Here is a 57,671-nt window from a genome sequence, read left to right as displayed (position 1 = left end):
ACGAAATCCGCGGCTTGAACACGGCCCGTAAACTCGCCGATTTCGTCCGTGCCGAGCTTGCTTGATCCCGAAGCCGTCGATCCTGGCGTGGTCTTGCCCTATGGCCCGGAATTCCTGTTCGTGCGTGGTGTGACCGAGGTCGAGCCCGGGGCGCGTATCGTGACCTGGATGCGCTATGCGGCGGACGATCCGCTGATCTCAGCCCATTTCCCCGGAAATCCTTTGGTGCCAGGGGCGCTGCTCATCGAACAGATGTGTCAAAGCGCGATGCTTCTCGGGTTGTTGTCGCAGGGCGGCGGCAATGGAGCGGACTGGCGCATGGCGTCTGTTGATGCGCGGTTCCACGCGCCCGGACGGCCGAACACCGATCTCATCACGGAAGTCCACTACACGTCTCACGGTCCACGCATGACGGGCTTCAAGGCCAGTGTCATGGCAGGCGACCAGAAGCTTGCGCGCATGCGTGGGGCGGCGGTCAGGCTGGATCGGTGACGCGCCAACCCGTCATAACCGCGATCGCCGTCGAGACGGCGGCGGGCACGGGCATGGATGCCTTGTGGGATGTCCTGCAAGACGATGCGCGGCCGATCACGCGGGCTGACGCGGTCGGGCTGACGCAGTCGGAGGATGTGCACGTGGCGGCGGTGCCCGGTCTGGCGAGAGACCTTTCGCTCGTGCCGAAAGACGCCGGTGTCGTGGGGCCGGCGGGTCGGTTGCTGCGACGGGTGCTGGTCTCCCTCGATGCGGCTACGCGCCACGAGATCCCTGTCCACCTCGCGACGAACCACAGCGAAACGGATGTGATCGAGGCGGTCTACCGCGCGGCCGCGGATCCCGCCCATCCCTCCATCGGCAGGGAAGCGCCCGCGTTGCTTGCGGAGCCGATCATGGATGTTGTGCAGCATCTGCCCGGGTTGTGGCCCGCGGAGACGTCCTATGCCGCTTGCGCCTCGGGCCTTTACGCGGCCTTCCTGGCCTTGCTTGAAACGGCGCCCGGGCCACGTATCGTAGCGGCTGCCGATGCGTTGGCGCAAATGGGCATTGCCGGGTTTCGCCGGGCGGGCGCCATCGGCGCCGATGGCTGCAGACCCTTTTCGGATGACCGCGACGGTCTCTTGATCGGGGAGGGTGCGGTCGCGATCCGGCTCGACACAGAAGGCGAAAACGGTCTCCCACGCATCTTGGGATTGGGCGTCGCCTGCGATGCCGGTCACCCGACCGCGCCGGATGCCGAGGGCAGGGGGCTCGAGGCGGCCATTCGCGATGCGCTCGCGCGGGCGGACGTGACCGCAGAGGATGTCGGAGGCCTTGTCTTGCACGGCACCGGGACCGTGGCGAACGACGCGACCGAAGCCAAGGTCTGCGCGCGTATCTGGCCGAAGGGCGCGCCGCCCGCGACCTCCATCAAGGGGCATGTCGGGCATTGCATGGGCGCTGCGGGGCTTTTGAACCTCGCCGTCGCGGCAGAGGCCTGGCGACGGCGATCGCTGCCGCCGACCTGGCCCGCGAATGTTCCCGGCGATGTCGCGGGCCTCGACGTCGTGCGTGGGCAAGCGCGCACCTTGCCGCGGCATCATCCGGTACTGGCGACCGCGCTCGGCTTCGGCGGTGCGAACGCCGCGGTGCTGGTCGGGGGCCGTCGATGACCGGCCATGTTGCGCGCCTGTCCGTACTGACACCGCGGCCGGATTGCGCCGAGCCGCGCGCGCAGGACATCAAGGCATCAGGTCTGCGCCATGCGTCACGACAATCCTACGCGGCTGTCCTGGGTTTGGCGGCCGCGCAAGCGGCGCTCGGCGGGCAAGTGACCGACCCTGAACGGCTGGCACTCGTGGTGGCGGTGGAACAGCCGCAATCCGGCCCGGAATGGACCTTTATCGAACGGCAAATCCAGGGTGGATGGAAAAGCCTCGACCCTTTGCGGTTTCCCGCGACGCTGCCCTCTGCCGTCTCCGCGGCCATTGCGGCAGCCGTTCAGTCCAAATCCTGCGCGTTCTCGATCGCCGCCGGGGCCGGGGCATGGATGCGAGCGATCTCGCTTGCGGTGCGGCTGATCGAAGACGACCGGGCCGATGTCGGCCTTGCGATTGCCGCGGCCGATGCACCGCCGCCCCTCGCTGCCGCACAGCGCACCATCTATCCGGGCATTTCGCCCATGGCGGGCGCTGTTGCGATATGCCTTGGCGCGGAACCGCGTCCGGACGAAGCGTTGCTCGATGTGTCGATAGCGGACGATGTGAACGGCTCGGGCGCCGTTCCCGTCGAAGCCGCGATGCCGCCGCTGACCGGATCGCTCTTGCTTGGCCAGGCCTATGCCGCAGCTGATGCGATGTCGCGCGTCAGGTCCGCGACCGTGCTCGACCCCGGCTGCCGCGGCGTGCCTTTCCTGCGCGTCGCACCACTGTCCGGCTGAGATCGGACGCATGCCCTCAAATCCGCAAGATCAGGCTGGCGTTCTTTTCGTAGGTATTGGCGTCATCCGCGCCGGAGGTCGTGGCCCAGCGGGCGCGGGCGATCCCGGCATCGATCCGGTACTGCCCGGCGTCGAGGGCCACGGCGTTGGCACCTGAGACAGGGATTACGATCGCGCAGGTCGCTTCGGCATTCTGCAGGACGACAACGTCGACGCCGGTTTCCACCACTTCGAGGCGCCAGTGTTCCAGCACGCGATCCAAGTCCGCGGTCAGGTCGATCCGGTCGCCGACGCGCAGCTCGGTCCCGCGCAGTTCCTGCGGGACCGCGATGCGCCGGGTCTCCGAGGTGGCCTTGTCATCGCCGAGGGCGATCAGCAACTGACCATTGGCCGTTTCGGTCGCGAGAATGCGCGCCGTGACCGTCGCCCCGGCGGCGATTTCAGCAGTCGTCGTCAACCGCGTGCCTAGGCTCGTCTCAAACCGCTCGAGAGGCGGGAACGGTCGCGGCGGTGTGCGCATCGGCGGCGCCTCAACACGCGAAAACCGGTCGATGATCCTATCGATCACCGGCGGATCGATCAGCGAAAGCCCGGGTGTGATCGCGCGGCGGCGGAACTCGATCCGCGTGAGTTGCAGGGTGACCTCTTCCGTGAAATCGAGACGTTCGGGGCTTTCCAGTAGAAGGGCCCGGGTCGTTCCCGACTCGTCGAAGGCCGAGATTTCAAGCCGCTCGGGGTCGGTCCGCAAGGGCAGACCCAACTCCGTGGTCCATTGCTCGAACATGGCCGCACGATCGAGGGCCGGTGCGGCCGGGTCCATTGCCGTGGATATCGCCGCGCGCGTCGCGGCACAGAGGGCGGAGACCGTGGTCGTCGTCGTGCCGGTACCCATGAGGTTCGGCGTCAGCCGATCGACGGCGCCTCCCCAGCTTGCGACATGTTCGGCGAAGCCCATGTAGCGGCTGGGCTGGAAGTCGAAATCGTAGAGCGCGAGCCCGCGCACCGACAGCGACAGGAAGCCCCCGGAGCCTTCCGCGGACAGGCAGAACCGGCCTTCGCGCAGCTCGCCGCGATCCGCGTCCACCACCACATCGCCGACCTGAGCGCGGACCTTGTCGTCGAACGACGTGATCACGAGGACATCGTCGCCCGCTGCCTCTTGCAACGTGGCGCCGTTCAACTCCGAATATCCGCCCGCAGCATTGCGGCGGGCAATGACCAGACGGTCCGGGGAGTGGCTCGCGTCGACAAAGACGAAGATCCCGTCGCCGATCCCGGTGGCGGGGCAGGCCAGGCCCACGCCGACCCGGCCCGTGCCCCGGCGAAGCGTCGCGGTGACCGAAGCGTGAAGCCAGTCGGGCTCACCGAAGAGCGCATGTTGCAAGGCGGGCGTGCCGACGGGCGCCAGAAGACCGTCGGAGACAGTCCAGGATGTGCCGGCGGTATTGCCGTCCGTGCGGTATGCGAAGGCGGTGGCATCGGCGGGCTGAAATGCCGCGCGGTGCACGAAAGGTGCTCCGTCGGGACGGACCACGGCGCGGAAGGGTGTATTGGTGGGCCAGAGCTTGCGCGCGGGGTCTTCGGGATCGGCGGCGCCTTCCGGATAGGCAAGAAGCGCCGATCCGATGACATCCCGCGGATCGGCAAGGCCGCAATCGACCTCGGGCCGCTGGGTCAGCCCGGCAAGTCGTTCCCGCAGCGGATTGGTGGAGATCATGTTCACGGCGGCGGTTTCCGCGCGTCCGACACCGTAGGCATAGGGCAATTGTGCGACCACCGCGACGAATGTGCGATGGGCGACGATCCAATCGCCGGAAGTGGCGGTGCCTGGCGTGTCCGAGATAAGCGCCGCCTGCGGCTCTGCCACCAGACGCATGGCGAACAGCTGGGTTTCTTCTGCCGTCGAACCTGCCGGGCGATGGGCCAGCGGTACGGCAATCGCGAGTTCTTCGGTCATCGCGATGGCGACGGGTTCTTCGCGGTACAACGTCCCGCGCCCGCCGTTATAGCTGCTGGCGACGTAGGGCCGGACCTCGTCGCCGACCTCTTCGCTCGCGTTCAGGCCCGGCCACCCCTTTGTGGCAAACATCAGGTGTTCCGTGATATCGGTCAGCTCTTCGTCGACCTGCGGATGATCGACAGAAACCTGCGTTTTCACCGCGACTTCGTAGTCGTGGTTCGGCAACCAGAAGAACTTGCCCTTGCCTTCATACTGGCGGCGGAATGCGTCGGAGCCTTCGTTGCAGGCGTCTTCGGTTGCGTCGTCGATCCAGTCGCGCACCGCGATGTAGACCTGCCGTTCGATTTCCAGGGCGGCGGCAAAGAAATCGCTGGGCAGATCGAAGTTGCCGAAGGTGAGGTTGGGCGCGTTCTGTCTCTGTCCCAGAATCACGCGGCCGACTACGCGCCGCATGGGACCGGTGGCCGCGAGCGTGATCGATTGCAGCGCGCCCGTCTGCCTGAGTTTCATGCGTTCGGTGCCGACCGTGTCGCCTTGGGCGTCTTCCGCGATCAGTTCCAGTTCCGCATCCGCGCCGATCCAGGCAAAGCGCATGACGAAGACGATGGCGGGCGCGTCGAATTCGGCGGTGAAGACTCGTGCCGAATGCCGCAGGGTGACCGCAGCCACCTGCATCGAGGCCGGCGCGCCCGAAATCCCGAGGGGCGGACGGGCGGTCGTCGGCAGCGGCAGGCGCAGCGGGCTCATGCTGTCGGAAAACAGGCGAGCACCGGCGGGCGGGGTCCGCAACTCGTCTCCGGTCACTTCGTCGGTGAAGGTGATGATATGCCGCCGACGCTGCCGGCGCTTCGTCTGGCCTCCGCAGCACGGCCAGTTCGGATTGCCCTCGACGACCTCGTCATCCGCTTCGGGGTTTTGCGTGTTGTACTCGAACGGTGCTTCGCTGTTCAGAAGCAGGCGTTTTGCGGCGGTTTCGCTCGAGATGCGAACGTCGGTGTCCCACATCATGGTGATGGCCTGCGGCCCAATCTCGCCCGATAGCGTAGCGCCTGACGGATCGGAGAAATCGGCTTCGAGTGCGACCCGCTCGGCGATCGTCTTCCAGCTGCGATCGGCGCCAAAGCGCGCGCGCCGCCGGACCTCGACGCCCACCAGCCGGTACCGAAGGTCGAGGTCGCCGGCCTTCTGCTTGCCCTGATCGGCCCCGGCGCCGCCGATGCCCAGCCCGTCATCGATCGCCACGGTGAAATCGACGGACACGGTCGCGTCCGTCGGCAGCAGGTCGATGTCGGCATTGGCGAAGGCCGTCAGCCGCTGTGCCTCCTGTGGTACGAACCCCCGCAGGCTTTCGATCGAATGGACAGGCGCGGCGCCCGTTCCGTCCCAATTCGCATCGAGCCGTGTGACAAACAGGGTAAGGGGGACATTCGTCACCGCCTGGCGTGCGCCTCCGGACCGCAACGCGCCGGTCGCGACCGACAGGCGCTCCGGCTCCAGTTCTCCGAACTCCTTTTCGAAAGTCCAGGTGATATCGGGCAGAAACCAGGGCGTTTCGAGCTTGATCGTGAATGTCAGCTCCCCGCGTGACGGGTCCGGCCCGACGACGCGAAATTCGATCTTGGCGGAAATTCCGAACCGGATGAAACCGAACAGCACGAAGCGCAGGCCACCCTCGATCCAGACCGCGACCGCGAATGCGGACGACCCGGTGTTGAAGCTGGCAACGACAAGGCCGAAGCCGAGATTGTATTCCAGCCGGATGATGCCCGCGTTCATGCCGCCAGCCGCACGAACGATCAGGCCGAAACCCGTGGCTCCGTCCGGGCCTTCGCTCCATTCGAAACAGAAGCCGATCTCGAAGAAGGTCTTTCCGAGCAGGAAGTCGATGTTCCACACCAGCCGGAACCAGCTGCGCTGATCGGCGATCCGTCCGATCGCAACCGTGCCCGGATCATTCGAGATGAACAGCGAGCCCGTGATCGTGATCAGGCTGCCCAACCAATCCGGCGCGCCGTCGACGAAATGAGCGATGGACAGATCGATGCCCAGCAGCATCGAGAAGCGGCCCTCCTTGCCGTCCCACTCGATGGCAAGGAAGGCGACGGGCTTCGGGTTCGAGGCCAGAAAGGCCTCGCCGACGATGAGCAATCCGCCTTCCTCTGGCCCATCGAGCCCCATGACGAACACGCCCAGTTCGAGGATCTTGCCCAAGCTCGCGATGGAGGCGTTGAGACCGACGCCGAATGCCCAGGCATCGTTCTGCGCCTGCCATTTCGCAAGCCGCCTCTCAGCCGGAACGGAGAGGGTATCGAGAGACGATTTGTACCAGGTGTAATATCGAAGCTGCCCCGGCTTCTGCTCGTCCAGCTTCGGCTGCATGTTGTTTGCAAACAGCAAACGCGCCCCGCGAAATTCAAAGGCCGCGGCCGGAATGGAGGCGCGCGCGAAAAGAAAGAACAGCTGGTAATTGAAGTCGTCGACCGGGCCACGCACCTTGCCGAGGATCATGTCGAGCCCGATGGAGAAATTGTCGGCGCCGAGATCGACGGCGACCTTGCCCGACATCGCGAATTCCTCGATCTCGTTCTGATCGACGGTCTTCTTGGTGTAGTAACCGCCAAACTCGATCTTGACCTGTGGCGCCTCGAAACGTGCGAAGGCACCGTCCAGCAATGGTGTGGGCGCGTCGGGATTTCCCGCGATATTGAAGCGAAGGCGTTTGACCGATGCCGAGCCTTTGAAACCGGAAGGCAATTCGAAGCCCAGCCCGCCCGTGATCGTGAAATAGGTGGCGCCGTTCTCCACGGCGAGGCCCAGTTCCTCCAGGATCACGTAGGCCACTCTGGCAATCACGATCATGACCCCGTCCGGAAAGGCGAGTGTCTTCAGGCTCAAGCTGCCTTGTTTCCATCCCAGATCGGTGACGGCGAAGGTGGTCTCGTTGCCCGAAAGGCCCCGGATCTGTACGACGCCCGCATCGGTATTGGCGATGGTCACCCACAAATCGATGGTGAGTTCGAAACAATCGGCAAAACCCGCGCCATCGGAGACGGCCTTGCCGATGGCATAGCCTGCCCGAAGCGCCATCACGTCCAGTTCGGTATTGGCGATTTCCCAGTGCAGCAAGTCGTTGATCGTGCGCGCGCCGCCCGTGCCCGCCTCGGGCAGACCGCCTGCGGAAAACTCGCGCTTGTAGCCTGCGCGCACGGTGTAATTTTCGCCCAGCTCCAACAGGATCGTGTTGTGGTCGATGGTTTCGCCGCTTTCGCCCGGCGCCGCGCTCGAGCCGATGACCAACCCGGCCTTGAAGGTCAGGCCGAGGTCACGATCCAGCTCTTCGATGGGCATGGATCGGAAAAAGAAGGATTCGAGTATGAGCTGAAGGTTGGGATCGCTCGAAATCTGTCCCTTGACCGGTGCCTTGTTGAAATCGAAGACTTCCTCGATGTCGAAGGGGTCCACGTTCCGTCGCCGCACGCCGATGGTGATATGCCGGGGGATCGGCAGGACCCAAAGGGAATAGAACGGCACGACGAGGTCTTCGATCACCAACACCGCCGTGGGATCGGTGTCGTTCGTATCGGTCAGCGCCCTGGCCGCATCCCGGATCGGTTCGGCCATCGGGTCGATCTCGAGCGCGCGAACCGCGAACTGCCCCTGTATCGGGTTGGCATCCGCGTCCCAAGGCTCCAGGCCATGGTGTATCCAGCCCAGCTCGTCGGTGGCGCGGGTGGGTGACGGGATCAGCGTGAACCCGTGAACCGCAAGGCAGGGGATACCCGAAAGCTTGCATTTGGAGAAATTGACCGGCACGGCGAAGCGCATCGTGAAATCGCCCGCCGCATCCATGTGCAGCCGGATATGGGTGCGGATGGTCGTGCGCCCGGACCGCCGAATGATGATTTCCTGGTCGTCGGGTTTCGCCGAGCCGGATATAAACTTTCCGGATTTCTTCTCGATTTCGGCAACGTCGCTGGTGCCCTCTTCCGGGTCCGGGGGGATCACCAATCCCTCGGGCAGACCGATCTCGACGGGCAGACCCTCCAGCAAGACTTCCGGCCCGGCATCCGTCAGCCGGGCAATCAGCCTGACCGGCTGTGAGCTGGAGATGTTGAGGATGCGGAACTGCACATCCGACAGGGTGAAGATCGCAAAGGGAAAACCGTCGGAAAACGCGCCTTGCTCCATGTTGGCGGTCAGCGTCGCCTCGACCCCGACGCCATTCGCATCGGCGCCGAAACGGACATCCTCGACCGATACCGCCATGTCGAGGAAGGCAAGCCAGCTGAGGTAATCGGCATCCGACGTCGCTTCCAATCCGGCATTGGGTTGGATGCGCGGCGGCCACCCTTCCAGGAAATCCGCAGCCCCGGGGAGCGAGAGGAGTTCACTCAGCTTCATGGCCATGGCCGTGCACCCCCTTTACACCCTGTCTTCCAGATCGGTTGTCGGATCGACCACGGCGTCGAAGAACGCTTCACGTTCCAGCGTCCCGAGCGTGAACACGCCCAGACCGGTGACCGAGGTCAGTAACGCGCCCGCGACGCTGTCCCCGGTGACCGCGCCGAAAACCAGATGGTGTGGCATCGCCTCGAGCGGCACGAACCTGTTGCCAAGGAACTGGTTGCGGTCGAATAGCGCAGAAGATGCGACCGGGTCGCGCAGGATGGGTTCGCTCATCGGGTAGGGCAGATCGAGCATTTCGGCCCAGAGCTGGGTGCGGAACTTGGCGACCGTGTTGCGCGGATCGGATCGCAAGGCTTCGGGCAGGGTCAGCACGTTGCATTCCGCATCGTGGAAGTACCCCCGGCGGTTCACGTTGGCCGAGCCGATGTTGAGATACACGTCGTCGATGATCATCAGCTTGGAATGAACGTAGATCCCGGCCAGGTTCACGATGGATGCGGCATCCCCCTCCTTGTGCTTTCTCGGCGATGCCCCGGCAGGTGTGGGCGGTCCGGCCGTGATCCGGGTATCGGCTCCGCGGTCGACCTGTAATCCCTTTGCGCCGTTCACATCCCCGGGGTCCGGCAAAGGTACCGCGACATCGTCATAGGCGCGCATGATCTCGCCACCGACGGACAGCCAGAACGGCGTCGCGGGCACCCGTGTCTGCGGGGTCACGAAGATCTCTGTGTCGCCGACATCCACGTCTTTCGTGAGGCGCAGCTTTCCCTGCATCGCCCCGGTTTCGGCGCTGGGCATGACGATTTGCTGACGGGGATAGCCGACCTTCACGATGCCCGCTCCGGCATCGGCCGCGATCAGATCGGCGATGAACGCGTTGCGCTTTTCCTCGCCGAACGGCTGGTCCGTTACGTTCGGCACGCAGATGATCATCGACTTGATCTCGCGATTGGCGACCTTCTGAACCATTGCCGCGCGATACACGGGTGGGGGCGTCATGTATTGGTCTTCGATGAAGATGTATTCGCGCGCGGCGGCGATGGCGGCGAGCACCCCCCGCACCAGCGTCGCGTCGCCCTGTGGCGCGAAATCGAGGCCGCGCGCCGCAGCGCGGGCCTGCGGATAGGTGCGCGCCACCTGCGCGATCATGGTGCCCGAGGTCGGCAGGTCGGCAAGGGCAGGGGTGGCGATGGCGGGGGAGGCCGCGCCGGCCTCGCGGGTCCAGCGCTGCTCGAAGGTGAGAGCGATGTCGCGCACGGCGGGACCGTCGATGCGGATCTGGGTGTCCTGATAAGGTGAGGCCGCGAGGTGGCGTTCGTCGTCGATGCGGTCAGGGTTCAGATCGATCCCGCCGCAATAGGCGATCACATCAGCCGGTGTCTTCACGATCGCGATCTTCTGGTGAAACGCGCCGAACCGCTCGAGCGCGCCGAAGACCGCGCCGAAGACAAGACTGTTCAGTGCCCCGTCGAACCCGTCGACCAGCGGGTTGTCATCCTTGCTGACGGGCAGGCCGTCCAGGCGCGCCTCCGAGACGCCGCCCTGGCCGTCCAGACGGTCGACCGCATCCTTGCTCGGTTCCAGCGCCGCGGCGCCGTTCGCCGTGAGGATGGAGATGATGATCGCATTGGTCAGGATCACGGCCATCAGCACGATGATCCCCGCCGTGTTCATGCGCGCAAACCGGACCCCGAAGATGTTGAGGATCATCAATGTCATGCCAAGCACGTGGACGACCAGGATCTCGACCGCCGTCACCGCCGAGAGATCGTCGGAATTGATGAACCGCAGCGGCAGGAAGCGCCCCCCCTGGCCCGCGCTCGAGATCCGCGCATTGGCCTGTTCGAGCGTCACGGGCACGTCACCCGCGCCTGCCCGGTTGTCCGCGGCCGAGATCGACAGGTCCGTCCCGAGATCGTCGTTCCAGCGGCGCTTGATCAGCGGCGCGCCGGGATACATGGAGTACCCCGCCAGGTGCACCCCGCCACCTGCAGCATCCGCCGCGTGCAATGCCGCGAAAAGGTCGTCGAAATAGGGCGGGCCGTTCAGGAACGTGGTGATCCGGTTGCCCTTGGTGAAACGCTGGAGAGGAGAGGCCGCAGCACCCGTGGGAACGGCGTCTTGCGCGGGAAACCAGTCATGAAGGTCGGTAGTCGTGAAATGGCGGTTGGAGCCCATGTCGAACGGTGCCGCACCGGTGCGCGCAGGGTTTGCGAATGCCGCCCATTGCGCCGCGCCGGGCACCGGTGCGATCTGCTCGATGCTCGCACCGGCACCCAGCCCCGTCAGATCGGCCGGCAGGGTCGGATCGCCAGCGCGCGCCCGGCTCAGCGCCTGTTGCAGATCACCGTCATCGGCCGGATCGAGGCTCAGGTCGATGGCCGCCGCTCCGCCGGTTCGGTTGATGCGGAAGCTTCCTGCGCGGACGCGACGGCCTGCCGTGTCCAGCACCAGCATCGGGGACGGGGTGATGTCGCCTGCGATGGCAGTGATCAGGTCCGCGACCGCAGAGGTGCCGGCCGTCGGCGCTGCGGTATCGCCTGCGGCCGTCATCGCATCGACGAGGTTTTGCAACGCCGCGGCCGTGTCAAGTTCCGCCCGACCCTGATCGAACAGACCGAAGGACACGGCCGTCGCCGTCAGCAGCGCGTCGCCAGCCGATAGCGGGTCTCCTGTGCCCGGGGTAAGGGTGGGGGCACCGTCGAGGATCAGGTACAGGGTCGGGATACCGCCGGTCAGCCGGCGCGCCACAGCCGGTGCGCCGAAGGCCATCGGTTCCAATTCCGCAAAGCGCAGGGCGGGCGGGCCTGTCACATCCGTTATCCGCAACATGGCGCGGGTCGGACAGACGAGGGCCTCCGCGGCGGCTGCCGTGGCGCGGACCACGGGCATGACATGGCCGGCATAGCGCGTGCCGACCGGCATCGTGACCGATGGCGCGCGCGCGAAGTTCCATCGCGTAGGGTCGGCAAAGGGCGAGATGAATGTGGGCATCGTCTGTCCTTTCCCTAGCTCGGGCTCACGGCTGTGCCGTCCGCGGTCGTGCGTGCGCTGCGCAATACGATGCGGTAGGTCCGGGCGCCGCCCCCGCCGGCATCGACACTCAACGTCCCGGCGCCCGGGCGGCGCCAGCCCGTGACCCTTGTCCATGTCGCCCCCGCATCGGTGGAGCGTTCGAAGGCGATCTCCGTGGCCGCGGGAGCATCGGACCAGCTCAGCAGGTCTTCGGCGCCATTCGCGGTCACGACAAGCGTCGGCACGCTCAGCGGTGCGGGATCGCCCAGAACGAGGACGGGCCCGCCCGGGCGCGACGGGGCTCCGTCGCGGTTGAGGGCCACCGCCCAGACGGCGCCCTGCGCGTCGAGACCAACGGGGAGGTCAGCAGAGAATTCCCGCTCGGGGCCGTCGGTGACGGATTGGGCCCGCGTGGCCTTTATCGGGTTCAGAATCCGGCCTGTGGCCAGACGCAGCCTGATACCGGCATCCGGGTATTGGCCTTGAAGGTTGGGCACCCGGAGCACTTGAGGCGGTGTGCGGGTGGCAGGACCGAAATCGGCCCCCACAGGCGTTGCCAGGACGAAAAAGGCGACAGCGTCGATGTCGAAGCGATCCGTGAGTCGTGCCCTGGTCTGCGCCATGGCTCCTGCCGATGCGACGAACCGGATCTCCGGCGTCGACGGGGGACGCAGGTCGGGCACGCGATAGATGTGATCGGTGACAGCCCCGCGCGCAGACACCCGCCCGGTCGCATCGGCGCGCCGCACCCGGAAGACATAGCGCGCGGCATCCGACGGCAGGGTGATGTTGAGCGCGCCGAACGGCACCGGCTGTGGCGTCGTCCGCTCCCAAAGGGTATCGAAGTCGGTTTCGAACTGGCCGAGAATGTCTCGCAGGAACTTGCCGGCCACCCGTCCGGGCGGGCCCTTGGCCAGCTGGCCCGTCAACTCCGCCTGATCGGCGGGGGCGGCGGGCGTGTATGCGCGCGCGGACCCGTCCGGCGCGCTGAGCGTCGCGCCCGTGGCGGTGGCTGTAAGCCGGGCCGTGATCTCGACGAGGTTCAGCCGTTCGACCACAACCAGATCGCCCGGGGTGATGGCGCCCGCCGCGATATCGGCCGCGAGGTCCAGCACATGCGCCACCTCGCCGCGGATCGGCTCCGAGGTCAGGATGACCGGTGCCGCCGGCAACAAAGGCGGCGGCGTGAAGGCCGGGCGCCCATAGCGGCGCGCATCCGCGGAAACCGCGGCCACGCTCGATTCGTTTCCCGAGCGGCCCGACAGGGGCCCGGAGATGCGTTCATCGGGAATGTAGGACTGGTTGTCCGCCGCCGTCACGCCCGCCCAGATGCGCTGGATCGGGTTGGCCTCGCTGAAGGTCAGCCGATCGCGGATCACGTGTCGGTAGCGTGTTTCCGCGGTCAGCGGCACGATGGCCACGCGCTCTTGCCACCGGCTGGGGCGCAATTCACTGCCGTCCAGCATGGGGCGAAAGCGGAACGGTCCGGGTTGCGGACGCGCACCGGGCCGCGTCGGAGACGGGTTCAACCGCATGGTCACGGTGCTGCCCGCCGGATGCGACACGACCTTGTAGGTCGTATCGCCCATGCGCAATCGCCGGTTCTTCATGAAATCGACAGGAACGGAACGATCGAATTGCACGGGCACCAGAATCTGGCCGCCTGACATCGCATGCGGACCGGTGATGTTGCCGTTCACCAGGTCGAAGGGTTTCGGTTCCCAGTAAATCCTGAATTCCGTGACCCACGGATCCTCCGACCTTTGATTGTCGTGCCAGCCCCATTCGATCACGACGATATTGGAGGACGGGCCAAGCAGGACCAGGTCGCCGTCGCTCAGGCCCGGCTCCCCGGCCTGGATCACGCGCACGGTCACGCCGCGCGCTTCCTGTTCGGTGTTCAGCGGCGATGCCATGACCGGCCCGGCCGGCATGGGCGGCGGACGGCGCTTCTCCAGCCGGACGACGGAGCCTGTGCGCGGGCTCGAGGTCCGACCGATCACGTCGACGCTCTGGACCCTGTATTGGAAGAGCGTTCCGGGCGCGGGTCCGGGCTGCTGCGGGGCGGTCAGCACGTCCGAGGCACTCACCAAGGGATCGACAGGGGGCACGGGGGCGGAGCTGGCGGGGAAAAGAGCCAGCAGATCGGCGCCCCAATGCACCTGGGGCGGATCGGTCTGGACGCCGCTGGAACGGAAGAAGCGGATCGGCCCCTCATCATCCGATAGCCGCTTCCAGTCGGCACCACCCAACTCGCGCCGTTCGATCCAGTAAAACAGCGCCTCCGTCGGCGGTGCGGCCGCAAGGTCCGCCGGCCAGAGTGCTTCAATTCCGCCCGCGGGCGGCGGCGCCGGCCAATGCAGTCGAAAGCCGAGGTCTTGCGGTGCATCCCGTGACCCGAGATTGGTATCGGTCACCACCGGCGCGGTCTGCAGGTTCACCGTGCCCAAGGCGGATGGCGCGGCAGTGGGCGTGCCTGCCTCGAACCGGATGCCGCTGAGCGTGGAGGATCGCAGCACGGCCTCTTCGGGATCGATGCCCTTGGCGTAGCGGGGCAGGCGCACCGCATAGAGCACCGCTGAACCGGTGAGCATGAAACTGTCGATCGGGAAGTCGAACTCCAGATCGATACGACGACTTGCGCCGAGGTTCTGCCGCTTGGTGCGCGGCTGGCCCGCCGCGTCCGCCGCGTCTGAGTCGGTGATGATCTCGACATTCTGCATCTCGCCGGGCGCGAATTCGAGTGCGATCCGGTCTGCGGGGACAGGCAAGGTCATACGCAATGTCGGCAGGTGCGGGATCAGGGGACGGAAGCGCAGCCCGCGCCGCCCGGGCTCGACCGCGCCGCCCGGTGCATCGCTTCGCCAGACCACCTCACCGCGGCCGAGCAGGCTGCATTCCAGGTCATCCAACGCAAACGCGCCGGGAACTTTCAAACCCGTGGGCACGGTATGAAAGCTGTAGATCGTCTCGTCGATATCGGCGCGACGAAACTCCGCGGTGATGCGGTAATCGTAGCGGTTGCCCTCGACAAGGCCGTCCTTGTCGAGATGCCCGAGCGCCAGCATCCGGCGCCAGCCGGCATCCGTGGACAGAGACATCAGAAACGGCCAGGCGGACACCTCGACATGATCCTCCTGCGGGTCGGACCGGGTGCGGACGGTCGCCAACGTGCCGGGCCAGTCATGGGCCGCTTGTGCGACGGCGTTGGCATAGCCCGACACCTCTTCGAAACGGTTCGGTTCGAACGTTTCGGGATCGATGAGGCGCGGTTCGGCGCGGTTTCGTTCGTCGGCGAGGTTGCTCAATGCCGGATCAATGCGCCGAAAGGGCATCTGGAGGTTGCGGACGATGAAGGGCACACCGGACCATTCGGCCTCCTCGGCCTTCCTGTCGGCGAAATCCACGCTGCAAATTCGCAGCGAGTTTGCGGGCGCGCCGAGATAGAGCACGACGCGGTCCAGCCCGGCGCCATCCAGTCGGACTTCGGCGTTCTGAAGACCGCCTGGATCCGTGAGAATGCGGGAATGCACCGCTTTGCCTTCGCTGAAGGTAATCAGCAGCGCGCCCGCTGCGCCGACGCTGATACGCGCGGCCGGAACCAACCGGCGCAGGTCTATGTCATAGCGCGCGCACCCCTGCGGTACGCCTCTTATCGCAGCCACCGAGGTTACGGCGGTCAGCGCGTCCGGCGCGCCGACAAATGCGAACCGCTCGGGCGAAGCCAGACGCGGCAGTGCCAATGCGCCCGCCCCGATGATGCAGGTCTCCAGCAGGATCGTTTCGGCCTGGGGCGCGGTGATTTCGATCCGGGCGAGCCCGGTCTGTGTGAATGTCAGCGTGGTCGGGGTATTGGTCGGGATCCGCGAAACCGACGAGAAAAGTTCACGGCCGGCGGCGTCCAGCCCCCGGAGTTTCGGGCTGCGCGAAGTGTGCAGGATCCGCAATGCCACCCCGCGTGCACCCGGCGGCAGGTCGATGGCCATGCGTTGCGCCACAGCAAGACCTCGCACGGCACCCAAGGGCGCGATGGCGTTCCTGGCCAGCGCCTGACCTTGTCGGTCGAAGGACGAATAGGTCACGTCGTCAAGCGTCACGGGGTTCTTGAGGCGCCTGCCTGCGAGCGTTTCGAAAACGGTCGCGCGTTTGCCGGGATCGCTGCGACAGACGCGCAGGATCACCGCCTTGCCGCCCTCGACACTCAGGCGCACCTGAACGATGTTTTCCGCGAGGATCGAAAGACTGAATCGGGCCTCGCGCGGCAGTGGCCGCGTGTCGGAAAACACCGTTTCACCTGCATCCGAGATGGCCGCGATCCAGACCGCGTCACCCGAGGCCCAGATGTCCAGTTCGATCAGGCCGGCAGGGGCATCGAGATCGAAGGTGAACTCTTCCTCGAAGAGCAGCCCCTGACCGGCATCGACACCCGCGATTTCCAGCCGATTGGTGGATGATCCGTCAGGATCGAAGCGGAATCCCGCCCGCTCGATGCGGTCCCGGACGAGGCCCGGCGGGTCTTTCCGGAACTCCGCACAGATGCGCCCGTCCGGCATATCGGCCGAGGGCTCGTCCGGCACGCTGCGCGGACCCGTCGGACATTGCGTCTGGCGGTAACCGATTTCCGCAACCGGGACGGACAACCGGTGCGTGGCATGCAGGATATTCAACTCGACGGGGTTCAGGTCGTGGCAGGTGAACCTCTCCTGCCGATCCCGGGCATCGCGACGCTGAATGCTGAATCCCCTGAGCGATGCCGGAGCATAGCCCGGCAGACCCCACAACAGATGGATGCCATCCGAGTCCGTGCCAGAGATGGAAGAGATCGCGGAGAAAGGTATCCGTTCCGTCATGTGCAAACACGCCTTCAGGTCCTCGCACGGGGACAAGGCGCACGAGAGCGCAGTTGAAAAATGGGTGCGTCAAAAAATCTATTCGCCCTAGAATTGTATCACGAAAAGCCGGGCCTGTCCCGAGATCGAAGGGGCGCGGTCGGAAAACCGCCGACCGGGGGCACAGAATTCCGTTAGGCTCTGTTTTTCGGGGGAATTGTCGGGGTGTACGAACTCCCCGTGTCGACGCGAATGAAGAATTTTCCCCCGCGACGTACTGTGCCGACGACCATGTGCGGTCTTGTCAGAGCAGCTTGGGTCCGAAAGTCTTCAAGACACAGGCTGTTCGAAGAACAATCGCGCCCAGAAGTCACACCTGCCCTTCCGACGACGCGAGCGGGCGATGCCTCGGTTTCGGCGTATGCGAAGTCTTCAGAAGTTCGCCGCCGACCATGCCTCCGTCGCTAACCGCTTCAACCAAGCGCGCAGGCTATTCACTAGACCGCTCCTCAAGGCCAAATGCGCCGCCGCTCTCGCCGACGGCGCGGTCTCTACGCTGCGCAAGGGCCAATGCGATGGTATCAGTAGAGACTGGTTCGAATTAGTCTGCCAGCACCGACACGATCTCACGTCGCTCCGCGGCCTGTCCGAGCCGAACCGATCCTGCGTTCCGCGCACCGGGACTGCGCTTCGCGGGACGCCATAGCAGCGGCTCAAAGCCCGAAAGGATAGGTTTCGTCCTCTCCCGGGACGGGCCTGATGGGTATCGGGACCACTGCCTGCGTGCGGTCGAACCAGACATATCCGTCGTATTGATCCGACAGGATCGCATTGCTGTAATGGCTCCAACGTTCGGTTTCCGGCCGGTAGATGACGCCGATGTATCGCTCGAGCCGCGGTTCGGACAGCGCGGCCCGGAGCGCGTCATCGACCCCGGGCCGAAGGTCGAGCAGGAAGCGTTCCCCCCCCGCCCCGTGGAAGATGGCCTCGTGGCTGTCTGCCCGCGACGGACGCACGGCCTTGATCTCCATCGGTCCGTCCCAGTCCGAGGCGCAGGCAACGGTGCCGGCATGGGTACCGAACCCGATCAAGGCGGCGTCGTCTCCCCATTCCTCACGGCAGAGCTGACCGATGTTCAGCTCGCCCCGGTTCACGCCCATGTCGGTGACGCGGGCGTCGCCGATGTGGGAATTATGCGCCCAGACCACGGCCTTTGCGGAGGAACCGGCATGCTCCATGACCTGCTTGAGGGTCTCGAACATATGCGTGTCGCGCAGGTTCCAGCTTTCGGCGGATCCGAAATACATCACGCGGTAGTAACGTTCCGCGCCGGCGACCACTCGGGCATTCTGGACGGCATCGAAAAAGCGGTCGCCATCGCGCCGGGCCTGCGACAGTTCCCGCGTCAGCAGATCGACCAGCACGCGCGTGGCAGCCTCTTCGCAAAGCGCATGTCCGCGGGTCAGCGCCGCACGGCCATAGGCGGCGGGCTCGTTCGCCCAGGGCGCGAGGCATCCATAATGGCGGCGCGCCGCCATCGCCGCGGTTGGATCATGCGCATCGAGATAGGCCAGGACCTCGGAGATCGAGTTGAACATGCTGTAGATGTCCAGCCCCTGGAACCGGACACGCTTCTCCATGGGCAGGGCTGAATTGTGATCGCGCAACCATGCGATGAAGTCGTCGACATCGCGGTTGCGCCACATCCAGGTCGGGAACCGCGAGAATGCTGCCACGTTGCGACGACCTTCCGGCAGCCCGCGTGCCCGGCGATCGAGGACAGCCGCATCGGGCCAGTCCGCCTCCACGGCGACGATGTTGAAACCGTGCTTCTCGATCAGCCTGCGGGTGATGGCGGCGCGGGCTCGATAGAACTCGGATGTGCCGTGCGACGCCTCGCCGAGAAGAACCACGCGCGCCGTTCCATACCGGTCGAAAGCCGCGCCGAAATCCAGGTCGTCGGGATCCGGCAAGGGCTCGGCCGCCGCGCGGATGGTCTCTTCCGGCGTGGCGGGCGCCTTCTCGCGGATCAGGGGGCGAGCCAGCGACGTCTCTTCCCGGATCGAGTAATGCTGGAACCAGGCGCCGGCCATCTCGGTGACGGTCTCGAGTTCGCCCGGCCCTTCGAACAGGTGGCCGGCGCCCGGAACGATCCGCAGCAGCTTTTCGCAGCGCAACTCCGCGAGGGCGCCGCGGTTGAGGTCCAGGACCTGCGGATCGTCACCGCCCACGATCAGAAGCGTGGGCGCCGTCACCTCGGACAGCCGCGGGCCGGCCAGATCGGGGCGTCCGCCTCGCGAGACCACCGCCGAGATCCGCGAGCCGAGTTCCGCGGCCGCCAGAAGGGCGGCACCGGCCCCCGTGCTCGCCCCGAAAAGCCCGAGCGGCAGATGTGCCAGTTCCGGTTCGGAGGCGATCCACAGATCGGCTTCAAGCAGCCGCTCCGCCAGCAGCGGGATGTCGAAGACATTGCGGCGATCGGCAGCTTCCCGTTCCGTCAGAAGATCCATCAGCAGCGTGGCGAAGCCCATGTCGTTCAACTGCGCGGCAACCTTGCGGTTGCGCGGGCTCAGGCGGCTCGACCCGCTGCCATGCGCGAAGAGGATCACGCCCCGCGGATCGGGCGGCACGACGAGGTCGCCCTGCAGCCCAAGGGGCGGGATCGCCACAGTGCGACTGAGCGTCGGACCCGTCTCGGCCGTGTCCGCCACCGTCCATGCCCGGCGCAGATATCCGATGGTCTCCTCGTCGGTGAGCTGGTGAAAATCGGCATAGGCCCCGCCGACGCCGCGGAAATGCGGGTCGGCGACGAGGCAAATGACCTCGTCCGCAAGGTCCTGGAGAGCCGGTATCGCGGAGGCCGGCGCCACCGGAATCGCCACGACGATTTGCGCAGCACCCCAGCGCCTGAGCGCAATCAGCGCCGCCTTCATCGTCGCGCCGGTTGCAAGGCCGTCATCGACCACGATGGCCGTTCTGCCCTTCGCATCGACCCGGCGCCGGTCGCCGAGATAACGTTCGCGCCGGCGCTGCATTTCCGCGGCTTGCAGCGCGGTTCCCCTTTCCAGATAGGCCTCGTCGGCGCTCGAGTGGCGCATCACCTCTTCGTTCAGCACCCGCTCGGGCGGCTCGCCCTCAACGATGGCGGCCAGCGCCACCTCCGGTTGGCGAGGCGCGCCGATCTTGCGCACGAGGATCAGGTCTAGCGGAGCGCCCAGAGCTTCGGCGATCTCCGCGGCCACAGGGACTCCACCCCGCGGAAGGGCGAAGACCACCGAGGCACTGAAGTTGCGTTTGACGAGTTCCGCCGCGAGCCTGCGCCCGGCATCGTCGCGATTCGCGAATGGAAAGCGCCCCTCCGCCATGTTCGACCCTCCTCCACTTCGGATGTTCGCGGCCGCATCGGGCCATGGATGATGCCTGATCGTCACGCGGTCCCTGATCTTGGGCCAAGCACCTGTTCGTCGCCGCGCGCGCCGTCATTTCAGCTGTGCTGCACGAAGTCTCATCCACTTTGCGCGGAGGCGTTTTGAGCAAGATCAAAGCTCGAAACGGCGACTCGGGCGTCTTGCGGCCTGTCCCGTCTGCGCAGGTGGCGGGGGCTCGGAAGTGGCCTGAAGACAGAGAGCTCCCTGATCTCGGCGATCGGGTCCATCCCTTGGGCGACGCGGTGGTCGGAGAGCGCGGTGTCGGTGATGCTCGCCAGGCATTCCCTGCTGAGGTTTTCGATCCCGCAGGGCGCCCCGACGCGGCGGCCATCGGACAGGTGGCCTTCCGTAAGAGGCCCGCGCGCCGCGTCAGTCGCCGGCAAGGCGCGGTCGCAGGTAGTCGCGGTAGAGCGTATCGACGCCGGCGCGGTTCAGGTGATCGGTATCGAAGTAATTCTCGGCGCCGGGGATCGCAGCGCTCAGGTCGAGAAAGTCGACGTCGCGCCGCGCAAGCCGCGCTCGCAGGGCCGCGTCGAAGGTCGCCTCCTCGGGCAGGCTGTCGCCGAAGGCCTCCGGCAACGGCGGCTTGATGACCAGCACCTCGATCCCGGCCGTCGCCGCCCCCGCGATCATGGCGTCGAGCATCCCGAGATAGCGGCCCAGATCCTCCGCCTGCGGGGCGCCGTCCGGGTAGAGGTAGTCGATCCGCGCCGACACAGCGTGCCGCGACGGGCGAAACCGGCGGTCGAATGTCTCGGCGCCGCGCCAGCCGGCCTGCGGGAAGCGGTCGGCGGGGTTGAGCTTGGAAAACCCGCTCAGGTAGTCGATGAGACCGCGCGGGTCGAGCCGGTGGCGGAGCGCCGTGCTTGCAAGGATGCGCGCGGTGGACAGGCGAAGCGGGGTGCGGCGCAGTAAGCCGCGATCCGAAAGGCGCGCCTCGTTCCATTCACGGCTGCCGAAGGCAAAGGCATCGACCACGTAGATCATCCGGCCGATCGAGAGGTCTTCAAGCGCCTGCTCGAAGACGGCCCGGTTGTAGAGCGGGCCCGCCCCGATCTCGGCCGCAACCAGCATCGTCTGACCGGTCTCGTCGCGCAGGCGCTGCGGCACGTCTCCGTAATCGAGGGGCAGCGCATGGGAGGCACCGAGCACCAGCCAGTCGACATGCTGTCCCCTGGCGGCGAGGAGTTTCTGGAAGGCGGTCTCGGTCGCGCCGCGCGCCACCACGCGCTCTGCGGTGGCGAGCGCCAGGCCGTACAGAAGGGCGAAGACCGCCGCGAAGACGAGGAGCGACCGAAGCGGCGCTCTGGTCGAAGGTCGAAAGGCGGTGTCCATGTGCGCGCTCCTAGAACTGCATGTAGACGAAGGCCTCGCTCTGCCAGCGGCCAAGCAGCAGGAGCGCGAAGATCCCGGCATAGACCGCGCCCCAGCGCAGGGGACGCGGCATCCGCGCAAGGCGCCGCCAGAGCGGGCGCCGCTCGTCGAGGAACTCGATGACAAGGAGACCGAGGATGAGGCAGGCGAGAAAGGCGTGTTCGGCGGTAAACGGATAGCGCAGCAGAAGCGCCGGCAGCTCCGGCAGGGCGGCGAAGATGCGGGTGAGCACGGTCCAGCCGTCGGAAAGCGAGGCGGCGCGGAAGAAGACCCAGCTGATCAGCACGAGGTGGAAGACCACGAGGGCCGCAAGACACCGCCCGATGGCGCGCGCGAACCAACCTTTGGCGTGTCGGCGCAGGGCCGCGCCGAGCGGCGCCAGCGCGCGTTCCCCCCAGATATAGGCGCCGTTCAGCGCCCCCCAGACCAGAAACCCCCAGCCGACGCCGTAACCGAGCCCCGCATGCCACAGCCCGCTGATGACGAAGACCACCATGATGTTGAGGTAAAACCTTGGTCTGCCCACCCGGCTCCCGCCAAGCGGGATGTAGAGATAGTCGCGGAACCAATGCGCGAGCGTGATGTGCCAGCGCTCGGACCAGAACTCGCCGACCGAGCGGGCGAAATAGGGCCGCCGGAAATTCTCGGCGAGCCGGATGCCGAAGAGGAAGGACACACCGCGGGCGATGTCGGTGTAGCCCGAAAAGTCGCAATAGATCTGGAAGGCGAAGAAGTAGCTGGCGATCATCAGCTCCATCGGCACCGCGTAGGCCGGGATGGCATAGGTCCGGTCGACGAAGGGCGCGAGGTTGTCGGCGACCACGACCTTCTTCAGGAGGCCCCACAGGATCAGCTGCGCGCCCAGCACGAAGAGCGCGGCATGGGCGCGGCGATTGCGCCGGATCTCGAACAGGAAATCGCCGGCGCGCGTGATCGGGCCGGCGAGGATCTTGGGAAACCACGCGAGATAGAGCCCGTCGCGATAGGGCGTCGCACCGGGGGCCGGTCGGCGGTAGCGGTCGATCAGCAGGCTCGCCGCCATGAAGGCGTAGAAGGAGAACCCCGCGGGGTTGCGCAGGCCCGAGGCGGGCAGGGCGCCCGTGGCGGCCGCGATCGGGTCGTAGAATTTCAGGAAGACCAGAAGTCCCAGCACCGCGGTCAGGCCGAGGCTGAGCGCCAGGCGTCGGGTCCGGCGGTTTTGCGCCCGCCGGATCGCAGCCGACGCCGCCAGTGTCAGCCCGGCCACCGCGGCCAGATAGGCGAGGTTCCCGATGCCGAAGCTGGCATAGAATACGAGGCTCGCCAGCATCAGCCAGTGCAGCCTCAGCCCGCCCGGCAAGACCCAGAACAGCGCCACGGCGACAGGCAGAAAGAGCAGAAATTCCAGCGACGTGAACAGCATCGGTCGCCTCCGCCGGCGATGGGCCGGCCGCGATCAGTAGGATGCACCCCCGGCCCGCAGCTCTGGCGGCACGAGGTCGATCGGGATGGCGGCGTTGAGCACCAGGTAATCCGCGAGCAACTGGCGTTCCGCATCGCTCATCTCGATCTCGACATGGCTGGGCGAATTCATCGTGCCGAGCCAGGCCTCCCGGGTCCGGTCCTGGGTCACGACCACGGTGATGATGTGGCAGGATTGACAGAGCTGGAGCGACAGGTCGCGGCCGTCGCGGGGCAGCCCGCCCCCGGCGTCGAACGGCGCTCGCCAGGCGAGGTAATGGGCCAGCGTGTCGGCCTCCCAGCTATCCAGCGCCGCGATCGCGGGAGCCTCTGCGCGGGCGGTCTCGAGCGTCTCCTGCCAGGCGGCGACATCGGCGCCGGGCCCCGCAATGGCGGCGGACAAGCTCTCGGGCAGACCGCCGGCACGGAGCTTCTCCAGCAACGTGCGTCCGCCGGCCGGGATGAAGTCGAAGACCGCGTCCACGTCCTGCGCCCGTGCGGTGCCGTTGATCGGCAGGGCCAGAGCCGCAAGCAACGGCAGACCGAGCGGGACCAGGCGTTTCATTCTCAATCCTCCCCTTTGTCGCGCCGGCCGGGCAGGGTCAGAACCGCAGCTCCGGTGGGACGTCGTCGAATTTCATCGGCATGTTGATCGCCGAGTAGATGGCGAAGGTATCGCGCTCGACCTCGCTCATCGGGATCTCGGCATGAAACGGGGCCTTGAAGGTGCCTTTCCAGCCGACCTCGTCGCGGTCATGCATGAGGTATCCGGAAAACAGCGAGTGGCAGAACTGGCACTGCGCGATGGCGAGGTCCTTGCCGTCGGGCGGCAGGAGCATGGCATCGCCGCTCTCTGCAAGCGCGGCGATGATGTCCTCGCCCGCGGGCAGGTTCAGCGCCGCGTAAGCCGCGACCGTGTCGAGCGCGGCGTCGGTCAGCCCGGTCTCTTGCGACGCGGCCCAGTCTCGCCAACCCTCGGCGGAAAGATCCTTGGCGGCGATTTCGGCGAGGCCCGCGCCGCCCGTCTGAGCCGCGAGGTCCGCGAGCAGCGTGCGCCCGCCCGCCGGCATGAAGTCGAACTGCGCGTCCAGTGCGAGCGCCGCGCCGGCCGTTGCGAGCATCAGGCCGATGGTGCCCCAGTCACGCCGTCGCATCGGAGGTCTCCACGCCCGGGTCCGGGCCGCCCGCGCCGAAGGCGAAGACCGGAACCGATTGCATACGGACGGCCCGGTCGCGCGGAAAGCCCGCGCCGCGCATCAGGTCGAGCTTCATCGCGACCTCGTCCTCGTAGTACCGCTCGCCGCAGCGCGCGCAGACAAGCGCCGGGATGCCTTCGACGACGACCAGCGTCTCGCCCTCCCAGAAGGCCGTCTTGACCTCGTCGCGGGACAGCGTGCCGCCCGCGCAACTCGTGCAGCGCGCCGGCATGACCGCCGCGCTGCCTGCAGGCGCCGCGGCGGGCACCTGCATGCCGGTGTCCCGGTCAGAGAAGGGCACGGGCCGCTCCGGCGATCTTCTCGGCGTCGGGTCGCATCCAGGTGAACATCTCGGGCGAGGCCGGCGGCGGTGCATCGGGGAACGCGACGCGCTTGTAGCGGGCGCCCTCGACATTCTCGGCCACGCGCGCGACCACCTCGGCACCGGGACCCAGCGTGTAGTAGGACTGGTCGACCGTCAGCAGCCGCTTGGTCTTGGCGACCGAGTTCACCAGCGTCTCGGTGTCCATCTCCTTCAGGACGCGCAGGTCGATCACCTCGACGCTGGCGCCTTCGGCGGTCAGCGTGGCCGCGGCCTCGAGCACGCCCGGCATGCCGCCGCCCGAGCTGACGATGGTGAGATCGCTGCCCTCCTGCCGCACCGCGGCCTTGTCGAGCGGCACCTCGTAGGGCTCGTCCGGCACGTCCTCGGTCAGCGTCCTGAGGCCCGCAGGGTAGAGGTACACCACCGGGTCGGGCGAGCGCAGCGCGGCGTGCATCATCCCCTTGGCGTCATAGGGCGTCGACGGGATTATGGTGCGCACGCCGGGAATGTGCGCGTAGTAGCTGTCCTCCTCGTAGCAGGAATGCTGCCCGGCGAAGCCCGGCGTCTGGCCCGTCATCTCGATGATCCAGACCACCGGCATCGAGGCCCTGCCACCGGTCATGTGCCGCAGCTTGCCGGCGACGTTCTGGATCACCTGGAAGGGCATCAGCGCGCCCTGGTAGGGGATATACGTCGCGGCCTTCGACCCGGCGAGGCTGGCGCCCAGACAGCAGGACGCCATCCAGTTCTCGTCGATGCCGGTGTTGCAGACTCTCTTGCGGCCGAAGGCGGTTTCGAGGTTGATTACCGGCTGGCCGGGGTTCGAGGCCACCGGCGGGGTGAGCTCGAAGATCCAGATCATGTTCGGATCCTGCTCCATTTCGTACTGCACGGCCTCAAGGACCGAGTACATCCAGCTTTTCTGTGCCATCGTTTTGTCCTTTCAGAAGGGTGCGTTGGGGTCAGCCGAACTGACGCGCCGGGACGGCACCGTCTGCGAAGACGTTCTTCAGGCCGTCTTCGGGGTTGCAAAGCGGCTGGTCGCTGGCCCAGACGAAGGCCTGTTCGATCTCAGCCTTGATTTCGGTCTCCATGTCCTGTGCGGCGGTCTCGTCGAGCACCTGCCAGTTCACCAGGATGTTGCGGGCGATATCGACCGGGTCGCGCTGCATCCATGCCCGGACCTCCCGTTCGGGACGGAACGAGGTGATCGCCAGCGGGTCGTAGCCGAAGGCTCCGAGCTCGCCCGCGGTCGCGCCGGGTGCGCCCCAGTGGTTGTAGTAGCGGTAGGTCTTGGCTTCGATGAAGCTGGGGCCCCCGCCTGCGCGGGCGCGATCCACGGCCTCCTTCGCCGCGTTGAAGACCTGCACCACGTCCTGGCCATCCACCACGCGGGACGGAATGCCGTAGGCCGCGGCGGCGTCGGCGATGTTCGTGTGCGGGCACGAATAGGAGTAATGCGCGTACTGGTGGTAGAGGTTGTTCTCCAGCACGTAGATCAGCGGCAGGTCCAGGAGCTTGGCGTTGTTCAGCGTCGAGTGGAAATGCGGCGTCGCATAGGTGCCGTCGCCGCCGAAGACCACCGCCACCTGGTCCGAACCGCGGGCGCGGAAGGCAAAGGCCGAGCCCGAGGCGATGGGCATCGAGGGGCCGATCATCCCGTCCGCGCCGATGAAGCCCACCGAGGGATCGGAGAGATGCATCTCGGCCGCGTAGCCGCCGTTCAGGCCGGTGGCGCGGAAATCGTTCTCGGCGACCATCTTGGGGATATCCACACCCTTGGCGATGGCGTGGCCCGACGGGCGGTGCGACGAATAGGCGAGGTCGATCTGCTCGAACGGTCCGGTATTGCGCAGCGCCGCGCAGACACCGGTCGCCACGGCTTCCTGGCCGGCATAGAAGTGGTTGTAGCCACGATAGCCGGGATTGGTCAGCATCTGGTCGGCCTGGGTCCGCTCGTGCCAGCGGATCTTGAGGATCGTGCGGTACATGTCGACGAGCTTCTCGTCGGACAGATCCTTGGCGTAAAATCCGATATCGCCGTCGGCCAGCGCCTTGCGGGCGGACACCGCCACGGCACCCGTCACGGCGGCCATTTTCAGGAATGTGCGTCTGGACTCGGATACCGGAACATCGAACTCGTCGGGCGCGGCGGCCCGGGCCTTGGTCTCGTACTCCATGATGTCTCCTCCCGTCATTGAGAGCGCGTCGTGCAAGTCTCCCACGACATTTTTCGGACGAATCGTCCAAGCGGGCTTGACTCAAATCAATCGGCCCGCGCGGCATCACCGACCGGAACGGACAAACGCCTGCGCTTATCGCTTGTTAGCGTGGCTTTGCCGGCCGCGAGAAATTCCTTCGAAGAAGTCCATAACAGGCTCTCCGAGATACCCTCGTGCGCGCAGATTGTGCCGGTGCTCTCTGCCCGGCACAGACCGGCCAGGGCAATCCTGATCTTCGCGGACCCTGACGGAAATCAAGCTGAGCCGTGCGTTTTCCCTTAGGCTTGGCCCGACGGTCATTATATATTCAAAAGCGGGAATGAGTGGAGCTGCGCGGATGGGCCTGAAACTGACCTGCCTTCATTGCGGACAAACCAACAGGGTGCCGGAAGAGCGGCTGAGCGCGGGTCCGAAATGCGGAACCTGCGAGGCGTCTCTGATGGCGGCCAAACCCGTCGAGATCTCCCTGGACATTCTCAGGAAAGCCCAGGCGACCGACGAGGTTCCGCTGATCGTGGATTTCTGGGCCGCGTGGTGCGGGCCGTGCCGGATGATGGCGCCGGAATTCGCGAAGGCCGCGGAGATGCTCAAGGGCCGTGTCCGCTTTGCCAAGCTGGATACGGAGGCATACCCGGCCGCCGGTGCGCGCTACGGCATTCGGGGCATTCCGCTCCTGATCGCCTTTCGCAAGGGGCGCGAGATCGGACGCCGCGCCGGCGTGACCCCGGCGGGCGAGATCGCGGCCTGGGTCGCTGCCGAGGCGCGGACATGATCGACGATCCCTACAAGGTTCTGGGTGTCGCGAAGACGGCGTCGCAGGACGAGATCAAAAAGGCCTATCGCAAGCTGGCCAAGTCCCTGCATCCGGATCTCAATCCGGACGATCCCGACAAACAGGCACGTTTCCAGGCTGTGTCCGCGGCGAACGATCTGCTGCGCGATCCCGAAAAGCGCCGCCGCTTCGATGCGGGCGAAATCGACGCCAGCGGACAAGAGCGGCCGCAGCGGCAATATTACCACCAATATGCGGATCAGGATGCCGGCGCGCGCTACGACGGCGGACCGGGGGGGGCGAGGTTCGGACGCGGCTATTCCGCGGGCGACGAGGAAGACTTCGCCTGGGCCTTCTCCGACCTCTTCGGACGGCGTCCGCAGGGCGCGGGCGGGGCCGGGGCCTATGGTGGCTTTCAGGCCCGCGGTCAGGATGCGCGCTATCATCTCGCGGTCGATTTCCTCGATGCCGCGAAGGGCGCCAAACGGTCCGTGACCATGCCGGATGGCAAAGGCATCGAAATCGCGATTCCGCCCGGGGTGCGGGATGGCCAGACCTTGCGGCTGAAGGGGAAGGGGCAGCCGGGGCTGGGCGCCGGGCCGCCCGGGGACGCGCTGATCACGATCGCCGTGGGCGAGCATCCCGTCTTCAGCCGCGATGGCGACGATATCGAGATGGAATTGCCCATCACGCTCGATGAAGCGGTCCTCGGCGCGAAGGTGGACGTGCCCACAATCTCCGGGACGGTCGCGATGACGATCCCGCCCGGCGTGTCCTCGGGGCGGCGCATGCGCCTCAAGGGCAGGGGGATCAAGCGCGACGGCAAGGCGGGCGATCAGACCGTCCGGCTGAAAATCGTGCTGCCCCCGAAGATCGACGACGAGACGCGCAAAATGGCCGAGCGCGTGCGGGATCATGCGGCCTTCGATCCGCGCTCGGAGCTGAGGAGAAGCCTATGAGCCTCGATGAACACATGGTTCTGGCGCGCATCGAGCGTCTGACCGTGCATGATCTGCGCCTCTGGGTCAGCGAAGGCTGGGTGCGTCCCGCCGAAAGCGAGACCGGCCCGGTCTTTGACGAGGTGGACGTGGCGCGCCTGAGATTGCTGTGCGATCTGTCCAAGGACATGGCGCTGCCGGAAGACGCGATGCCGACGCTTCTTTCGCTGCTGGACAATCTGCACCGGACACGGCGCGAACTGCGCCTTCTGAGCGCGGCAATCAACGATCAGCCGTCCGAAATTCGCCAGGCCATCCTGGCATCGCTGGAGGCGCGGATGGCCAGCGCGGATTAGGACGATCCGCGGATTTTCGGCAAGGCAACCACAGGGAGGTGGGATAAAATGAGACCTGATCTCGATCCGCGTCGCCGGGCGGTGTTCATCTTCTACCAGAGATACCAGGAATTGGATCGCGCATGGCAACGGGCGCAACGGGACGCGTTGTCATGGTTTCCATCGGGTGCGCGACCGAAGGGCCTGCTGATCGGCGCGCCCGGCTCGAAGCTGCGCAGGCTCTATGAGCAGCGCGACCGCGCGCGGTCGCAACTCGAGGCGGCGCAGCGCAAGTTCGACGAGGCCCGGCATCGGCATGCGCTCAGGATCACGGTGCTGGCCCTGCCGTCCGCCTGAGCGTCCGGCGCAGCGCCGAAGCGGCTGTGCCAGAGCCGCTTCCCGCGATGGATCACCGGCATCATCTGCACTAGCCTGTGCGAGGAATGGTTATCGGGGCTGGCCCCGAACAGCAGGCGGAGCAGACACACGATGCCGACACTCACGACCGACGACGCTGTGACGCTGTATTACGAGGAGGTCGGGCAGGGCACGCCCGTCCTTTTCGTACATGAATTTGCCGGGGATTGCCGCAGCTGGGAGCCGCAGATGCGGTATTTCTCCCGCCGGTACCGCTGCATCGCGTTCAATGCGCGGGGCTGGCCGCCCTCCGAGGTGCCGGAGGATCCCGCGAAATATTCGCAGGCCCGTGCGACGGCAGATGTGGTGGCGATCCTCGACGGGCTCGGGATCGACCGGGCGCATGTGGTGGGCCTGTCCATGGGCGGCTATGCGACGCTGCATCTGGGCCTGACCGCGCCGGAGCGGGCGCTGTCGCTGGTCGTCTCCGGCGTGGGGTACGGGGCCGAGCGGGAACGGCAGGCGCTTTGGCGGGCCGAGGCGGATGCTAGTGCCAACCGCCTGCGCAGCGCCGGGATGAAGGCCTTCGCGGAGGACTACGCGCAGGGGCCGACCCGGGTGCAGTTCCAGAACAAGGACCCGCGCGGCTGGCGCGAATTCGCGGACCGGATGGCAGAACATTCCGCAGCAGGCTCGGCCCGTACGCAGCAGCAGGTGCAGCGCGAACGGCCTTCCATCTATGATCTCGAGGACGGCCTCAGGGCGATGACGACGCCCTGCCTGATCCTGAACGGGGATGAGGATTGGCCCTGCTCTCTGCCGGGCGTGTTCATGAAGGCGGTCGTTCCCAGCGCGCAGCTGCAGGTCGTGCCGGGCACCGGGCATACAGTCAACCTCGAGGAGCCGGACCTGTTCAACACGGCGCTCGAGAAATTCTTTGCGCAGGTCGATGCCGGTCGGTGGCCCCTGCGCGACCCGCGCGCGGTGAGCGACAGCATCACCGGTGTGATGCCGTCGAATTAGAGGGCGGCGCACGGGATCGAAGGGCGGCGGCCGGTTCGGCCGGAACCGGGCGCCGCCGCCTCATTCCTTGTCGGAACGCCGGTAACGCGCAGCCGCATGTCTGGACAGCGATCTGAGGCTCTTCGTGACGCCCTGCACCGTGTCGAGCGCCTCGCGTCCGAAGGATTTCTCTCCGCGCATCAGCCGGGTGCGATTGCGCTGGACCCCTATTGCCTCGGGCAGCCGAGCCGAGATCTGCTGCCGCACGGCAGAAACGTTCCACGGGTGATCGCCAAGGGCGACAGGCACGGGGGCATCCATCCCGGTCTCTTGTGCGATGGCGGTCACGGCGGCGCCGATGCGGGTCTGGACCTCTTGCGGGATGTTGTGTTCCGGATAGGGCCAGTCGGGACCGGCGAGCTTGTCGCAGAACGTGGCGACCCCGATGAAGGGCGGCACACGGCGGCTCGGTGCCTTGGCGAATTGCGCCTTCATCTTCGCGATTGTCGCGCGGTCGAGTTCGCGTCCCGGCCGGTTTGCCGCCGTCACCCAAAGCAGGATGTCGCAACGATCCGCCTCGCGCAGGGTGGCTTCCGTGGCCGCAGCACTGCCATCGAGGCCCGGAAGGTCGATCAGGTTGCAGGGTAGCCCGGCGATTTCGCCTTCATGCATCGTGTCGCGATCGGTGGTCGGCGGCATATCGGTCTCCGCGAAGTCATAGCCGAGCAAGGCATTCACCAGGCTGGACTTGCCCGCGCTGACCTGACCGGCGACGGCGATCCTGAGCGGTGCGTCCGGCGCGGCCAGACGCTGACGGTCGATATCGGCCTCCTGCAGGATGCTTTCGAGAAGCTCCGCATCGGACATGCGCAAGCGTCCGGAGTAAAGCTCCGTCGCGGCGCGCGCGATCTCCTCGAAGAGGATGCGCTGGCCGATGACCTGCAACTCGCCGGTCAGCATCTTGGAATTGCCGCTGGTGACCAGATCCAGCGTCTCGCGCATCACCGCGACGGGCAGCCCGGCGGTCAGCCGGTAGACGCGGTAGGCCCCGTGCCCGAGCCCGTAGAGCCGCTTTGCCCGGTCCTGGTTCTGCCAGAGCCACACGAGCGTTCCGACCGAAATCCGGTCCGAGATCGAGATATGCGCCCTGAGATCCGCGCGCAGCCTCGAGGAGACGCGTTCGACCAGAAGCAGCGCTTCGGGGATCGTGAAGTCCAGCTCGCGTTTGCCCTGATCTCCGGAAGCCTCGGCCACCTGGCGGATCACCTCAAGGGCGAAGTTCTGGATTTCGTCCACCGGCAAGGGCTGGCGCAGACGCGTGTCGATCAGCTTGCGGGCAGCGCCGAAGGCCTTCTGTTCCGAGGGCGACCAATCGGGATCGGCCTCCACATGGTAGCCCTCTGCCAGATCAAGCGGCTCGGACGGTTCCGCCTTGCCGAGCCACAGGGGCAGTTTCAGCGCGAGGTAAGCCATGAGGCCCACGACCAGACAGGTGATCGTGAATTCCAGAAGGTACCCGTGCTCGCGCAGCCACAGGAGGCCCAGAAGGCAGGACACGATGACGGGAAGGGCGACCGCGCCCGCCCGCACGAGGATGCGCCATCTGAGCAGGAATCCCCGTGCGCGATCAATGATCATGCTGCTGCCCGGCCCGCTTCAGGGCGTCGCGAAAGGTCGCCTGAATGTCCTCGCGCGACGGCGTGCCACCGATCGAGAGCGTATAGAGATAGCGGCATGCCGTCCGCCCGAGCGCATAGGTCGCAACGAAGGTGAAGGCACCGGCGGCCACCGCGCCCGCGGTCTGTCCGTATCCAGGGATCAGCTTGCCGCCTTGCCGCAGGGCCACGCTGCCCAGAAGGCGCCCTCCGACCCCCACGCCCAGCAGGGACAGGAAATTCCGGGCCAGCGCCAGCGTCACGGGCACATCGTAATGATCGCCGAGCTTCTTGAGCATGGTGAATTGCAGCCCCGTCGACGAGAAGAGGCCGAGAATGGGCAGCGCATCGGACCCGCCCGCCATCCCGGAATAGAGAAGAACGGTCTGACGGACCTCGCTGAAGGCGCGGGATTCCGCATCCGTCACCGCCTCTTGGCGCAAGGCCAGTCCGGCGTTCGGCAGGGTCTCGACCAGCGCATCCTTCAAGGCGGCAAGCTCGTCCTCCTGCGGGTTGGCCCCTTGTGGCAAGCTGATGATCACGTCGGGGATCGCACGGCCCGCCGCACCCTCGAAGCGCTTCTGGTTAGCGGCGCGCGCGCGCTCCTGCATCGACCGGTCGGCCAGCAGGTCGGCGCCCGTATGGACCAGAAGGATCTCCATTCCGGGCCGGCGCTGCACCACGGTCTGCAACGCCTCTGCAACCTCGCCCTGGACCGGATCGTCCAGACGGGCCACGATCATCACCGCGTGGCTGTGCCCTTCGCAAGCGGCCAGATCCTCGCCGGGATCATAGCCCGCTTCGCCGAGGCCCCGGGTGTCGAGAAACCGCACCAGCGGCTGTTCTGCGGGGAAGTCGAAGCTCTGAGACGTGCGCGTACACGGGGCGTAGCCGTTGCCGACCTCGATCGCGCCGAGGCCCGTCAGCACCCGAATGAGCGAGCTTTTTCCCGCACCGGTTCGGCCCAGCAGCCAGACGATCGGAATATCGCGCGGCATGGCAACCGCGCCGTCGGGGTCGCCAGCGGTGCTTTCAGGGTCTTTGCCTTTGAAGCGGTCGAACGGGTTACGCATGTCGGATCATCTCACCCGCGGGGCGGAAATTGAAAGCTGCCACGGTCCTCGGTCGCGCGGAGGTCGGCACCGTTGCGGGTGGTACGCTCTGCGTGCAGGGGCGCGGGGCCGGTGGTGGAGCATCGGGGCGGAGCAATGGATCGGCACCTTCGGGCATTCTGGCGTCTCCGCCGGAAAAGGGACATCGCCGGAAGCCTAAGCCCTCACGCTCCGCGAGCCAAACATTGATGCGCCTTTCCGCCAGCCAAGCACGGGGAGCAGGTCACCCGCAAGTAGCAGGCCGCGATTAACTTCCTGAGAAAAGACGTAAAAAAGCACGGCCGGCGGGAAGTGTGTGGCAGACAGGCTCAGGATCTTAGGTGCGGCGCTGCGGGAATTCGGCGTCGGCGCCCGCCTGGAAACCGCTCCTCGGCGCAACGATCGGGCGGAGAATTCACACCTTCCCTTTCGACGACGCGCGAGGGCGATGCTGCGGTTTCGATCACCGTGAAGTCTTCAGAATTTGCCGTCGTACACGCCTATGTCGCGAGGCATTTCACGCACGAACGCAGCCGCTCCTCCCGTAAACTCTTCGAGCTGAGCCGCAATGTTGCCCGCGATCCATGGCGCGGCTTCCGCGCGGAATAGGGGACGGTCTGATTGCCCAAGCTGAGACTGGTTCGCATTCGTCTGACACCATCTTGACGCTGCCCCATAGGAGCTGAGGTCAGACGCAACCGCCAATAGGCCTTGACCCAACGTCACACAACCGTCAACATGATTCATAGCCTTTGTGAGTGCGTCTTCTTTTAAAAATTAACCGCGTTGATTTCGTACCGTTATTCCTTTTGGAATGCGATAGGTGTATTTTTTCTGTTTTTTAAATTTGTGCTCTTGGGGTGATTGCAAAAAGTATTCCTCCTGAAACTCAATAAAAATAGGTATGAATTTTTCATTTCTTCAGGTGCCGAGACTGCGCCTCTTCTGAGAGTACCGGCGACATGTGACTGACGCTCTTCGTGACACGATGGCGTCATAACAAGCCGTCTTCCCGAAACAACAAGGGAGAATTCAGCGATCTCATTTCCGATTTTTCGTCTTCAGAACATTTATCACCTGATATCAGGAGGGTAGTCATGTCTTACGGCACTGCAACTATCATGATGACTTATATTCCCCAAATTTGCGGCGCAGCAGTGCCGCAGGGAATCACGATTACACCGATTTGCGGTCAAACGGGCATCACGCCAGTCTGCGATCCCAATGTGACCAGCATTCCCGTCATTTGTGGCGGTGCAGCGGCAGCGCCGCAGGGAATCACAATTACACCGATTTGCGGTCAAACGGGCATCACGCCAGTCTGCGATCCCAAAGTGACCAGCATCCCGGTCATCTGCGGCGGCGCGGCGGCAGCGCCGCAGGGCATCACGATTACACCGATTTGCGGTCAAACCGGCATCACGCCAATCTGCGATCACAATGTGACCAATGTCCCCGTCATCTGCGGCGGTGCCGCGGCAGCGCCTCAGGCAGTCGGATGCGCGCAGGCTACGGTACATCCGACCATCACGACACTGCCGATGTGCGCACCCACCGTACAGGTTTGCCCTGCGCCGACGGCGCCTGCCCCGGGCGGCTGCAGCGGCATTCAGGGCGGCTGTCAGTCGCCGCTCACGCATCCTCCGTGCAGCGGCGTTCAGACCCAGTGCTGTCCGCAGGCCGGGGCGCCGCAAGGGATCACCGCCCTCGGCCTGTGCGACAAGACCTTTATTCCAGCGGTCTGCGGCGTCACCGTCGCATCGCAGGCAATCGGATGCACTGGCGTTCCGGTCATCTGCAACGGTGGTGCTGCGGCAGCGCCTCAGGCAGTCGGCGGTGCAAATGCAGCCCTGCATCCGACGCTGACCGCGATGGGAAAATGCGGTGGACAAACGGTGCAGGTGTGCCAGACCATGTTTACGCAACCCGTCACCCATTGCAGCGGTGTACAGACGCAATGCTGCGCTCCTGCTCCGGGCGGAGCGGCGCCACAAGGCATTACAGTGCTGGGCATTTGTGGAGTGACCCTACCCATCGTCTGTCCGGTTGCCACTATTTCGCAGCTTGCCCAGTGCACGGGCGTCGCCGCGATCTGCAATAATGGTGCTGTGGCTGCGCCGCAGACTCTCACCATCAATACGACCGTGATGACCCATCCGGCGTTCTGCCCGCAACACCCGACCATGACGACCACGGTGCAACCGACATTCGCCTGCGGACAAGGAATGGCGGCGGCGGCTCCGCAAGCGGTCGGTATGCATACAGCCGCGACCCTCTGTACTCAGCCGGCGGTCTGCGCGGGCACCACGATGGCAACGGTCTGCACCCAGATCGGCTGCAATGGTGGCGCTGTGGCGGCACCACAGGGCGGCCCGATCCAGACGTGGTTCCACACCTGCGGGGTCCCGCCGGTCACCTTGACCTGCCCGAATCCCGCACCGGGTGGAGGCGCGGCGGCACCGCAAGCCGTCACCGGGACGATCAACCCGGTCGTCTGTGCCGCCTCGAACGTGATTGGCTGCACCGGGATCCCGGTCGTCTGCTGATCCGTGACCGAAGGGCTGGGCGCCTCGGCGCCCGGCTGTCCCTTGTCCAGTCCAATCCGGAGGCCACGCCATGTACCTCACGAGCGGCACGCTCGCCACTTACCTGCTGGACCGCGCCACAGTTGAGCCGGGGCTGATCCTTTCGGGCGATTACCAAGTGGTCGAGGCCGGACGGCGCAACCGGAATTTCAAAGTCTATCTCAAGGACGGCGACGGGCTTTTCGTCAAGCAGGCGCCCATGGCCATGGCCGAGGTGCACGAAACCCTGAACCGCGAAGCGATCTTTCACGCCCTCGTGGCGAACCGCCCGGCCTTTGCTCCACTTTCGGGCATGTGTTTTTCAATGCGCGATTACGACCGGAGCCGAGGTACGCTGACGCTGGAATTGGCGGCGACGGGGCGGTCCCTGAATGAATTTCTGGCGCAAGCCGGTCCGGACCACCCCCAGGTCGCGCAGCAACTGGCGCAGCATCTGGTGACGCTGCATTCCGCAACCGCCGCGATCCTTGCCGATACCGACTCGACGGCGCATTTTCCGCACCGCCAACCCTGGGTGCTGCACCTTCCGCGCAACGCCGAGACGATCATGCCCGCGGCAAGCGCGGGTCAAACGGGCCTCGTCGCCCAAATCAGGGCCAATCCCTTGCTGATCCAGCTTCTTGATACCGTCGCCGCGGAATGGCGGCTGAACACCTTCAATCACGGCGATCTAAAATGGGAAAATATCGTCATCGTGGCCAATACAGGTGAAGGGGCCGAAGCCGATTTTACCGTAAAGCTGGTGGATTGGGAACTTTGCGATATCGGCGACGCCGGCTGGGACGTCGGCTGCATCGTCGCGGGATATCTGCAGCGTCTGTCCCTGACCGCCACCGGAGCCGCCAAGACGCCGGGCCTTGCCTGGTTTGCCGCAGAGCCCGACCTGATTACCCAGGAGACCGATAGCGCGCGCAGGGCGCTCGCCGCGTTCTGGCACGGATACGCCAGTGCCTTTGGTGTGCTGGACGGCCCCCACGCGGATCTCGCCCGCCAGCGCGTGATGCGGTTCGCCGCGGTGCGCCTGGTCCTCTCGGCGTTCGAGATGGCGGCCGCCGCGTCCGCCGAGGCGCCGCATGTGACCGGTCTGATGCAGGCGGCCGCCGCGATCTTCGCCGATCCCGACCGCGCCGGGCGCAACACGCTTCTGCCAGAGATCGCCGCATGACCATCTCTCAGATGACCGCTCTGACCTCTGATCGGACACAAGAAACAGGTGACAACACATATGGCTGACCTCGACCCACTCCCGCGTGCCCCTGACGCTGCATCCCTCGCGGCCCGCACGGCAGCCATCGACCCCGATATGCGCGCGCGCCTAACGCGGCTTTTCGAGGCGACGGAGATCGTCACCCCGATGCAGGCGCGCTTCGCCGACATGACCGTCCCGGCTGCCGTGACCGAGGCCGATGCCGCGACAGCGGCACAGCCGAACGGAGGCCGCACCGGCGCCACGCCTCGCGGCGGGCCCGACTGGGCCGCGCCGAAGCCGTGGGTCGGCCGCACTTCTCCGCCCGACCCCACAGCAAGTGCTCATCCGCTGGCCGATGCGCTGTGGGGGGTCTATTACAACGAAGGATATGCTCGCGTGTTTGGCGGCACGGCGCAACGCCCCACCCATGTCACCCAGCCCAACACGGAGTTCATAGGCCGGTTCGGGGCAAGCCTGACGCCACAGCAGGGATGGAATCAGGGCTGGACGATTTTCCAGGCCGACGCCAATGGCGCGGTGCATGTTCGCAAGGGCGAATGTTACATCCAAGTCGCGCCCGGGCGGTTCACCCTACGTGACGGCGCCCAGATGACCGTTGGCGCGACCGTGGACATCATAACCGACCTGTTTTCTTCCGCCTGGCAGCCGGGGTTCCTTTACTGGAACGGCGGGCGCCCGCTCAGCGATTACGACAGCGCCTCGCTGCTTCGGATCTATTTCAACCCAACCGCCGATGCGGCGCCGACTCTTGTCGCAGCCATCATCGCATCGCTCGATGGATACGGAATTCCGTTCCGGATCAAGACGCTGGCCGACCCTGCCGGGTATGACCGTACCGACTGCACGGTTCTCTACAGCCCACGGCGCTACGCTGCGCTCGTGCAGCATCTGGTGATCGGAGCCGCCGCCGACTTGCTTGGCGCCGATGCGGCGACCCCGCTTTTCACGCGTGAACTCGCGCCCGGGATCGGGCTTGCCGACGACCCGGCCGATGGGCAGAGCTTCGGCCAGTCCCGTTGCCGTCTGATGGCCGCCGGTGTTCTCGATGCCTGGATGAAGGGTCTAACCGACCCCGAGGCCCGGCTGACCGCCGTCGCGCGGCGTTTCGCGATGGCCGGTCTTGATATCGCCGTGCCACATCTTGGCAGGGGCCGAAGCGCGGATGCCGAGGTCAGGCCGGCTTTTACGGCGACATCCGGCACAATCCGCCTCGTTGCCAGACCCGGTTCGATCCCGCCCGCCACCGACCCTAAATCGGCGGCCGACGCCTATATCGAGGCAGCGGGTGTGATTGGCCGTCAGCTTGCACGCGACGCGATTTGGGACGGCGACAGGGCAGGGTGGACCGGTTGGGCGATGAGCTTCGTGGATGGCGGATTTCGACCGGCGCAGCGTGGCATGGGTCCGTTGCTCTACGATGGCACCGCAGGGGTCGCCTTCTTTCTCGCCGAACTTGCCGCGCGCGGCGGTGACGCGATCATTGCAGACGCCGCACGCGGTGCGATCCGGTCCGTGGCAGCAAGCGCCGAGAACTTCGAGGGGCGCGGACTTTATACCGGAACGACCGGCATGGGCCTTGCGATGATCCATGGGGGTGAGCGGCTGGACATGCCCGAGCTGGTGGAGGACGGCATCTCGCTGATCGGCCGCGTCACCGACGCCGATTTCGAACCGCTCGACTTCGACTATCTCGGCGGGCGCGCTGGAGTGATCGTTGCGCTGATAGATGTGGCCCGTCGCTACGATCGGCCGGACCTCGCCGAGACCGCGCTGGCCATAGCCCGGACCCTCGCTGCTGACGGCGTGCGCGACGTGCACGGCCTGTCCTGGCAATCCGCGATCCCGAGCGCCAATAACCTTCTGGGTCTTGGCCATGGCGCTGCAGGCCCCGCCGCGGCATTGATAGAGGCCGCCGGGATCGACGGTGACACCAGCCTGAGAGCGGCGGGGGAAGCTGCGCTTGCCTATGAACGCGCGTGGTTCGACCCGGCCCAGCAGGCGTGGCCAGATTTCCGCATCGACACGACGCAAGGTCAGACGCGCGAGAACCACGTCCCTGTCTATGCGCCCACTTGGTGCAACGGATCGGTCGGCATCGCGGCATCCCGTCTCCGCCTGCTGGAGCTGCTTCCCGACGATCCGCAGCTGCTGCAGGAGGTCAACGCCGGGCTGCAACACATGTCGGCCTATCTTACCGGGCCGATCCCGTCCAACGCCCGCGACTTCTGTCTGTGTCACGGCACCGTTGGTGCTGCGGAAACGGTCCTGCTCGCCGGAGAGATCTTGAAACGGGACGATGTGGCGCTTGTTGCGCACCAGGTCGGGCGCTGGGTGATCGACAGCTACATTAATCCCGATATTCCTCTGCCATGCGGCGTCCAGCAAACCGGGGAAGCACCGGGACTGATGATGGGGCTGTCCGGGATCGGCCATTTCCTGCTGCGCCTCGCCGACCCGGCTGCAACACCCTCGGCGTTGATCCTCCGTCCGCCCCGGTCGAAGCCCGCCACGGAGCAAAAACCGAAAGCCACGCGAAAGGCACAGACGCGAAAAAAAGAATAAAAAACCAAGGAGATTTATCACCATGGCTCGTTACGTAATTTCTCACCGGCTTTCCGGAATGACCGAAGGCTCGGAACGCACGGCATCACTGAACGCCGCGCAGGAGTTCTTCGGCACGCATCTGGAAAAGAATGTCGATACCGTCAGCAAGTCCGGCGGAAGCGGGCGAGGCAAGTCCGCCAAGGATCGGCGCTTCATCTCGGTCTTTGAGGCCGATCCCCATGAAATCGAGGCGAAGGCGGCGTCCGCGGCGGCCGATGTCATCATCGAACCCGAGTTGCTGCGTCGCCCGATGAGGTCCCATCCGGCGGAAATCGAAAGCCTGTTGCGCAATGTGCCATTCTCCCTGACGCCGGGAGCGGGAACGACACTGACCGTCACGCTGCGGGGCGCTGGCAATCCTGTGCCGGGTGCGCACCTCACATTGTTCCTGCAGGACGCCACCCGCGGCAGCCATTCATCGGCTAAGGCCACGACGGACGAGACTGGCGCTGCGAGCTTCAATTTCGACCCCGATTACACACCGATCTCGATGCTGGTCGATCCTGTAGCAAGCTGGTTCAGTACGGTGATACCCGCACCGATCTCCGCCACGCCGATCGAGTTGACAGCTTTGCCGATGACCGGACCGCTTGGATGGTGGCATGAGATCATGGGCCGCACGACCGACAGCCGCGTCGGCGACGGCATTCGCGTGGGTGTCGTAGACACAGGGTGCGGGCCGCATCCGTACTTGTCCGCGGTCAAGGTCGTTGGAGCCTTCATCGACGGCAGTTTCAAGTCCGGTAGCAGCGCCGGGTCAGACGCGCGCGATCACGGCACGCATGTGTGCGGCCTGATCGGTGCCACACCGCCCGACGCGTCAACGGATTACGCCGGTGCCGCGCAAGCGGCTGAAATCCTGTGCGCGCGTGTCTTTACGGCAAACGGCGGCGGCAACCAGGGTGATATCGCCGCGGCGATCGAAAGGTTGTCGCTTGACGACAACGCCGACCTGATCAACCTCAGCCTCGGCGCGTCTCAGCCGTCGCAAATCGAACGCGATGCCGTCGCCGACATGGTCAACGCCGGGACATTGTGCATCTGCGCGGCGGGCAACGATTACGGCGGGCCGGTCAACTATCCGGCGGCGTACCCCGAGGCGGTTGCGGTGTCGGCCATCGGAATCCGCAGCGCGCTCGTGCCGGGCACGCTCGCCTCGATGAATGTTCCGACAGGCGCCGATTCCAGCCTCAAGGAAGGGCCGAACGGGGTCTTTCTCGGCAGCTTCTCGAATGTCGGCAAGGAGGTCACCGTGACCGGGCCCGGTGTCGGGATAATCTCGACCGTGCCTGCGCGCGAAGGGCTCGAAGCACCCTATGCCGCCATGAGCGGAACCTCGATGGCAACGCCCCTGGTCACCGCAGCGCTTGCCAGCTTGCTGGGCGAGGATGCGCGGTACAAGCAGCTCCCGCGGGAGCGTGAGCGTGCCGCCTATGCATCGACGCTTCTAGCGCAGACAGCGATCAATCTCGGCATGGCGCGCCCGTTCCAGGGTTTCGGCTTGTGCCGTGCAATGCATTGAGGGACGCTCCCTTGCGGGCGGATTTCCCTGCGCGCGTCATACAAGGCGACTGGGCATGTCGGAGCGATTTGTGATCGCGCTGCGAAGGGGCGTGAGAGACGACACATGGCAGGAACGGGTCGCCGAAACGCGCGGGGTCCGCGTCGTTGGTGCGACGCGCAGGATCATGCAGGTGGAGGCCGAAGGGATGAATCTAGAAGCGCTGCAATCGAAGCTTGGTCCCGATATTTTGGTCGAACAAGCCATCAATCGCGAGATCTGAGCGCGGGGCTGCGCCCGAAGGTGGAAGTTTGCTCGCCTGCGCATTCGAAAATGCGGAGCTGTCGCCAGCCAGGGAGTCAGGCTGGTGGAGCCGTCATTGCGTATAGAGCGGCATCTCGGCGCTTGCCCGAGATCATCAGACGGGCCGCCAGAACACCCTCTTTCGTCGCTCCCAGCTTCTCGGCCACGCGGCAGGTCGCGATGTTGTCGACCGCCGTCAGAATCTCGATCCGCGCCAGACCCAGTTGAGTGAAACCAAAACTGATCACCGCCCGCGCCCCGCAGGTGGCGACACCGCGTCGGGTCTGCCCCGTGGCGGTCCAAAAGGACAGGTTGCCACAGCGGTGTGTCCAGTCGATCCGACCAAGACCGCAAACGCCAAGGAATGCGTGTCCGTCACGGGATTTCAGCGCAAAACTGAACTCCGATCCGGCGGCCCAGGCCCCCGCGCGCGACTGTGCCCAGACCAACCGCGGCTGCGCATCGAAAGCGCTGCCCGCCCAGGCCGTCGTGCGAGCCAAGTCCGGAAAAGAACGGGCGACCGCATCCAGATAGGCTAGCGTATCGCCAGGCTGGAAAGGCGCTGCGATGCAAGTCTCGTCCGAAGTCATCATGTCACCTGGGTCAGAAAGGCAGCGCGCCCTGTTGCCGGAGGAATCGACGGCGTTTGAAAGCTGTCCACTACAGCCGAACCCGAGGGCGCTGGCCGTCTCGCAGATCATCGGTTGGCAGATTACCACGGCCGCTACACTTCTCTTAATGTAACATATTTGCAGAAGGTCTTGTCAGAGGAACTCGCTTTTTGGGCGGGGCGACGGGTTGGCTAGCATCGTTGCATGACAAAACGTCCGCCGCTCAAGTATTTCGAGACGTTGCCCAAGATCATCCGACGTGCCGTGGTATTATACGGCGGGTTCTCTTTGTCGCTCCGAAATGTCAAAGACCTGTTGCAGGAGAAAAGCGTAGAGAACAGCCACGAGACGGTATGGTTCTGGTGGCGCAAGTGTGGACCTGAGCTGGCCACGAGCCGACGCAAGCAGTGCAGCGACTTATGAGCCGCAGCCGCAAGCTTAACAGTCTGCGGAAGAAACCAACACCTCCCTTTCAGGCCGCGAGGGCGGACAATCCCTCGATTTACGCGTGTCAGTCTTCAGACGTTCGCCTGCGTCTCGAACCGCTTCGATCAGGAACTTGCCCTCTCCAGCAGACGCCTCTTCCAGGCCAACCGCGCCGCCGCGCGTACCGAGTGGCGCGGTCTCTGCGCGGCATAGGGGACAGCCATCCTGTCCGTGGAGAGACCGGTTCGAATTCGTCTGGCAGCGCCTTTTGGTGTAGACTCCATGACTCATCGGGACCCGCGCCCACGATTTCATCGAAAGGATTTTTCAGAATGCCGCCGACACTTGATATTCAGCAACCCCAACCCTTTGACCTCGTTGGTTCAACGATCCTGATAGCAGGAAACGCGACAGCATTTGAGGGCACGCTCAGCATCCGCGTGTCCGAGGGCCACGACGAGTACAGTTCCTTCACCAGCGTCGGATCGCTCGGGTTACGGCAGTTCCAAGGGTCGATCGAGATCCCGAACCAGAACGCGTTCAAGCTCAACCGGCTGTTTCTCACGCTTGCCGACGATACCGGCAACGAAAACGGCCCGTCGGTCGTTGTTCCGATCCTCTATGGGCCGAAGATCCTGACAGGCTACGGCGGTTGGAGGCCCTATACCGTGCAGCCCGGAGACACGCTGACCGGGATCGCCCAGCAGGAATACGGAAACAACGATTTCCAGCCGATATTCCAGGCCAACCAGCACATCATCACGGATCCGGACGTGATCTTCCCGGGTCAGGAACTTCGCATTCCGCGAAACGACATATAGACGTATCGGTCGCCGGGACTTGTCGGAGAACGAAGCGAATTGTGCATCGCGGGTGTTCGCGCTGCGCGTTGAGATCAGGACAAAGGCCCCGCAAGGTGCTGTCAGAAGAGCTTTTTTGTGGCGGGGCAGGGATCTGGCCCGAGGCTACGCATGGCCGAACGTTACCCCTTCAAGTGCTTCAAGGCGTCGCCCGACAGCATCCGTGTTGCCATCATGGCGGATGCTCGGTTCCCGCAGCCGGGGCGCACGATCGAAGGTCTGCGGCATGACCGCGGCGTCGATGTCGGACATGAAACGAACCGGCATTGGTGGCACAGCTTCGGTCCGATCTTCGCCGCCGAGATCAGGAAAGGCCGGTTCGAGGGCCTGCGATCCGGCCGGTGGCGATGGCACCTCGAGAAGATGGTCGTGAAGATCAAGGAAGAGATGCGGGAGGTGCAGCGCGCTTCCGGCCATAGGGGGAAGTTCTGGAGATCTGTCTCTCACCACCGGGGCGTGGCTTCCGGCAATCGTCGCATGCGCTCAAACAAGGCGCGAAGTGCTATGGTTGCAAACAATTATTTGGCGAATCGTTTTCAACATCCAATTGGGAGCCCGCATCATGACCGCAAACCGACCAGCTCATGGCACAGCCACACTTTCCCGACGCACGCTCTTGCAGGGCGCGACGCTGGGCGCGGCCGTGCTTGCCGCCCCACATATCGCGCGCGCTGCCAGCCATCAGGGGGTGGTGCGGCATTCCATGACCTCTCCCGAGGGGCTGGAGCATATGATGACCTACCGGCGCGCGGTCGATACGATGCTGTCGCTCGATGCGACGGATCCGCATAACTGGCATCGCTATGCGTTGATCCACCTGATGGACTGCCCGCACATGAACTGGTGGTTTTTCGTGTGGCATCGTCCCTACACCGGGTATTTCGAGCGGATCATCCGGATCTACGGCGAGGACGACACCTTCGCGCTGCCGTTCTGGGACTGGACCAAGGACCAGCGCGTGCCCGACACGATGCTGATGTCGGACGCCGATCCGGACAATCCGCTCGATCCGCGCAGCGCCAAGTACCCCGACTGGTCCACCTTCGAGAACACGTTTCACGACGCGTTCGAGGCGGTGTGGAACGGGTTTGACGATGCGCAGCGCCTGCAGCTCGATACACGCGGATACCCGGATTTCGACAGTTTCTGGACCGGCGATCCGACCCTCTACCTGGGCGTGAAGCCCAACTTCACCGATGATCGCACGCGGGCGCGGTCCAAGACCGCCGAGGCCCCGGACCTCACCGGCACGGGCCTCAGCGCGGTGCAATACGGAAGCTACAAGGCCGGTCTGACGACGCCGAATTTCCTCACCACCCGCCAGATGGTCGGCGGCGCTCCGGCCACGGTGGGCGGGCTGAATACCGCCCAGACGCTGACCCATGACGGCAGTTCGTCCTTCGGCTCCCTGGTCGAGGGGCAGCCGCACAACCTCGTGCACAACAATCTCGGGTTTCCGACTGACACCAACATGGGCTGGATGCCCAGCCTTCTGTCCCCCATCGACCCGATCTTCTTCATGCATCACTGCAACGTCGACCGGCTGTGGGATATCTGGACGCGCCGTCAGCAGGCGAACAACCGCAGCCCCTATCCCGCCGAGGGGCTGCAGGCCGAGCTTTTCAATCGCGAAGCCTTCCTGTTCTACATCGACGAGGCCAAGAACCCCGCGCCCTCGACGGCGGGCCAGTCCATGGATATCGACCCGACCTGGGGCTACAGCTATGCCGACGGCACGGGCTCGGAACTCGTGGCGCCGGATACCGGCACAAGCACGGTCTTCGCCGCGCAATCCACGGCGCGCGGCAACGCGCCGTTCGGCAACCAGCAATTCGGGACCCTGACGCTGGCGGTTCCCGGCGCCCTTGCCGAGCGCGTGCCCGCGCCCGAAAACCGCCAGGTGGCTCATATCGTGATCATGCCTCCGACGGTTCTGCGCGGTGTTAGCTTTGACGTCTTCGTGGTGCCCGAGGGCCAGGCGCCGGACACGTCGCGTGACAGCGCCGAGTTCGCGGGCTCGGCCGAGTTCTTCGGGATGGGCGTCCACCACGGCGGAGACCTCGGGTTCAGCATCGACATCACCGAGGCGCTCGACCGCTTGCACGCGCAGGGCATCCTCGACCCGGGCGCGTCGTTTGACGTGGCCGTCGTCACCGTCGGTCGCGAGGACACGGACGGAGCGGACGCCGGCATGGGGCGCGGCGCGATCTTGAAATCGGTGTCCGTCGAAACCATCGTTACGGGATGACAGGCTTTCTCCCCTTGGCCGTTTCGGTCCTGATGTCAGTCCCGGCCGCAGCGGCCGGGGCCGATGTCACGCCCCCGGTTGGGAAGGAGGGGACGATGCCGGAGCATTCGGTGTCCGCACCCAGCGTCGAATTGGCGGCACCGGCTTCGGAGGGCGACGTGATCGTCGAAGTCCTGACGGGCCGCCTGATGCCGTCCGCCGCGCTTGTCCTGCGTTCAGAGACCGGCGAGATCGCCGGCAGCGTCGCGCAATTCGGTCTTGGCGCCAATGCGCCGCGTGTCCTGTCGCAACTCGTCGTCATCGACCGGGCGATGGTTTCGGACGGCAAGCTGCGCCTGACCGTCTGGATTCAGACCGAAACGGGCGAGCGGCCGGCGACGGATGAAGAATTCCTCGGCCTGCGTCTCGCCCGGTAGCGCGTTTGCCCAAGGGCTGAGGTCGAGGCGGGCAGGGCGGGTCAATCCACCCCAACCGCGATAACCGCCATGCGCCAGCCCTTTGCGCGGCGTCGCATGCGAGCGGGGCCAATCACCCGAAATGCAGGCTCTTCACTTCCTGGTAATCCTCGAGGCCCATCGTTCCGCCTTCGCGGCCATTGCCGGACGCCTTGTAGCCGCCGAACGGCGTTCCGCAGCCGAGGCCGCCGCCATTCACGTGCACCGCGCCTGCGCGCAGCCGCGCGGCGACGCGCCGGGCACGCTCCGGATCGCCGGTCTGGATGTAGGCGGCAAGGCCGTAGAGCGTGTCGTTGGCGATGGCGATGGCGTCTTCTTCGTCGCAGGCGGCAAGGATCGACAGGACCGGGCCGAAGATCTCCTCACGCGCGATGGTCATGTCGTTGCGGACATCGGCGAAGATTGTGGGCCGGGCATACCATCCGCGGTTGATCCCCTCGGGCCGGCCCGGACCGCCCGCGACGAGGCGTGCGCCCTCGGCGATGCCTTGCGCGATCCGCTCCTGCACCCTGTCCCATTGCAGGCGGTCGAAGAGCGGGCCGATATGGTCCCCCTCGGCGCGGGGATCGCCGATCCGGGTCTCCTCCGCGGCCATGCGGGCGATCTCGACCACGTCGTCATAACAGGCGCGCTCCACCACGAGGCGCGTGGGCGCGTCGCAGGACTGCCCGCTATTGAGGAAGCATTCAGCGACCGAGGCGCGCACCCGCGTCTCGAGATCGGGGCCGCAATCGGCGAAAACGAGGTTCGGGGACTTGCCGCCGAGCTCCAGCGTGACGCGCTTCACGCTGTCGGCGGCGGATTTCGACACCGAGATGCCCGCACGGGTTGAGCCGGTGAAGGACACCATCGCGAGGCCGGGATGCCGCGCCAGCGCGTCGCCGACCACCGGCCCAGTGCCGTTGATGAGCGCGAAGGCCCCGGGGGGCACGCCCGCCTCGTGCAGGATTTCGGCATAGATCGCGGCGGAGAGCGGCGTGTATTCGGACGGTTTCAGGATCGCCGGGCATCCGGTCGCGAGCGCGGGCAGGACCTTCAGCGCGATCTGGTTGATCGGCCAGTTCCACGGCGTGATGAGGCCCGCGGGCCCGATCGGCTCGCGCAGCAGCGTGTCGCCGTTGGAGAGGGTCCAGCTTTCCTCCTGCGCCTCGAGCGCCTCGATGAACCCGTCGGCATGCCCGACGCCCGCTTCGGCCTGCATCTCGCGCGCCATGGTGATGGGGGCACCCATCTCGCGGGACATGGCCTGGGCGAGGTCCTTGATGCGTTCGGCGGTCAGCGCCCGGATACGCCGGAGAAGGGCGAGGCGTTCGGCCTTGGACCATGTGCCGAAGCTGCGGAACGCCTCGGTGGCGGCGTTGACCGCGTGATCCACATCCGCCGGGGATGCCAGCGCGACCGTGCCGATCCGCTCTTCGGTCGCGGGGTCGGTGATCGGCATCGTCGCGTCGCCCGACGGCGCGATCCAGGTGCCGCCGACATAGATGCGCAGCACGTCCATGGTCATTCCGCGGCCGCCGCTACAGGCGTCCTGCGCCGCACCTCGTAGCCTTCCTCCTCGGGTTCGTCATCGACCAGCACGGTCGGGAAGCCGTCCGCTCGGATGGATAGCCCGGTCGCATCCTCCAGCCGCTCGATGATGCGGTCCGATTGCGCGCGCGCGCCATAGCGGCGCTGCCCGTCGGCCATGATGTCGATCAGGAGCGGCGAGACCTCCAGCGGCACGCCGCCCTGCTCGGCGAGTTTCTGGAAGAGGCCGATATCCTTCATGATGAGATCCATGGTGAAGTTCACGTCGCGCGATCCCGAAAGGATCAGCTGGCTTTCGGTCTCGTGGACGAAGGAGGTGCCGGAGCTGATGCGGATCGCCTCATAGGTGGTCGCAAGGTCGAGGCCCGCGGCCTTCATCGTGGTCAGCGCCTCGCAAAGCGCGACCAGATGCACCGTGGCGAGGTAATTGGTCATCACCTTCAGCTTGGACGCGGTGCCCAACTCGCCGGTATGCAGGATGCGCCGGCCCAGATGCTTCAGAAGCGGCATCACCGCCTCGACGGCGGGTCGGGGACCGCCGGCGAAGATCGAGATATTGCCGGTATCGGCCCGGTGGCAGCCGCCAGAGACCGGGCACTCGACCGCGACCCCGCCGGTTGCCGCGACCTCCGCGCCGAGGCGCAGGATCTCGTCGGCATCGGTGGTGGACATCTCCATCCACGTCTTGCCCGGTCCCATTAGGGGCAGCATCTGCGCCATCACGGCTGCGGAGGCGGCGGGCGAGGGCAGGCATGTGATGACCACGTCGCAGGCGCGCATCATGTCGGCGGGTGCTGCGCCATCCGTCGCGCCGCGCGCCACGAAATCCGCCACGAGATCGGCGTCGAGATCGTGCACCATGAGGGAGATGCCGTTGCGCAGAAGGCTACCCGCGAGCTTGCCGCCCACATTGCCCAATCCGATGAAGCCTGTCTGCATGTCCTGTCCCGCCCTGTCCGGTGCCTGTTCCTTCGCCGACCGCCCGCATCCCGCGGGTGGTGGTTCGATCATTGCCGGATTCGGATCACTCGCAATAGTCCGGCTCTTCGCGGTCGAGCACGGATTTGAGATGTGCGAAATGCGCATCGGCCATCCCCGCATAGGCTTTCCAGCCCTCTGCCGTGTTCCGCGCCACCGCGTCGCTCATCACCGCGAGGTCCTGACCCGATGCGCGGGCGAGCAGGACCGTGCGGGCCGCCTTCTCGAAGAAATAGAGCTGCTCGAAGGCCTGCGCGACGGTCGCGCCGGTGCAGGTCAGCCCGTGATTTGCCATCAGCAGCGTGGAGCAGGAGCCGAGCGCCGAGGCGATCCGCGCACCCTCGGTTGCGTCGTCGGCGATGCCGCCGCAATCGAGGTCCACGGCGAGGTCGCCGTAGAAGCGCGCGGTGTTCATGTCGATGGGCGGCAGGGAGGGCAGTTTCAGCCCGGCCAGCGCCGTCGCGTGCGGCGGGTGGCAATGCAGCACCACGCGGATATCCGGACGCGCCCGGTGCAGCGCGCCGTGGATCGTCCAGGCGGAGGCGTCGGGCGCGTCCGGGCCCTCCATCACCCCGGGGTCGTCCGCGTCGAGCAGCAGAAGATCGCGCGCGCGGATCGATGCGAAATGCCGCCATTTCGGGTTCATCAGGAACTGCCGTCCGTCCTCGGAGACCGCGACGCTGAAATGGTTGCCGACGGATTCGTGCCAGTCGAACCGGGCGGCCAGCCGGAAGGCCGCGGCCAGATCGGCGCGCAGCGCCTGCAGCCCGGCCTCCGGCGCGCCGTCTTTCATTTGAAGCGGCCCTCGGACACCATCGCCCGGTAAAGGCCGCGCAATTCGCCCCGGTCGGTATAGGTGCCGCGCAGGTAGCGCTCTCCGCTGGTGGCCGAGAAAGCGGCGCGGCCATGCACGATCCGGTGGTTGTCGAAGGAGATGCATTCGCCTTCCGCAAGGGAGAACCGCATGAGGTATTTGTCGTCCTGCAGCATCCGCCCGAACTTGACGAAGGCCGGGTAATATTGGTCCATCAGCCGCTGCGGCAGATCGAAGATGTCGGCCAGGTGCTGGCTGATCGTGACACCCGACACCTCGTCGTTGTGATCGAGCTCGATCACCCGCTGGCGCGCGCGCATGTCGATATGGTCGTGTTCCTTGTAGAACGGCACCTCGGTTTCAGACAGTAGCCGGAACGCCTCGGGGTCGGACGCGCGCAGGTCGTTGGCGACGGCGGTGCCGTCGAGAAACAGGTTCTGGCCGCCCACGACGCTGTTGCGGCGGCAATGCAGGTACTGGATGCCGGGCGCCAGCTCCTCGGCGGGAACATCGGTGTGCAGTTCCAGCGCCTTCGACGTGTAGGCGAGGTTGGTGGGCCGGATATGCAGGCGCACGTCGAAATAATCCCCGAAGAAGCTGGGCCGGATCGTGCCCAGAAGCCCCGCGGTCTCGGTCAGGGCCGCGTCGGTGTCGGGCATGTCGGTGACGATCGCGATGCCCTCGACCAACAGCGCCTCCATCCAGCGCTGCCGCTCTTGCGCATCCTCGAGCAGCACGGGATGCGAGACCCGTGTGATCGAGGGATAATGATCCGCGAACCAGGGCCGCCGCGGCAGATCGGCCGGGTCCGGCCGGCGGGCGCCGTGGGCATAAACCTGCAGCATGGCCAGCGGATAGCGCGAGACGTGGTCCTCGTCGGCCCAGCGGATCATCAGGGCGTCACCCTCGATCCGGGCCTCGGCCGGGCGCGGCGCCGCCTTCAGGTGAAAGACATCGAACCCGCGCTCGCGCGTTTCGGGGTCGAAGGAGGTCGGGCAATTATCGCGCAACCACCAAGCGTTGAAATAAGCGGGCCCGGTTTCGGGAAGGGTCACCGTGAGCCCGTTCTCCTCTGCCACAACCGCGTCGATCTGTGCGCCGTCCATGGGTTTCCCTCGCGTTTCATCGTTGTCTCGGCAATGACGCTATGCCCGGACCGGCCGGCGCGATACGGCGATTGCGCTAAAGGAAATATTAGCGAATGGTTATGCTATGGATCACGATCTGCCGCCCCTGCGCCTGCTGACCGCCTTCGCCGCCGTGGTGCGTACGGGATCGGTTCAGGCCGCGGCGGCGGAGCTCAACGTCACCCAGCCCGCGATCAGCCAGGCGGTTCGCAAACTTGAGGACCATATCGGCCTCGCGCTGCTCGATCGCGGCAGCCGGCCGGCCCGGCCGACGGAGGCGGGGATCGCGCTTGCCGCGACCACGACCGAAAGCCTGTCGAAGATCGCCGATCTGCTCGACCGGATGCGCCAGGCGGAGGGCGCACGGGCCCAGACCGTGACCGTTGCCTGTTCGGTCGGGGTCGCGACCTACTGGCTGATGCCGCGGCTGTCGCTCTTCTACCGCGCCCATCCCGATCTTCTGGTCAACGTGGTCACCACCCAGTCCGGGGCCCCGGCGCTGGCGGACGGGGCCGACGTGGCGATCCGCTACGGGCATGGGCGCTGGAGCGATGGCGACGTGCATCATCTCTTCGACGAGGCGGTGGAGCCGGTCTGCGCGCCGTCCTTGCGCGCTCGCTTCGAGGGGCCGGTGCCGCGGGAGGCCGCTCCGCTCCTGCATGTGCGGACCTCGGACGCGTCGTGGCTGAGCTGGGCCGAGTACCTCGCGCGAACGGGACAGCCCCGCATGCACGGCGGCGGCCAGTCCTTCACCAATTACGTGCAGACCACCCAGGCGGCATTGGAGGGACACGGCATGATGCTAGGATGGCGCTCGATCACCGGCGCGCTGGTGGCCTCGGGCGCGCTGGTCTCGGCGGGCCTTGCGGTTCTGCGCCCCAAGGACGCCTTCTACCTCGCGCTGCGTGCAAAGAGGACCGGCGAGGCGACCGAGCGTTTCGCCCATTGGCTGCGCTCCCATGCGCGCGCGGAATACAAACCGGACTAGCAGCAGGGATCTCGCCGGGGCGCGAGGCGCCTGGAAGCGGGTCCCGCGATGCGATCAGGGCAGGATCGCAGGGTCGGGCTGACTCGAAGGGCGCTGACATGCGTTGCGGCCCTGCGCATGTCGGGGCTCAGGCCTCAGGCCTCAGGCCTCAGGCTTCGGACGGGCTCGGCGCGGGCATCTCTGCGCCGGAATGCCCGGGGCCGGAAGTGGCCCGCGTGTCGAAGGCCTGGGCGAGCGTCTGGATGGTCAGCGGCTTTGCCATGAAATCGTCCATGCCAGCATCCCGGCACTTCTCGACATCGCTCGACTGGACGCTGGCGGTGAGGGCGATGATCCAGGTCGCGGCATTGGGTCCGCTGCCCTGTCGGATCGCGCGCGTCGCTTCGAGCCCGTCGAGATCGGGCATGTGCATGTCCATCAGGATGACGTCGTATTTCCGCGCATCCGCTTTCGACACGGCGCGATGCCCGTCCTCGGCGAGATCGACGCCGTGGCCGAGTTTGCCCAGCATCGCTGCGGCCACGGTGCGATTGATCTCGTTGTCGTCCACCACGAGCACGGAGGTGGGGGGATGGCCCCGCGCCGCCGCCAGTGGATCCTGCCCGGTATCGGGTAGGGGGGCGTCCGGCGGCGCAAGCGTCAGGCGCACCTTGAAGCGGCTGCCGGCGCCCGGTGCGCTGTCGACCGTCACCTCGCCGTCCATCGCGGCTGTCAGGCCGCGCACGATCGAGAGGCCGAGGCCAGTGCCGCCGAAGCGGCGCATCGAGGTGTCGTCCACCTGCTCGAACCGGTCGAAGATCCGCGACAGGGCCTCCTTCGGAATGCCGATGCCGGTATCGCGCACCTCGACCTCGAGGCGCACCGTGCCATCGGCCTGCCGCGTGGCACCGCCGCCCAGCGTGACCGCGCCGGTCTCGGTGAATTTCACCGCGTTGCCCAGAAGGTTGATGAGGATCTGCCGCAGCCGGTCCTCGTCGCCGTTGCAGACAAGGTCGACGGGGGCGTTGAAGCGGTTGACCAGCGCGAGGCCCTTGGCCTCGGCGGCGGGGCGGACGATGTCGAGCGCCTCGCCCACCAGCGCGGCGGGCGACATCCTGCGCGGCGCGATGGTCAGCTTTACGCTTTCCAGCATCGACACATCGAGGATGTCGTTGACGATGGAGGACAGCGCGTTGCTGGACTTGACGATCGTGTCGACCTTCTGGCGCTGCTCGGCGGTCAGCTCGGTGTCGCGGAGCATTTCGGCGACCGGGACGATGCCGTTCAGCGGCGTGCGGATCTCGTGGCTCATGGTGGCGACGAACCGCGACCGCGCCTCCAGCGCCCGTTCGGAGCGCGCCCGGGCCTGTTCGAGCCGGGCGGTCTGATCCTCGATCTGCGCGCGCATCGCGCCGAAACTGCGCGCCAGGGCGCCCACCTCGTCCGCGCCATCGGGCAGTTTGACGTCGAAATTGCCGAGCGCCATCGCGTCGGCGGCACGGGCCACCTGCACGAGCCGCCGGGTCAGCAGCCGGTCGATGATGTAGATCACCGCGCCCAGGATCAGCGCCACGATCCCGGCTCCGAGAAGGATCATCCGGCGCTGTGCGCCCTGGAAACGTTGGATCTCAGGGCCGAGATCGATGGCCGCGGTCAGCCGGCCGAGCGTTTCGCCGTTGGCGGTGACCGGAACGGTCTCGACGATGATGTCGGGAGCGGTGAGAGGCGGCGGGGCCACGAAGGGGTACAGGCGCCGGCCGCCCGGGGTCTCGAGTGTCAGCGCGGACCAGTTGTCATAGCGCGCCTCGACCGTGCCGAGCGTCTCGTGGATGGCGCCGAGCTGATTGCTCAGAAGATAGGGCGCGATGCCATCGGCGAGGATCTGCACCTCGCGCTGCGCTTCCCGGGACTGGGCCTCGACCAGAAGATCGTTCAACCGTGGCAGCCACGCGATCTCGAAGAGCAGCGCGATGATGGCGCTGCCCGCGAGGATCACGGCGGTGAGCCTGAAACGGATCGATCTGGACGGCATGGCGGGGACCCGGCTCGGTTGTGATGGCGTTAATGCTCGACCCAGTAATCCTGCAAGCGAAAGGTCCTCAGCACTTCGTAATCGTCGGCCGTGGCGGCGATGATGTCACGAAACGGCACCCGCTCCAGCAGCGCCTGTCCCTGCGGGGTTTCCGCCATGTCGAGGAACGCCGCCTGCACGTTCGCGGCGATCTCGGCATCGACACGGGGATGCACGACGACCGGATGCGGGGGCAGCTTGCTGGTCTCGTAGATAATACGCAATCCGTCCCGGATCTCCGGCTCGAGCCGGTTGAGCGTCGCCATCACCCCGCCCGCGGCATCCATCACGCCGAGCGCGACATTGAGATAGGCGGAGGAATGGGTGGAGACGTATTCGGCCTGGTAGTCGAGCCCGTGGACGCGGTCGAGATCGGCGCGCATGAGCAGCGCGGCGCCGAGCGCGTTGGGCGACGGAAAGGCGATGGTCTTGCCCTCGAGATCACCGACGCTGCGATACTCCGAGGCCTCGGCCACCACCAGCACCCCGAACAGCGACCGGCCGCCATCGCGCAGGATCGGCGCATAGCCCTGCGCCTCGGCGGCCTTTAGCCCGTGATAGGGGTTCATATAGGCGAAATCGAAGGCGCCCTCGATGAAGGATTGCTCGAAACCGGCGATATCGGGCGAGCCCACAAGAACGAATTCGTGGCCCGTCCGCTCGCCCAGTTCCTCGAGGATCGGCGACCAGATCTCGGACAGCATCCGCGGCTCGAATTGCGGCACGACGCCGACCCCGAATGTCTCCGCCGCGGCTCCGCCCGACAGCGTCAGCAGCGCCAGCGCGGCGGCGAGGCCGCGGCGCGCGGCATGCAGACCGGCCCGCCCGGCATCCGACCGCGTCACGTCACGACACCGGTGTCGAGGTCGAGCATTTCGAGCCGCGCCTTGGTGGCCGCCCAGACGCGATGGACGTCGGCGATGGCGGCCTCGATCGGGCCGCATTCGCCGCTTTTCAGCGCAGTTTCGGCGGTGCCGAGCGCGGCATGAAAGCGTTGCGCCCCAAGCACGGCGGCGGTGCCTGCGAGCTTGTGCACGCGGCGGGCCGTCGCCGCGGTCTCTTCGGGCGCGACGGGTGCGGCGGGCAGTTCCGCCTCCGTTTCCGACAAGAAAATCAGGATCAATTGCCGGACGGCATCTGTCGACAGGACCTGCATCAGTTCGCCCAGCCGTGAAAGGTCGATCACCACCAACGCGTCGGCGTCGTCGATGACCGCTATCGCATCGGGCGCGTCCGGCGCAGGCGCGGCCTCGGCCGCCGGCGTCGCGGCAGGACGGTCGCGGTCGGACAGTTTCTTCAGAAATCCAAGGCGCATTTGTTCGTCCCCATACTCGCAGATCGAAAAAACCAGAACGCGGGGCCATCCGTCGCCGCAATGGATGAGCGACAATGCGGATGGCCGCTTTGACTGAAAGACAAACTATCACAATCGAAGGATTGAGAATTTGTGCATCGGCATACCCGACTATACTTTTGAGACATCCCGGCGCGGGTTGTTCCGCGCTGGGCGGGCGGCCCGCTTTCTGGCGGGCCACGCGGTGGTCAGGGCGCGATCTCGACGCGGAAGCTCACGGCGCCGCTTTCGCCCGGCGCGTAGCTGCCCGTGCATTCCCAGCGCAGGTCTCCGGCATAGCCCGCCGCGTTGATCGCGGGCTCGGCCAGGCTGCACAGCAGCGCCGCGCCGACCGGGATCGGTGACGGCACCGGTGCGGCGAGACGCGTGTAGGCGGGCGTCCGGTCATAGATCGTCACGTCGCGCGCGGAGGTGGTCGAGGTGTTGCGCAGGTAGATGCGGTATTCCAGCACGTCGCCCACAGCCGCGGCGTTCCGCGATCCCTCGCCCGAGGCGCTGGTGATGTTCTCGACGGTCTTGCTGAGTTCGAGCCGCGATACACCCGAGAGGCTGGTGAGCCGGTCGGTATTGATGTCGACCTCCGAGAATGTCGTGCCGGTATAGCTGGTCTCGGCATGGACCTCGAAGACATGCACCGCGCCTTCGCCAATGCCCGAATCCGATGCGACGCGGGCGACGAGGCAGATGCGGGTGCCCTCAGTCACGGCCATGGGTGCCGTCACGGGCAGGCTAGGCGTGCCGTCGCAGGCCGGATCGAGATAGAGCGTCGCGGAGAAGCTGCTTGCCGGCGTCTGGCTGATATCGACGACCGAGAATGCCACGCTGCCCGCGCTGTGGCCGAGATATTCGTGCTGCAGCTGGACGATCTGGCCCGGCGCGATCGTGGCCTCCTGGCCCTCGCTCAGCCCGGCTTCGCGGATGAGGCCGATATCGAGGCCCGCGTAATCCGTCCCCGGGTCCGGCAGGAAGGTGATCGCGCCGTCGATGGCGTCGGGCAGGGACCGGCCCGGCAGGGCTGCGCCGGTTTCGGAGATGACGCGATGATCGAGCGGAGCCTCGGCGCTCAGCGTGACCGCGTCGGCATAGCCATCGGGCAGGGTGAAGGACCAGGTGCCGTCGGCGCCCGGCGTTGCGGTTCCGAGGATCGTGCCCGCAGCGTCGAAGATGGTGACGATGGCCGCGCCGGTCCCGGCCTCGGTGCCGGCCTGAAGGCCGTCATGGGCCACGGCGCCGCCCGTCCCGGTATCGAGGAAGACCGTGCCCGACAGCGTCGCCGCGCCGGGCAGCACGGTCACACCCGCACTGGCCTCGTCGTCATCGGCAAGGCCGTCGCCCAGATCGTCCGCCGCGGCGCCGACGCCCGGATCGCTGTCGGGATCGACGACCGAAGACTCGATGATCTCGGCCTCGTTCAGGTGCTTGCCCGCCGCCAGAAGCGTCGCGCGGATGGTCAGGCTGCGGCTCGCGCCGGAGGGCACGGCGCCAACCTGCCAGAGACCCGTCGCGGCATCGTAGCTCATCCCCTGTGCGGCGGCGTCATCGGAGACATAGGCATAGCCCGAGGGCAGGCGGTCGTGAACGACCACCCCGTCCGCCTGGCCGGGACCGGCATTGTCCACGCGGAGCACGAAGTCGAGCGCGGTACCCGCAAGCGCCTCCGAGATCGGCGCGCCCGCGGTGTCCTGGACGGCCTTGTTCAGCGCAAGATCGGCCTCGGGCGGGATCGTGAAGATGGTGACTTCGTAATCCTCGACCTCGCCGTCGAGAGCGAAGCCCAGCAGGTCGTCCGAGACGAGCCCGCTCGTCGTCGACCAGCGCAGCCGGGCGATGGTCGGGCCGGCCACGGCCCCTGCGGGCACCGGAACGGCGAGCCGGATTTCGGTGTTGAAGCTGCCATCGAGGTCCAAGGGCCCGCCATTGACCACGTCGGCGGCCACATGCTCGCCGATGCCGAACACGCCGTTCCCGTCGAAATCGATCCAGAGGTTCAGAAAGGTCATGCCGAAGAGCGGCGGCAGGGGATCGAAGTTCAGCGATTCGCGGACGCTGACGACCAGCTCCGCGGTCTCGCCCGCGATCAGGTCGGGCATCTGCGCGATGCCGTCCTCGTCGTCGATGCCCGACGTGTCGTCGCCCGAGGCATCGGAGGAATAGCTGGCACTCGGTTCGCTGTCGGGCAGATCGGCGCCGAGGAAGATCTCGGGCACGATCAGATGCGCGGCATCGCCGTAGCTTGCGGGCGCATCGCCCCGGTCGATCAGCGCGGGATCCACCGCGACCGTGACCGTGGCGCGGTCGCAATTGGACGGGTCGATGAGCTCGCAGAGCTCGTAGACGATGGTGTAGGTCCCGGCCGGGGTGAACAGCGGCACGACCACCTGGCCCTCGAGCAGGCCGTCGGTCCCGATATAGGGCACCGGATCACCGGCGCTTGCGGGCGTGGCGGGCTGGATCGTGGTGATCGCGGCCAGTACCGGATCGATGGGCGACAGGTCCACCGTATCGTTGTCGAGCACGTTGCCCGCAATGCCGCCCAGCCCGCCATTCACCGGGCTCGCGCCGTAATCGTCATCGGTGGCCACGAGGTTCGTCGACGTATCGGCGATGGTGCACAGAAGGATGCCCGCGCCGCGCGAGCTGAGGGCCGTCTCAGTGCCCGTGAAGCCCAGAAGGAACGTGCCGGTATTGAGCGCGCCGTAGCGATAGGTGACGTAGTTGTCGAACGGGCTCTCGTTCGGTTCGTCGAACCAGTCAGCGGAGCTGCCGACCTTGGCCGGATCCATGACGATCGCCTGACCCGGTGCCGGGAAGGACGGCCAGGGCACGGTGTTGAAATAGCTCACCTCCGGGTTGCCCGTGAGGAAGCCGGCCACATCCGAGCTGTTCTGGTTCACGCCGTTGCTGTCGATATCCACCTGCTGGATGACGACGCCGTTGATCCGGCTGAGATCGATCGGCGTGCCCTGCGGGTTCGCGGGCGTCGCGGTGCCGTCGCGGACCATTGTCACGTCGAAGCTGAGCCAGGAATTGTCGGCCGCGCGCATGTTGGCATCGAGCACGTTGGACGCATCGGTGAAGCGGATGTTCGTCGGGCCGCTCACGGTGTTGAGCTGGAAAACGACGTCGATCGGGTTGCCATCCGTATCCACGGTGACGTTGTCGAAGAGATAGACTGTCCGTTGTCAGAGTTTTTCGGAGAGTATGATCTGTTTCGCTACGGAGGCTCTGGTTCGGCTTGTGTTTGAGATTAGGCGGCAGCGGCTTGGTG

The 57,671-nt window shown here is 66.0% G+C and carries 41 protein-coding genes and 1 pseudogene (1 of these 42 running past the window's edge); 19 read left to right on the top strand and 23 right to left on the bottom strand.

The genetic code is table 11. The features are described from left to right. The 4 genes from BW990_RS15415 to BW990_RS15400 form a co-directional block, all read left to right on the top strand. Nucleotides 1–65: the end of an acyl carrier protein gene (locus BW990_RS15415; RefSeq protein WP_159441672.1), read on the top strand. The gene continues 214 nt to the left of window position 1, outside the view; the window shows 65 of its 279 coding nt (coding positions 215–279); the start codon falls outside the window, past its left edge; the stop codon is at nucleotides 63–65. Further along, nucleotides 49–492 (top strand): 3-hydroxyacyl-ACP dehydratase FabZ family protein, encoded by a 444-nt coding sequence (locus BW990_RS15410; RefSeq protein ID WP_159441671.1) that lies wholly within the window; start codon nucleotides 49–51, stop codon nucleotides 490–492. Before BW990_RS15415 ends, BW990_RS15410 begins: the two co-directional genes overlap by 17 nt. 143 nt (nucleotides 493–635) lie before the next feature. Then, the gene (locus BW990_RS15405) at nucleotides 636–1,646 is read left to right on the top strand and encodes a beta-ketoacyl synthase N-terminal-like domain-containing protein (RefSeq protein WP_159441670.1); all 1,011 of its coding nucleotides are present in this window, start codon (nucleotides 636–638) and stop codon (nucleotides 1,644–1,646) included. Beyond that, entirely contained in the window at nucleotides 1,643–2,413 is a 771-nt protein-coding gene (locus tag BW990_RS15400; protein ID WP_076449340.1) for a hypothetical protein, read from the top strand. Before BW990_RS15405 ends, BW990_RS15400 begins: the two co-directional genes overlap by 4 nt. A gap of 16 nt (nucleotides 2,414–2,429) precedes the next feature. Here BW990_RS15400 and BW990_RS15395 read toward each other — a convergent pair whose 3' ends face one another. From BW990_RS15395 to BW990_RS15385, 3 genes are all read right to left on the bottom strand, one after another. After that, nucleotides 2,430–8,690, bottom strand: a complete 6,261-nt coding sequence (locus BW990_RS15395) for a hypothetical protein (RefSeq protein ID WP_159441669.1) — start codon at nucleotides 8,688–8,690, stop codon at nucleotides 2,430–2,432. Between the two features lie 105 nt (nucleotides 8,691–8,795). Further along, a complete protein-coding gene (locus tag BW990_RS15390; RefSeq protein WP_143526230.1) occupies nucleotides 8,796–11,552 on the bottom strand; it encodes a hypothetical protein in 2,757 nt (918 codons plus the stop codon). A 236-nt stretch (nucleotides 11,553–11,788) separates the two neighbouring features. Beyond that, entirely contained in the window at nucleotides 11,789–16,645 is a 4,857-nt protein-coding gene (locus tag BW990_RS15385; protein ID WP_143526229.1) for a hypothetical protein, read from the bottom strand. Between the two features lie 310 nt (nucleotides 16,646–16,955). Here BW990_RS15385 and BW990_RS22315 point away from each other — a divergent pair. Further along, nucleotides 16,956–17,165, top strand: a pseudogene (locus BW990_RS22315) (IS6 family transposase); the annotation flags it as partial. Between the two features lie 172 nt (nucleotides 17,166–17,337). Here BW990_RS22315 and BW990_RS15380 read toward each other — a convergent pair. The 8 genes from BW990_RS15380 to BW990_RS15340 all read right to left on the bottom strand — a co-directional run bounded on the left by BW990_RS15380 (nucleotide 17,338) and on the right by BW990_RS15340 (nucleotide 26,567). Next, nucleotides 17,338–19,989, bottom strand: coding sequence for an erythromycin esterase family protein (locus BW990_RS15380; protein ID WP_076449330.1), 2,652 nt, complete (start codon nucleotides 19,987–19,989; stop codon nucleotides 17,338–17,340). A 432-nt stretch (nucleotides 19,990–20,421) separates the two neighbouring features. After that, on the bottom strand, nucleotides 20,422–21,387 hold the full coding sequence (locus BW990_RS15370; protein WP_076449325.1) for a hypothetical protein: 966 nt from the start codon (nucleotides 21,385–21,387) through the stop codon (nucleotides 20,422–20,424). 10 nt (nucleotides 21,388–21,397) lie between these two features. Continuing rightward, nucleotides 21,398–22,828 (bottom strand): MBOAT family O-acyltransferase, encoded by a 1,431-nt coding sequence (locus BW990_RS15365; protein WP_076449323.1) that lies wholly within the window; start codon nucleotides 22,826–22,828, stop codon nucleotides 21,398–21,400. A 33-nt stretch (nucleotides 22,829–22,861) separates the two neighbouring features. After that, nucleotides 22,862–23,431: a hypothetical protein gene (locus tag BW990_RS15360; RefSeq protein WP_076449321.1), complete on the bottom strand. Its 570-nt coding sequence runs from the start codon at nucleotides 23,429–23,431 to the stop codon at nucleotides 22,862–22,864. 37 nt (nucleotides 23,432–23,468) lie between these two features. After that, entirely contained in the window at nucleotides 23,469–24,020 is a 552-nt protein-coding gene (locus tag BW990_RS15355) for a hypothetical protein (protein ID WP_076449319.1), read from the bottom strand. Then, complete coding sequence (locus BW990_RS15350; RefSeq protein WP_159441668.1) at nucleotides 24,007–24,363, bottom strand: type II toxin-antitoxin system MqsA family antitoxin; 357 nt, start codon at nucleotides 24,361–24,363, stop codon at nucleotides 24,007–24,009. Before BW990_RS15350 ends, BW990_RS15355 begins: the two co-directional genes overlap by 14 nt. Continuing rightward, on the bottom strand, nucleotides 24,350–25,318 hold the full coding sequence (locus BW990_RS15345) for an alpha-ketoacid dehydrogenase subunit beta (RefSeq protein WP_076449317.1): 969 nt from the start codon (nucleotides 25,316–25,318) through the stop codon (nucleotides 24,350–24,352). The genes BW990_RS15350 and BW990_RS15345 overlap by 14 nt, the downstream gene beginning before the upstream one ends. A gap of 31 nt (nucleotides 25,319–25,349) precedes the next feature. After that, on the bottom strand, nucleotides 25,350–26,567 hold the full coding sequence (locus BW990_RS15340) for a thiamine pyrophosphate-dependent dehydrogenase E1 component subunit alpha (protein WP_083950641.1): 1,218 nt from the start codon (nucleotides 26,565–26,567) through the stop codon (nucleotides 25,350–25,352). A 361-nt stretch (nucleotides 26,568–26,928) separates the two neighbouring features. Between BW990_RS15340 and trxC the strand changes: the two genes are divergently transcribed. From trxC to BW990_RS15315, 5 genes are all read left to right on the top strand, one after another. Beyond that, nucleotides 26,929–27,381 (top strand): thioredoxin TrxC, encoded by a 453-nt coding sequence (gene trxC / locus BW990_RS15335; RefSeq protein WP_327214137.1) that lies wholly within the window; start codon nucleotides 26,929–26,931, stop codon nucleotides 27,379–27,381. Beyond that, nucleotides 27,378–28,340, top strand: a complete 963-nt coding sequence (locus BW990_RS15330; protein WP_076449313.1) for a DnaJ C-terminal domain-containing protein — start codon at nucleotides 27,378–27,380, stop codon at nucleotides 28,338–28,340. The genes trxC and BW990_RS15330 overlap by 4 nt, the downstream gene beginning before the upstream one ends. After that, the gene (locus tag BW990_RS15325; protein WP_076449311.1) at nucleotides 28,337–28,675 is read left to right on the top strand and encodes a MerR family transcriptional regulator; all 339 of its coding nucleotides are present in this window, start codon (nucleotides 28,337–28,339) and stop codon (nucleotides 28,673–28,675) included. Before BW990_RS15330 ends, BW990_RS15325 begins: the two co-directional genes overlap by 4 nt. Nucleotides 28,676–28,723: 48 nt before the next feature. After that, entirely contained in the window at nucleotides 28,724–29,011 is a 288-nt protein-coding gene (locus BW990_RS15320) for a hypothetical protein (protein WP_076449308.1), read from the top strand. Nucleotides 29,012–29,143: 132 nt separating this feature from the next. Next, on the top strand, nucleotides 29,144–30,034 hold the full coding sequence (locus tag BW990_RS15315) for an alpha/beta fold hydrolase (RefSeq protein WP_076449298.1): 891 nt from the start codon (nucleotides 29,144–29,146) through the stop codon (nucleotides 30,032–30,034). A gap of 60 nt (nucleotides 30,035–30,094) precedes the next feature. Here the strand turns inward: BW990_RS15315 and BW990_RS15310 are convergent, their stop codons facing one another. Together BW990_RS15310 and BW990_RS15305 are read right to left on the bottom strand one after the other, a co-directional pair. Then, nucleotides 30,095–31,651, bottom strand: a complete 1,557-nt coding sequence (locus tag BW990_RS15310) for a GTPase family protein (RefSeq protein ID WP_076449296.1) — start codon at nucleotides 31,649–31,651, stop codon at nucleotides 30,095–30,097. Next, nucleotides 31,641–32,666, bottom strand: coding sequence for a YcjF family protein (locus BW990_RS15305; RefSeq protein WP_076449459.1), 1,026 nt, complete (start codon nucleotides 32,664–32,666; stop codon nucleotides 31,641–31,643). Before BW990_RS15305 ends, BW990_RS15310 begins: the two co-directional genes overlap by 11 nt. Nucleotides 32,667–33,856: 1,190 nt before the next feature. Here BW990_RS15305 and BW990_RS21530 point away from each other — a divergent pair. The 5 genes from BW990_RS21530 (at nucleotide 33,857) to BW990_RS15280 (ending at nucleotide 40,942) form a co-directional block, all read left to right on the top strand. Further along, on the top strand, nucleotides 33,857–35,305 hold the full coding sequence (locus tag BW990_RS21530) for a hypothetical protein (RefSeq protein ID WP_143526228.1): 1,449 nt from the start codon (nucleotides 33,857–33,859) through the stop codon (nucleotides 35,303–35,305). A 70-nt stretch (nucleotides 35,306–35,375) separates the two neighbouring features. Then, entirely contained in the window at nucleotides 35,376–36,509 is a 1,134-nt protein-coding gene (locus tag BW990_RS15295; protein WP_076449292.1) for a phosphotransferase family protein, read from the top strand. 60 nt (nucleotides 36,510–36,569) lie between these two features. Next, nucleotides 36,570–39,116: a lanthionine synthetase LanC family protein gene (locus BW990_RS15290; RefSeq protein ID WP_076449290.1), complete on the top strand. Its 2,547-nt coding sequence runs from the start codon at nucleotides 36,570–36,572 to the stop codon at nucleotides 39,114–39,116. A 22-nt stretch (nucleotides 39,117–39,138) separates the two neighbouring features. Next, a complete protein-coding gene (locus BW990_RS15285) occupies nucleotides 39,139–40,680 on the top strand; it encodes a S8 family serine peptidase (RefSeq protein ID WP_083950639.1) in 1,542 nt (513 codons plus the stop codon). A gap of 55 nt (nucleotides 40,681–40,735) precedes the next feature. Continuing rightward, nucleotides 40,736–40,942, top strand: a complete 207-nt coding sequence (locus tag BW990_RS15280; RefSeq protein ID WP_076449284.1) for a hypothetical protein — start codon at nucleotides 40,736–40,738, stop codon at nucleotides 40,940–40,942. Between the two features lie 76 nt (nucleotides 40,943–41,018). On the opposite strand, the gene BW990_RS15275 is transcribed toward BW990_RS15280, so the two are convergent. Next, nucleotides 41,019–41,555, bottom strand: a complete 537-nt coding sequence (locus BW990_RS15275; RefSeq protein ID WP_159441667.1) for a GNAT family N-acetyltransferase — start codon at nucleotides 41,553–41,555, stop codon at nucleotides 41,019–41,021. Between the two features lie 776 nt (nucleotides 41,556–42,331). Between BW990_RS15275 and BW990_RS15270 the strand changes: the two genes are divergently transcribed. After that, complete coding sequence (locus tag BW990_RS15270; RefSeq protein ID WP_076449280.1) at nucleotides 42,332–42,820, top strand: LysM peptidoglycan-binding domain-containing protein; 489 nt, start codon at nucleotides 42,332–42,334, stop codon at nucleotides 42,818–42,820. Between the two features lie 144 nt (nucleotides 42,821–42,964). Here the strand turns inward: BW990_RS15270 and BW990_RS15265 are convergent, their stop codons facing one another. Further along, complete coding sequence (locus BW990_RS15265; protein ID WP_076449278.1) at nucleotides 42,965–43,276, bottom strand: hypothetical protein; 312 nt, start codon at nucleotides 43,274–43,276, stop codon at nucleotides 42,965–42,967. Between the two features lie 145 nt (nucleotides 43,277–43,421). Here BW990_RS15265 and BW990_RS15260 point away from each other — a divergent pair, with 145 nt between their 5' ends. Together BW990_RS15260 and BW990_RS15255 are read left to right on the top strand one after the other, a co-directional pair. Beyond that, a complete protein-coding gene (locus BW990_RS15260) occupies nucleotides 43,422–45,107 on the top strand; it encodes a tyrosinase family protein (protein ID WP_083950638.1) in 1,686 nt (561 codons plus the stop codon). A 14-nt stretch (nucleotides 45,108–45,121) separates the two neighbouring features. After that, nucleotides 45,122–45,523, top strand: a complete 402-nt coding sequence (locus BW990_RS15255; protein WP_159441666.1) for a hypothetical protein — start codon at nucleotides 45,122–45,124, stop codon at nucleotides 45,521–45,523. Between the two features lie 112 nt (nucleotides 45,524–45,635). Here BW990_RS15255 and BW990_RS15250 read toward each other — a convergent pair whose 3' ends face one another. The 4 genes from BW990_RS15250 to BW990_RS15235 form a co-directional block, all read right to left on the bottom strand. After that, nucleotides 45,636–47,063, bottom strand: a complete 1,428-nt coding sequence (locus BW990_RS15250; protein ID WP_076449272.1) for an aldehyde dehydrogenase family protein — start codon at nucleotides 47,061–47,063, stop codon at nucleotides 45,636–45,638. Between the two features lie 2 nt (nucleotides 47,064–47,065). Next, the gene (locus BW990_RS15245; protein ID WP_076449271.1) at nucleotides 47,066–48,031 is read right to left on the bottom strand and encodes an NAD(P)-dependent oxidoreductase; all 966 of its coding nucleotides are present in this window, start codon (nucleotides 48,029–48,031) and stop codon (nucleotides 47,066–47,068) included. Nucleotides 48,032–48,116: 85 nt separating this feature from the next. Next, nucleotides 48,117–48,863, bottom strand: a complete 747-nt coding sequence (locus BW990_RS15240) for a class II aldolase/adducin family protein (protein ID WP_076449268.1) — start codon at nucleotides 48,861–48,863, stop codon at nucleotides 48,117–48,119. Further along, nucleotides 48,860–49,990, bottom strand: coding sequence for a TauD/TfdA family dioxygenase (locus BW990_RS15235; RefSeq protein ID WP_076449266.1), 1,131 nt, complete (start codon nucleotides 49,988–49,990; stop codon nucleotides 48,860–48,862). Before BW990_RS15235 ends, BW990_RS15240 begins: the two co-directional genes overlap by 4 nt. Nucleotides 49,991–50,096: 106 nt before the next feature. Between BW990_RS15235 and BW990_RS15230 the strand changes: the two genes are divergently transcribed. Further along, nucleotides 50,097–50,999 carry a LysR substrate-binding domain-containing protein gene (locus BW990_RS15230; protein ID WP_076449264.1) on the top strand — a complete coding sequence of 301 codons (903 nt, stop codon included), beginning with the start codon at nucleotides 50,097–50,099 and terminating at the stop codon, nucleotides 50,997–50,999. 148 nt (nucleotides 51,000–51,147) lie between these two features. Here the strand turns inward: BW990_RS15230 and BW990_RS15225 are convergent, their stop codons facing one another. The 4 genes from BW990_RS15225 to BW990_RS15210 all read right to left on the bottom strand — a co-directional run bounded on the left by BW990_RS15225 (nucleotide 51,148) and on the right by BW990_RS15210 (nucleotide 57,552). Continuing rightward, nucleotides 51,148–53,010, bottom strand: a complete 1,863-nt coding sequence (locus BW990_RS15225) for an ATP-binding protein (RefSeq protein WP_076449262.1) — start codon at nucleotides 53,008–53,010, stop codon at nucleotides 51,148–51,150. A gap of 29 nt (nucleotides 53,011–53,039) precedes the next feature. Next, entirely contained in the window at nucleotides 53,040–53,894 is an 855-nt protein-coding gene (locus BW990_RS15220; protein WP_200798059.1) for a phosphate/phosphite/phosphonate ABC transporter substrate-binding protein, read from the bottom strand. Then, nucleotides 53,891–54,364 carry an Hpt domain-containing protein gene (locus tag BW990_RS15215; RefSeq protein WP_143526227.1) on the bottom strand — a complete coding sequence of 158 codons (474 nt, stop codon included), beginning with the start codon at nucleotides 54,362–54,364 and terminating at the stop codon, nucleotides 53,891–53,893. The genes BW990_RS15220 and BW990_RS15215 overlap by 4 nt, the downstream gene beginning before the upstream one ends. 227 nt (nucleotides 54,365–54,591) lie before the next feature. Next, complete coding sequence (locus BW990_RS15210; RefSeq protein ID WP_076449258.1) at nucleotides 54,592–57,552, bottom strand: GEVED domain-containing protein; 2,961 nt, start codon at nucleotides 57,550–57,552, stop codon at nucleotides 54,592–54,594. Between the last annotated feature and the right edge of the window lie 119 nt (nucleotides 57,553–57,671).

Source organism: Roseivivax lentus (assembly GCF_900156805.1).
GTDB classification, from domain to species: Bacteria; Pseudomonadota; Alphaproteobacteria; order Rhodobacterales; family Rhodobacteraceae; genus Roseivivax; species Roseivivax lentus.
The sequence above is the reverse complement of the archived record's forward strand: the minus strand, read 5'-3'. Positions and strand labels throughout refer to the sequence as shown.

Bases quoted from the DNA above. Each gene is read 5' to 3' on its own strand.
- BW990_RS15380 (WP_076449330.1), bottom strand. From the start codon at position 19,989: ATGGCGGAGGGGCGCTTTCCATTCGCGAATCGCGACGATGCCGGGCGC.
- BW990_RS15365 (WP_076449323.1), bottom strand. From the start codon at position 22,828: ATGCTGTTCACGTCGCTGGAATTTCTGCTCTTTCTGCCTGTCGCCGTG.
- BW990_RS15305 (WP_076449459.1), bottom strand. From the start codon at position 32,666: ATGCCGCGCGATATTCCGATCGTCTGGCTGCTGGGCCGAACCGGTGCG.
- BW990_RS15320 (WP_076449308.1), top strand. From the start codon at position 28,724: ATGAGACCTGATCTCGATCCGCGTCGCCGGGCGGTGTTCATCTTCTAC.
- trxC (WP_327214137.1), top strand. From the start codon at position 26,929: ATGAGTGGAGCTGCGCGGATGGGCCTGAAACTGACCTGCCTTCATTGC.
- BW990_RS15285 (WP_083950639.1), top strand. From the start codon at position 39,139: ATGGCTCGTTACGTAATTTCTCACCGGCTTTCCGGAATGACCGAAGGC.
- BW990_RS15275 (WP_159441667.1), bottom strand. From the start codon at position 41,555: ATGATGACTTCGGACGAGACTTGCATCGCAGCGCCTTTCCAGCCTGGC.
- BW990_RS15340 (WP_083950641.1), bottom strand. From the start codon at position 26,567: ATGGAGTACGAGACCAAGGCCCGGGCCGCCGCGCCCGACGAGTTCGAT.
- BW990_RS15360 (WP_076449321.1), bottom strand. From the start codon at position 23,431: ATGAAACGCCTGGTCCCGCTCGGTCTGCCGTTGCTTGCGGCTCTGGCC.
- BW990_RS15315 (WP_076449298.1), top strand. From the start codon at position 29,144: ATGCCGACACTCACGACCGACGACGCTGTGACGCTGTATTACGAGGAG.
- BW990_RS15250 (WP_076449272.1), bottom strand. From the start codon at position 47,063: ATGGACGTGCTGCGCATCTATGTCGGCGGCACCTGGATCGCGCCGTCG.
- BW990_RS15355 (WP_076449319.1), bottom strand. From the start codon at position 24,020: ATGCGACGGCGTGACTGGGGCACCATCGGCCTGATGCTCGCAACGGCC.
- BW990_RS15385 (WP_143526229.1), bottom strand. From the start codon at position 16,645: ATGACGGAACGGATACCTTTCTCCGCGATCTCTTCCATCTCTGGCACG.
- BW990_RS15370 (WP_076449325.1), bottom strand. From the start codon at position 21,387: ATGGACACCGCCTTTCGACCTTCGACCAGAGCGCCGCTTCGGTCGCTC.
- BW990_RS15265 (WP_076449278.1), bottom strand. From the start codon at position 43,276: ATGGCCGGAAGCGCGCTGCACCTCCCGCATCTCTTCCTTGATCTTCAC.
- BW990_RS15280 (WP_076449284.1), top strand. From the start codon at position 40,736: ATGTCGGAGCGATTTGTGATCGCGCTGCGAAGGGGCGTGAGAGACGAC.
- BW990_RS15295 (WP_076449292.1), top strand. From the start codon at position 35,376: ATGTACCTCACGAGCGGCACGCTCGCCACTTACCTGCTGGACCGCGCC.
- BW990_RS15330 (WP_076449313.1), top strand. From the start codon at position 27,378: ATGATCGACGATCCCTACAAGGTTCTGGGTGTCGCGAAGACGGCGTCG.
- BW990_RS15225 (WP_076449262.1), bottom strand. From the start codon at position 53,010: ATGCCGTCCAGATCGATCCGTTTCAGGCTCACCGCCGTGATCCTCGCG.
- BW990_RS15245 (WP_076449271.1), bottom strand. From the start codon at position 48,031: ATGCAGACAGGCTTCATCGGATTGGGCAATGTGGGCGGCAAGCTCGCG.
- BW990_RS15400 (WP_076449340.1), top strand. From the start codon at position 1,643: ATGACCGGCCATGTTGCGCGCCTGTCCGTACTGACACCGCGGCCGGAT.
- BW990_RS15325 (WP_076449311.1), top strand. From the start codon at position 28,337: ATGAGCCTCGATGAACACATGGTTCTGGCGCGCATCGAGCGTCTGACC.
- BW990_RS21530 (WP_143526228.1), top strand. From the start codon at position 33,857: ATGTCTTACGGCACTGCAACTATCATGATGACTTATATTCCCCAAATT.
- BW990_RS15290 (WP_076449290.1), top strand. From the start codon at position 36,570: ATGGCTGACCTCGACCCACTCCCGCGTGCCCCTGACGCTGCATCCCTC.
- BW990_RS15270 (WP_076449280.1), top strand. From the start codon at position 42,332: ATGCCGCCGACACTTGATATTCAGCAACCCCAACCCTTTGACCTCGTT.
- BW990_RS15390 (WP_143526230.1), bottom strand. From the start codon at position 11,552: ATGGCCTTCGGCGCACCGGCTGTGGCGCGCCGGCTGACCGGCGGTATC.
- BW990_RS15235 (WP_076449266.1), bottom strand. From the start codon at position 49,990: ATGGACGGCGCACAGATCGACGCGGTTGTGGCAGAGGAGAACGGGCTC.
- BW990_RS15215 (WP_143526227.1), bottom strand. From the start codon at position 54,364: ATGCGCCTTGGATTTCTGAAGAAACTGTCCGACCGCGACCGTCCTGCC.
- BW990_RS15260 (WP_083950638.1), top strand. From the start codon at position 43,422: ATGACCGCAAACCGACCAGCTCATGGCACAGCCACACTTTCCCGACGC.
- BW990_RS15230 (WP_076449264.1), top strand. From the start codon at position 50,097: ATGGATCACGATCTGCCGCCCCTGCGCCTGCTGACCGCCTTCGCCGCC.
- BW990_RS15345 (WP_076449317.1), bottom strand. From the start codon at position 25,318: ATGGCACAGAAAAGCTGGATGTACTCGGTCCTTGAGGCCGTGCAGTAC.
- BW990_RS15310 (WP_076449296.1), bottom strand. From the start codon at position 31,651: ATGATCATTGATCGCGCACGGGGATTCCTGCTCAGATGGCGCATCCTC.
- BW990_RS15240 (WP_076449268.1), bottom strand. From the start codon at position 48,863: ATGAAAGACGGCGCGCCGGAGGCCGGGCTGCAGGCGCTGCGCGCCGAT.